Below are 57,671 nucleotides of genomic sequence, written 5' to 3'. Positions count from 1 at the left end.
GATATAAAAAAATTTTTCATTTGAATGGGAGGGGATAGGGATCCGAAAACTCGGATTCAAAGCTTCCGGGACGGCCCAAGTTGATTTCGGAAAGTTATCCCCCGATTTGTATTCAGTATAGGAATGTTCTGAATTTGGATAATACAAGGTAATGTGATCGAGGACACGCCACTCGAAAGAAAGTATACTTCCTGGTTTAAAGCTTGGATCTGAGATCGGTGCTCTTAACCAGATAATGTTTTTTGTGTAATAAAAGTTAACGGAGTTCTCTTTAACTTGATTCCATTTCTGAACTTGTTTAATAGTCGAAATATCAATTTGATGGTTCCTGTCCTCGAAAAATTCGAATTTGTCCGTGATGTTGTTTTCGTAAAAATAGGAACAGTTGCAGATAAATAAACTAAGGCAAAGAAAAAACCAGGACTTCGACCACATCATCATAGGTTTTCTAAGCGCATGTTCATTTGCGCAAGTGTAAAAAATGTCCAAAAATATAGCCTCGGACGACTGAATCACCAATTCTTAGTAAACTTCTACTTCCAAAAGATTGATTCATATTTGTGGAGGTGCCCTTTGTTTCCATTTTTTAAAACGTTTGTTTTTGTATTTGGGATGGTTTTCGTCCTCGTTTGTCGACCATTACAATTCAATAATGTTGGCGATCTCCAAACTGAAGCGCGAAGGGAAACTATCATTTTGGAATGTTTGCTCGGAGGAAAGTATTGTAGTAATGGGTCCAAAATCCAACAATACATTGTCCCCGCATCCTTGGCTTCGGGACTGTACGCTTGGTACCCTCTGGATGGGAACACAAGTGATTTAAGCGGAAATGCGAATCATGGTTATTTCCCTGGCGGGTCTTGGCCTGCGACTTTAGGTCCATCTTATACTTTCAGTCGTTCCAATTTGCCAAACGGCACTGCTTCTTTCAACGGAACGGATCAATTATTTTCCAGTGACTTTGCTCCTGTTTGTAACGAGGACTTCTCCATTGCGTTATGGATTTTTCCAAACAATGCTACAAGCAATCAAATTTTGGGTTTCCAACAAGGTAATGGTTCCAATCCCGGGGTCATGCTTGCATTGAATGGAACAGGGCATTTCGAGTTTTCTTCTTATTTTTCCTATTGGAATAATCAGAATCTTACACATGGGGCTTCCTCAACAGTTTTGTCTGCAAACGTATGGACTCATATCACTTATGTTCATAGTGGAGCCACACAGCAGGGAACCATTTGGGTCAATGGAGTCAATGTGGGTGCTACCGCTGATACGGTCAATGTGTCGAATGTCACTGGATGCATTACTGGGAGTTTGCCGTTTCAATGGTGGACAGGAACACCACTAAACATCGGTTATGGTTATAGTAATCCTCGGTTTTTTTCAGGAAAGATGGATGATATTTGGTTTTTCAAAGGACGCCAACTGAACGCAATCGACATTTCCACATTGATGAATCTTCCTTAGTATCTCACTATTGATCTTTGCTGTTTTTTCATTGAATTTAGCAAAGGATTTGAGGATAAGAATCTTGTGATCCATTTGCTCTAACTCCAAAACTTTCGGAAGATTTGAATTCTAATAGTTACTTTGATGATGGTTAGATTCGATTACTTTTTTAATATAATAATTCTATTATGGATTTCTAAACTTTTGAATCCATAATGATTTAAAATCCATTCAAATGCTTCTTTTGTGTAAAAGAAGGTATGGGTTTGGTCATTTTTATAATACCACTTCTCAAAGTGGATCGAGTCATCATAGGGATGGGTTAAGATATACAAACATCCGTTTGTATTTAATAAGTTGTATAATTTTTGAAATTCATTTTTTGGGGAATGGAAATGTTCCACAACTTCTGTTAGGATGATATAATCGTATGTTTGTTTTAAATTCTCTGGGTAGTAATGAAAGAAGGGGTCATATAATTGAATCGAATACCCTGACTGGTTTAATAAATATTGAACCACGGGTCCAGGACCTGCACCGTAATCTAGTCCATCATCACTTGATTTTTGATTGGTCAAAATTTTATCCACAATTGGTTTTAAAAAATTTTGGTAACGAATGTCCTCCACATCGTTATTGTGTTCCAAATACCTTGATTTTTCTTCCTCTAGATTTGGCCAAAATTCAGGTTCCATAAAAATGGAAAGGCAAGTAAGGCATCTCTTGTAAGAACGAAACCGATTGGTAAAAAAGGGAAGGGATTCAGATTCACAAAGAGGGCAGTTCACGATTCGGTAATATCATTTTTAAAATGCGACTAGTGATTTCAACTACGATCTACAAGTCACATGAAGCATTTTAATTTCATCAAAAAACCATTCTATTTTTTCCAATCGCTGTCCGACAATTAGAGTAATAGAGATATACCGGAACGCCCATGCAAAATATAGATTATTCAAGAAAGCTTAGATCCGGCCGACCCTTAGAGGGCGAGATTCCGTCCTATTCCCCACAAACTCATTCCTATTTAGGAACCACAGGGAAACCTAAATCTGCTTTTATCCTTCTTATCGGTGCTATCTTACTTTTTACCTCGGGTATGGTAGTGGGGATCCAACTGGGACAAAAAGAAACCAAATTTAAGGAGAACTCTGAGACTTCATTTTCGAATCTGGGTTCCCCAAAACTCCCCGCACCAAAATTGACAGAAACGGGAGAATCAGACGGAGGAAGAGAAGAATCTCGGCCCTCCGAACCAGACTCTAGTTCCAGTTCTCCTTTTCCTTCCGCATTAAAATTCCCTCCGAAAAATGACCAGATCAACTATATGGTTCAAATTGGGGATTTCACACCAGAAGAAGCCGTGGCAGTCGGAAAACAATTGATTGATACAAATCCCGCTTTACGAGGTCGGATCTTTCGTACTTCTACAGGGAAACTTTTTGCGGGTTATTTCTATCGTTTGGATGATGCCAAAGACACACTAGAGGCGGTGAAGTCGAAGCTCCCTTCGCTTACGGACGCTCAAGTAAAAACCATTCGATTCTAAAACTATTTTTGCCAACTTCCTTGACATTCGTCAATTTTAGGGTATACTCAAGGGCAAGAGTATTTACGGAAGTTATTATACTTACTTGGCTACAAAAAAACTAAACGAAAAAACTAAAGAGCCTAAATTCAAGGTAGGGGACTATGTTGTGTACCCTATCCATGGAGTAGGTGAAGTCACAGAAGTTGCGAAAAAGCTGATTCTGGGAAAGAAAAAAGACTGTTACAGCTTGGAAATTCAAGGTTCCAAAATGAAGGTCTCTATTCCTGTGGATCGGGCAATGGATGTGGGTATCCGGTCGATCATTGATAAAAAAGAGATCAAAAAAGTTCTCACTCTCCTAAAAAAGGATGAGGTCGACACGGAAGAGGACTGGAAGGTCCGTTACCAGAACAATATGAACAAGATCAAATCTGGTTCCATTTTCGAGGTGGCTGATGTTTGCCGTAATCTTTACAGACGTGCCTATGGCAAAGAACTTTCCATTATGGAAAGAAAGCTCTATGAGAGCGCCTATAATTTAGTAAAGATGGAAATTGCACTTAGTAAAGGTGTACCCCAGGAAGAAGCAGGAAACATCGTATCGGATGTCTTAGCGGCTTCGGTTCAGGGATTGGCTCCAGCACCGCCTCCAAAAGAATTGGATGATGATCTAGATTTAGAATAAACTTCCGTTTTACTCAACTCTTTTACAAGGATTGAGTTATGAAACATTTACTTTCAACTTTAGGGACAATTTTAGTCTCTTCAGTATCGTTTTTCTTCTTATATTCGGAATCGCAAAACCTCGTTTTGGCGGGGGTGCTTGCTGGAGTCATTTTTATTTATTCCCTAGTTCTCGTACTTGGTGAAAGAAAATTATTCCCTGAAATCAAAGCTGATCTTGTACTTTGTGCTAGTGTAGGAGCACTACTTGGATTGTCTATTGCTGCATTTCCGGTGAGCCTCCTAAACGATTACGGGTATAAATCCATTGCAATATTTGTAGCTGTGCTTTTGTTCTTAACAGGAATCAAAACTGGCGTTGCATTCGCTAAAAAACCAGGTCTTGCGATTTTTGGCGGTGGTAATGGTGGGTCTGGCTCTAGTTTCCAAATTCCAGGTCTTGAAACTGCAAGTAGCCAAATTAAAGATAAAATCTTAGATACCTCAGTTGTGATTGATGGTCGTATTTTGGATATTGCTGACACACATTTTTTGGATGGTCCACTCATCCTACCTAACTTTGTATTAAGAGAAATCCAATTGATCTCTGATTCTTCGGACCCAATCAAAAGGGCGCGTGGAAGACGTGGTCTTGAGATGCTGAACAAACTACAAAGAAAAGGATCTATCGAAGTTAAGATCACTTATACCGATTATTCAGATACAAGAGAAGTGGATGCAAAACTTGTAAAATTAGCACGTGATACTGGTGGAGCTGTTGTTACTAACGACTTCAACCTAAACAAAGTGGCTGAGTTACAAGGGGTTCGTGTTCTCAACTTAAATAATCTTGCAAACGCACTCAAACCAGTGGTTCTTCCTGGAGAAGAGTTCCAAATTTCCGTCATCAAAGAAGGAAAGGATGAAAACCAAGGAATTGGTTACTTAGAAGATGGAACTATGGTTGTGATTGAAAATGGCGGACATTTGGTCGGAAAAGATGTACGTGTGGTTGTGACTAGTATCATCCAAACTGCTGCTGGTAAAATGATTTTTACAAAAGTGCAAAACGGTAACAATAACTACAACAAATCGTAATTTATTTTTTGTAGTCTAACGGGTATGAAACTAATTCGTTTTTTAATTTCGCGAGAAGGTATCATATCCGTTTTTTGTTATGCGGTCACTGCTTTATTTTCCTTCCTTTCTTTTGCTCCTGTAAACTTTCCTTTTTTTGTTTGGTTTGCTCCTTTAGGCCTTTTTCTTATCGAAAAAAGAAATCGTGGAGAATGGAAAAAACTCATTTATCATGGGTTTGGTTTTTCGATTCTTTTTTATTTAGTTTCTTTTCATTGGATTTACCATATGACCACAGTATTTGGTGGTTTTGATTGGTACTTAGCAGTTCCTATATTTATTGGTTCTGCGATCCTTTTAAATTTTAAATTCCCTGTTTATCTTTTATTATTTTCTTTTTTAGCAAAACGGGTAAAACGATTTTTCCCTGTCATTGCTTCTGTTTCGATTCTCGTTGCTGAGTTTTTTACTCCTCAAGTGTTCCCTTGGTATTTTGGAAACATTGTTGCTGAAAACCAGATTTTAGCGCAAAACGCGGAATATGCGAGCTCTTATGGATTATCTGCATTTTTATTTTTTGTTTCTTATTATTTATTTTATTTAAGAAAACCAAAAACCTTCTTTAGAATATTGACTCATTTTCTTTCGAAACATAAAAGAATTCAGAAACAGTTTTTGTTTGGTGGTTTCGGCCTCGTTTTGGTTCTTGTTTTATTTTTTGGGAATGGATATTATTTATACCAAAAGTGGTCGAATGTAAAACCTAAAGCGGAGCGTGATGTTCTTATCGTTCAACCAAATGCACCGTTAGAATTTCGAGATGGTCGTAATCCCGCAGAAGAGATTCGAAACCTAATGACTCGCATTGATGCAATGACTGAAAGTGAACTGAAAAAAAGTCCGGTGGATCTTGTTGTCCTTCCCGAATCGGGAGTTCCCTTTTTCACAACTCACGATACAGAGGTCACTCGTTATAGCCGAATCTATTGGCACCAGTTTGAATCTTTGATGGCGATCTTAAGTTTAAGACATGGAACCAATGTATTTTATAATGAACTGGATGCGGATTTAGTTCCTACTGCACTTCCTGGTCGTATCTCGAGAAGAGATGTGCGAATGTATAACTCTTCTGTTCTTATGAATCCGAATGGGGAAAGAAGGAAAAGTTATCAAAAAGTTTTTTTACTTATTTTTGGAGAATACATGCCTTTTGAGTGGATGTATGCTCTCTCTGGACAAACCGGACAATTTGCACCGGGAACCAGCCTTGATCTAATCCCTTATTACGAACCAAGAAAAACTGCTTCTTCTCAAAAAAAAGACCTTCGATGGGAAGATACAATGCTCATGGGTCCCGTGAGTGTTCGTGAATACTACAGTAAAGACAAAGTGGAAGAAAAACAAATTGGTACTTTTTTACCTTTGATTTGTTATGAAGTGATTATCTCTGAATTTGTGAGAAAATTTCAGGGAGATCCTGATTTTATCGTCAATGTTACAAATGATAAATGGTATGGAAATTCTGTAGAAACATACCAACACCACACTCTGGGTCGCCTTCGCGCGATTGAATTTCGTAAGTGGATTGTTAGGTCTACGAACTCAGGCACATCTGTATTTACCGATCATCTTGGTCGTAATATAGATAATGATTTTACACCCATTGAATCCACTGCTGTCATTCGCAAGAAAGTGCAAGTGATCCCAGGGGAAATGACATTTTACCGTTTGTATGGGAATTTACTTTCTTATTTGTATATGGGCATTGTGGGACTAGTGTTTTTCTTTTATGCGAAAAGGAATTCTTAATTTTCTATTCGAAAGTAGATTCTACATTGCTCTTTATATTTCTGTAGTTTCCCACATAACATTAATTATTTATTCTTTCAATCAATCTGACTCTCCCTACCAAAAAACTCTTTGTGGCCCCGCTTGGATTTACGTGCAGGAAGAGGAAAAAGAACTCTCCTTCCAAATGAACTTTGGAAAAACTATGGGTGAAACAGGGAATGCTGAAACTTCTGGTGACCCAAGTGAGGGAGAAGAAGGGGAGGAAGGCGATGGTCAGGGATTTTCCAAAGGTAAGTATAAGGGCGGCCAGTGGGAAGAGTTAGTCAAAGATTTGGAAGGGACCTCCGGTTTACGAAAACAGTTCAAAAATGATTATGATCAAATCAATGAAAACTCAGGAGTTGCGGATTCTTATATCAAACGAAATCGCGATTATGAAGATATCATTGTTAAAGATGTTCTTCCTACAGTAAAAGGAATTCGTGATCCTTTCCGCGTGGATATAGAAAATGCGGAAGACAATTTGTTTATCCATAAAGAACGGAACCGAATCATTGAAGAGTTTCGTAAAGGAGATGAATCCTCACCTCCCATTACCATGCGAATTTCTAAAGAAGGAGAGGCCGAACCAAAATCTCCGCTTTCTATGCCCAAAGAAGATCGAACTCGATATTTAGATAAAACTCTCAAACAAAAAAAAGAAAAACAATTGGATGAGTTTATCTCCCGGTATATGGGCTATGATCCTGATAAAGGGGACTTAAGTCAGTTTGTTCGAGATTTGTATTATGAGAACTTACAAAGGTTAGCCTATCCTTTTAGTGGCGATCCCAGTTATTTTGCAATTGATTACTTTCAAGAAAACTTAAATAAAGAAGATTTCCTTCGCCAGATGATGGCAGCCTTATCCCAGAATCTTGGAACGAATACCGGTACAGAAATTCTTTTTACGATTGAAAATATTTATGAAATACAAGGCCGAGCTTTAGAACAATATTTCCAAACAAAAGAATACTTGAAACTGGCAACACCAGAACAAAGACAAACTCTGCGTTATGAAACCTTACGCCGTGTAGAAGCTAAATATAAGAAACTTTTACAGGAGAAAAAAATAGCTGCTGGCAAGGATGTAGAAGAAGCATATTCTAAAAAGCGAATTGAGATTTTAGAAACCTTAATTTCAAAAACTCCCAAAGGTTACCGAATCAAAGATGGATACTTCGAAAAGGGGAGGGTTCTTTGGGAATCTGGATCATTCAAAAAAGATACAAAACTCCAATCGGAAGCTATCAAAACATGGAATAAAATTGTCAGTCTTCCCGCAAATGGTGACTTTCTAAATGAAAAGGCTAATGAGGCGATTCAATTGCTTTTAAGAGATTTTGGAAATGTTTCGAATGTAGATAGTTTGCCGCTTCAGGCAAGAGACCAAATCGATTTTATCTTACGTACTAGACTCAGTGAAACAATGATGAAGAAAAAAGAAAGAGAAGATAGACTGCTTTGGCCGAATGCAAAGCCTACCCAAAGAAATCTTGGGAACTGAACTTGTTTTTTTATTTAGCGGACGTTAGTTGGTATTTGAAGTAAAAGTTTATTTTTTATGAGTTGGGCCGGTTAGATTTTTAAATTTTCGAGACCGTTTTCGTGAAACTCTTGGGCCCATTTGTCATGGAAGGGAGTTTCTTTTTCGATTCGTTCTTCAATTGCCATTTGGGAAATGGCTGTTTCACCGTAGTGGCGAAGAAAATCTCTGTGTGCGAGTCTTTCGATTAGCGCCTGCCAAAATACTTCGTCTTCATAATCTTCTAAGATATCAACGAGCCCACTTTCTTCTTCAAACTCTCGAGTTAAATATGGTTCTCCGTTGTTCTGGTCAATTTGGACGATGTTTCCGAGACCGGCATGATCCGCTTGTGCAAAAACATGGCGTACCACATCGGCAAAACGAGAGTCCGTATCTGGTTCGTCTTCTGACCGATCCTTGGCTTGTAAGGTGGAAATGACCCAGTCTCCCATATACACTAGCTTCAGCAGGGTTTCGTATTGTTCTAGGGACAGTTCCATTTGCATTTAGGATCAGGTTCGGTCATGAGGTTGGGAAGAAAAGAGTTTTTTACGCCAAGATTTCGGTCAATCGTGTGAAAATTTAGTCTTCGAGAAGGATTTCTTTGTTACGAAGGGGCCTATATTTATCTCGCACAATGGCAGTTATGTCATCAATGGCAATTAGAACCTCTTGGTTCGGGTCATTATTTTCATAAGGCAAATAAAAGAACCCCAAGATTCGTATGGAGCTTTTTTGGAGAAAAACTCGGTCATTTTGATCAAAGTTTTTTGAGATAGAAACGGTGATGGATTTCCAACCACGATAATTGAGAGAGGTCAAATTCAATTGTCTTACTTCAGCATCTTGCGATTCTATGATGAGTGTTAGGTTCCCATTAGATTGTGAGGAATAAACGGGAATGGTCATTTCTTTGATGAATGCATTTACCTCTATGGGTTTGGGAAAGTATAAAGAAAAAGGGAAATTGGCATCTTTAGGAATTCGTAAAACCAAAGCTTGTTTGGATCCTGGGATGGGAGCTGTAAAATTCGTGGAAAGGGAGATTTCCGGAAGTTTAGTTCCTTTTTCCAATTTAGTACGCAAGTTTTCCTGATTGTAATTGGATAATTCAAAGTTCTCGAGTAGAATCTCTCGCCAAATTCCTGCCTCAGCCAGAATCGGAACCATTCCAAACAAGAAAAGAAAAAGTGTCAGTTTCCTTAAGTTTTTCAGTGCAATCATGTTGACAATAATTCCTTAGAAGGGGGATATATATGTTTTATCTGTAAAAAGGAGACTTATACAAATGCAGGCGCACAAATACCTTTTGGCCATACTGACAATATCTTTCGCAGGCCAAATCACAGCACAAGTTGCTGCACCAAAAGCCACTACTTCTACAAAAGACCAGGCAATTAAAAAAACAGAATCCACCTCTACTCAAGCCAAAGACGGTGTTGATAAAGTTGAGACAACTGTAAAAGACATATTGGGTGACAAAAAAGAATCGGGAGCTGCTGCTTCTAATCCATCTGCTCTTTTCATTACAAGTAAAACTACTTTTTCATTAGATGCAAAAGATGAGTCTTCTACAATTGATTTTATCGAATGGAAACCAAAAAACGGCGAGTATAGAAAATACACGCAACCAATTCGTATTTCTGAAGAAGGTCTTACTGAAGTTTATTACCGTTCTGTAGACAAAGTTGGAAATGCTGAAACTCCAAAAATTCTTGTCCTTCATGTTGATAACACTGCTCCAAGAGTGAGTTTAATCCCTCAAGAACAGTTCTTTGTTTTGGACGGAGTTCCTTTCGCTTCTAAAAACAATACTTATACACTTGTTGCTGAAGACCAACAAACTGGTGTTGAAAAAATCCAATTCAGCATCAACCAAGAAGCAGCAAAAGCTTATGCTGATCCAATCAAATTGGAAAACGGTGGAGCTAACGTAGTAAAATATTCTGCAACTGATAAATCTGGAAACTCTTCTCCAGAATCATCACTCATCATCACTGTGGATGATGTAAAACCAACAGTAGAAATCGTTCCCTCTTTCCCATTAGTTGACATCAACGGAAAAAATTTCCAAAGAAAAGGAAACGTATTCTATGTAAATGCAACTGATAAAGAATCTGGTATTAAAAAAGTTCTAGTAAAAGTTGACGAAGAAGAATACAAACCTTACGTAGAAGCAATTTCTATCGAAACACAAGGTGACCATGTCATTAAAGCAATGGCAGTGGACAATGTAGGAAACCAATCCGATGTAGTAGAAATAAAACTCACTGTGGATTTAACTCCTCCAACTTCGACCATTCAAAAATCAACTGATGCTCCTAAGGTAGAAACTCCTGCTCCGGCAGCGACAACACCAGCTAAGTAATTTTTGCTAAAAATTTAGAACCGCATCTGCGCGGACAGAAACCCCTTTCATTATGAGAGGGGTTTCTTTTTTATCCTTTGTTTTCCCAAAATTTTGTGTGAATTGTGGTTCCCATGATCTCTTTTCAGAAATTATGGCGGTCTGTAAACCTTGCACGAAAAACCATTACTTATCACAAAAACAAAATCTAAAACCCAAGGAGGTCGAACTCCCATTAGATCGATTTGTTTTTTATGACGAGGTTTACTATTTACAACGAAAAGGTAGTTTCGAAAGGACAATTTTCCAATCTCTGAAATTTGAAAATGAAAGAGACCTGGCAAAGTATTTTTGTTTGGGACAAAGAACCTTAGCCAATCATCTCAAAAACGATCCGCCGGACTTAATGACCCTTGTCCCTTCCTCTCCCAAGGCGAGTCCAAGGCCATACCATGCTTCCTTTGCCCTCTTTGGGAAATGGGAAAAACTCTGGAAAATCAGGAGAGATACTAATTTGCGTAAGGTTTCAGTGGACAGACAATCTTCTTTGGGGTTTGAAAAACGTTTTTTTCATGCAAAAAAGGCATTCAAATTCACAAAAAGTGATAGAATCATGGAAGGACTTCATGTTCTAATCGTAGATGATATCTTTACGACGGGTGCCACAGTCAATGAAATTGCTAGGTTGTACAAACAAGCTGGCGTCAGAAAGGTAACTTGCGTAGTTTTACTGTTAAGTGGGGGTGATTGAATCGAATGGATGTTCAAGTCAAGGATGACATTAGGATTATTAAGTTTTCTGGGGCCATCCTCAAGGTTGATTCCGATGAAATTGAAAAAGAACTTTCAAAACTCACGCAAAGCTCTGTTAAAAAAATCATTCTAGATTTAACCAAAGTGCATCATATTTGTTCAACGGCGCTTGGTATCTTTGTTGCCACAAAACGCAAGTTAAAGCCAATGAATGGAGACATTAAGGTTATCGTTGTAGATGAAGATTTGATTCAACTTTTTGAAATCACGATGCTCGACAAGGTATTTGAAATCTTTCCTGATTTATCTGCAGCCATGGAAGGATTCCAACTTGATGAGGAAGATTCCCACTGACAAAAAAATTAGCATTTGCATCTGGTAGTGCACACAAATGGAAAGAGATGCAAATGTTACTTGCACCCTATGGGTACGAAGTAGTCCTCCCTAAAGATTTAGGAATTTCTTTTTCTCCTGAAGAGACCGAAACCACCTTCACCGGAAATTCTTTTATCAAATCGAAAGAACTCTATCGCCTTACAGGTCTTCCTTCCTTTGCGGATGATTCTGGAATTTCGGTTCCGGCCCTTGGAGGAGAACCTGGTGTTTACTCTGCACGATTTGGTGGACCTGGTCTTACCGATAAAGAACGTGCCCTTTACCTTTTGCAAAAGTTAGGTGCCGAAACAAGACGTGAGGCTTATTACAGTTGTGTAGTGAGTTATGTGGATGCAGACCATGTTGTTTCTTTTGAAGGACGGGTTGATGGTTTTATTGCCGCAGACTACGATCTAGAAGGAAAATATGGATTTGGGTATGATCCTATTTTTATTTATCCCCCTTTTGAAAAACGGTTCTCTCAAGTTCCCGAATCAGAGAAAAATACAGTATCCCATCGTAAAAAAGCAATGGATCTTTTTTTAGATTGGTTGCAAAATCAAAAATAACATAAGTTATATTCCTTGATTCCGTTTTAGGAATCCACTTTTCCTTATGAGATTTTTTCTTTATTATATTATTTTTATTTTTTCGATTCCCTTGGCCTTGTTCAAACTTGAAGCTCAGGTAGTTTGTGTTGGGGAAGAATGTTCCAATATTCCCACTGAATACAAAATACTAGGAAATCTAGTAGAACCTGTCTTTGATCGAATTTATACGAAGGGATTTCTTCGTTCAATGGGAGACAATGCTGTTTTACAAAATTTAAATTCCAACCAATCGGGAGGTGCCAATGTCAGTCGTTACCGAGTGGGGTTAGGTTATACGGCTTCTCGTGGTGAGGAGAAAGCTCGTGATTTTTACTATGAAAATTCGGAACTCCGGACTTTACCCAAAGCGGGCGTGGCTGCTTCGCCTTCTCTTAGTTTTACGGTCAATTTAGGTGAATGGTTTCGAGGTTCGAGTGCTAAACAATGGAATCTAACAACTCATTTTTTCCCTTACGAATTTGGGGAAGCCAACATCCCTTTTGTAAAAATACGAAATACTGAGGTGAACGGAAGGGTTTTTAATTATGGAGCTGTTTTACGATATTTCCCTGTTGATTCTGGGTTTTCTTTGGGGTTTGGACTGTTTCAAACCAACCAAGACATTTATTTAAGTGCTTATGACAGAAGACCTACTCAGTTTCGGATTGATGGAGATAAAAGGCGTTGGATGGGCCAAAACGATTTATTTTATCAGTCAAGAATCACCTCTGCCTCCTTTGATCTAAAATATAATTATACAGTCGGTTTTTTATCGATCATTCCTGGAATTGGAGCTGTATATAATCATGGTTATACGGCCATTCAGGCAACCCGTTTTGCCGCAATTTCTACGATGGAAAATCCAGATGACTTTAGTTCTGTTCCAAGTGCCTTAGGGATTCGATTGGCAACAAGACACAACCACAGATCAGGGTTTGGGTATGGAAGTTTGGGATTTAAGTTTGGTCAGGGAGATTTTAGTTTTAATACGGAATTTATGGCAGGGAAAGAGATCCAATCTCTTAATCTTTCCCTGCAATTGCAATTTTAAGTAGCGATGACCGCTCCACCTGTCAGGCGTTTGTAAAAGTCGTTTCCTTCTCGTTCCAAAAATTCTTCGTAATTCCCTTTGAAATCTTTAATTCCTTCCGGTGTTACTTCGATGATTCTTGTACAAAGTGAAGAGATAAACTCTCTATCGTGGGAAACAAGAATGACTGTTCCTTCAAACAAAGACAAGGCGTAGTTCAGAGCTTCAATAGTTTCCAAATCCAAGTGGTTGGTTGGTTCATCGAGTGCAATGACATTGTCACAAGCAAGGATCATCTTCCCAATGATCATTCTCGATTTTTCTCCACCGGAAAGAACTGTTGTGGATTTGTTTGCCATGTCACCGCTGAAAAGCATTCGACCCAGGATGGCACGAATTTCTTGTACTTCGGTTCCTTGTGGTGAGTTACGTAATAACCATTCCACGAGCGTGTCTGCATCCGGTTCCATCGCCTCACGGTGGTCTTGCGGAAAAAAGGAAGTTTCTACAGAATCTCCCCATTTCACCTGACCCGAATCTGGATCTAATTTTTTTAATAACATTTTGAGAAGGGTCGTTTTCCCAACACCGTTGGTTCCTACAATTCCTACTTTTTCCCCTTTGGTGATAGAGGTGCTAAATTCTTTAATGACTGGTTTTTCATCATAAGCTTTGGAAATGTTCACCGCTTCAAAAACATCTTTTCCTAAAACGCGTTTTGCTTTGAAACGAATGTAAGGAGCAACTCTGGAAGATGGTTTTACATCCACCATCTCTGCTTTTATTTTTTCGATTTGTTTTTGGCGAGAAGTGGCTTGTTTGGATTTACTTGCGTTCGCAGAGAATCTAGAAACAAACTCTTGTAAGTCGGCAATTTTTTCTTTCGCACGTTTACTATCACTCATGAGCTGTTCGCGGGATTGTTCCGCAGCGATCATAAAATCATCGTAGTTTCCTGGGAACATACGAATGGTATTGTAATCCAAATCGGCAATATGAGTGGCAACGGAGTTGATGAAGTGACGGTCGTGGGAAATCACAATGACCACACCTTCGTAGTTTATTAGAAGTTCTTCTAACCAGTGAATGGTTTTGATATCCAAGTGGTTGGTTGGTTCATCCAGAAGTAGGACATCGGGTTTTAAAAATAAAACTTGGGCGAGAAGGACGCGGAGTTTGAAGCCGCCGGTGAGAAAATTTAATGGTTTGTTATGGGCGGAAGTAGGAATTCCGAGACCTTCTAGAAGTTCTCCTGCCACGGACTCGGCTTCATACCCACCCATATCGGCAAAGATTTCTTCGATTTCGGAGATTCGCATTCCGTCTTCATCTGTCATTTCTTCTTTGGAGTAAATGGCATCTCGTTCCGCCATCACATTCCAAAGTTCAGGATTTCCCCGTAGGACGGTTCCGAGAACGGTTTCGTTTTCGTATTCGTAGTGGTCCTGTTTGAGGTATCCGACCTTCATGTCCTTGTCCACAACGACAGAGCCGGCTGTAGGCTGTAAAATACCCGCTAAAACCTTCATAAAGGTCGATTTTCCGGAACCATTGGCTCCGATCAGACCGTAACGGCATTCCGGTTTGAATTTAATGGAGACGTTTTCGAAAAGAGGTTTTTTCCCGAAGGAGACTGTAATGCCGCTAGCTTGGATCATAAGTCAATTTTCTAAGGGAATCGGAGGTTTCAACCGACATTTCGTATGGTATGGCACGGATTCTCATCATCATTCTCCTCCTTTTTGGGAATGGGCTCATTAGCTCACAAAGTGTAAAAAATGGAATCCAGGTTCTTGAGGGAGACCTCCTGAATACAGGCCATCTCCTTCGCACAGACAAACAGGTTTTTCGAATCAGTAGTGGTGTTTTACAGGAAGAACTGGCTTATTTGGCAGGAAAAAAGATACGGATGTTATGCGATGTGCAAGGAGATACTTGTAGCCCCATCCGTTATGAGATAGAACCTTTTGAATCTGGTAAAACTCCAGATTGGACTTTGAAAAAAATCCCTAGGTATGTGACAGGGGGCCTATTTTCTTTTAATCCACAATCAACTCCGGATGGAAAAATTTTATTTTGGACGGCTCTTGTCCGTGAAGGTGGTAGATCCACACAAAAAATCTGGGCCGCCAAACGAGACCAATACGGATTTTGGATGCAAGGGGAACAACTCCCTAGCCCACTGAACAATCGTTTCCCATCTGCTGTGATTTCAGCTCTTCCTGGAGGGAATGAACTTTTTGTTTTTGGTAATTTTGGCGAAGAGGAAATGTTGGACAATCTCAAAAAAGAGATGATGTACAAATCGCAAATTGCATCTAGAGAAGCACAGAATCCAAAAGAATTTCATATTGTCCTAACTAAGTTAGAAACAGAATATAAAGAACGTTCTGAAAAAATTCAAAATCGTGCTCCTCTCTATAAAACTCATAAAACAGAATCTGGTTGGTCAATGCCTACACCGATCAATTTTCCAAGTTTTTATAATTGGTATCGAAAGGCAGATAATCCAAACCAACAAGTGTTTGGTGGGTCGGCATTGGCATCGAGTGGCCGGACACTGATTTATTCCGCCCAACAAAAGAAAAATTTTGGTAAGTTGGATTTGTATGTAAGTTTGCAGAATGATACGGGTGTCTTTGAAGAAGGGATTAACTTAGGAAATACGTTGAATACCGGGGAAGAGGAGATGGCACCTTTCCTTGCTCCAGATGACAAAACATTATACTTCTCATCTTCTGGACGAAAAGAAGGAATTTCTATATTCATTTCAAGAAGGCAAAACGATTCTTGGACTTCTTGGTCGGAACCACAAGAATTATCATCAAACCTAAGAGGTGTTAACTTTTTTAGCATCCCGGCTGTTGGGAATTGGGCTTATGTATCTCGGGATGGAGAATTGTATATGGCGGCTATTCCTCACCATTTCCAACCAGACCCAGTGGTGGTGATTAAAGGGAAGGTTGTCGATGAGGAAGGAAAACCTCTTTCCGCTCATGTACAATATGAGTCCTTGATTCGAAAAAAATCCATCGGATCCACCGTCAGTGATCCAAATACTGGCGAGTTTAGTATTATTCTGCCTTATGATGAGAATTATGGGTTTTACGGTGAAAAGGAAGGATATCTGCCTGTTTCACAAAACCTGAATTTGGTGGGTAAGGAAAAAGAGGACAAAGAAAAAACCGTCCTTCTTGTCCTTCCCAAACTAAAAAAAGGAAACCAAATTGTGATGAACAATTTGTTTTTTGCCTTTCGCTCTGCTGAACTTGCCAAAGAATCAGAGCCGGAACTAGACAGATTGGCAGGGATTTTGCGAAGATCTGCCAATTTGAAAGTATCAATCGAAGGCCATACGGACAATGTGGGGACAAAATCAGCCAACCAAAAGTTATCACTCGAAAGAGCAAATTCGGTTGCTAATTATTTGAAGTCTAAACATAAAATAGAAGAATCGCGAATTGCAGTGATTGGTCAGGGTTCTTCGGCTCCACTTGCGGACAACCAGACAGAAGAAGGCCGTGGGACGAACAGAAGGGTCGTCTTTAAAATTTCGGAAGAGTAAACGTGGACATTAAAAATATCAATATACCGAAAGTCAATGTAGACACCCAAAAGATGATGGGTGCTGTCGATGGCCTTGTGGATAAGATCCCTCCGCAAGTCCAAGACCTGTTAAAAAAAATTGCCATCTCGCTTTTTATATTTTTTCTGATTATGGCCATTTATGTGGGTTGGAGTAATGGTTGGGAGAATGCCAAACCCCAAGGTTTGCAACTTGCTCAAGATACCCGGAGTTTGTTTCTTACTGAAATTGAAAGGGACTACAATCGTAAACGGAAAGATGTTCGAATGTCTGACCCAGAAGATTTAAAATACGAATCCAATCGTAAGATGCAATTTGATTTTATCAGTGAACGTGAATCCAATGGATACTCACATGATACCATTCCCGAAGAACAAGATTTTTTGGGGAAAGAGTATGATTTTAGAAATCGTAAAGCGGAAGATACCTCTGTTCCCCCCATCTACACTCCGTCAGGTGATGGACTGATCCCTGCTCCGATTGATGTACAACCGATTCAACCCAAAGAAGACACAAAATCAACTTCTGGTTCGGATTCCGATTCAGAACTTAGAATGCAAAGGATGCTCGACCGAGTTTCTGAATTAGAAAAAAAAGTGAAGGCCAAAAACGAAGAAAAGAATTTGGAAACATTGAAATTACCAAAACCACCGGAGCCTAGTGAAGGTCTTGGAAAACCAAGAAGTCTGGAACGAATTCCTAAAAGTTTACGATGAAGGTTTTGTCTTTGCACCTTAAATTTGTTTTCCGAAACTTTTTGATTTTTCTATTCTTTGCGGTTCTTTCCGTATTTAAGATTTCTGCACAAACAACGGAATTGTTTTTACCTTTTCCGGAAACCTGGAATCAAAATTCCGAAACTCAAGAGAATTCGAAACCTGGAGATCTAAATAGTAGTTCTTCTAAAAACCTTAACTCTAATAGCAATTCTGATCTAAAATCGACTGTTGTCACTTCAAACCAAACTAGTTCAAATACAGAAACTAGTGCTTCAGTGAACCCACAAACTTCTGTTACAACAAAGACAAAATCTGCTGATAAAAAGAAAAAAAAGAAGGAAGTGATCGATCCTTCCCAGGCTTCTTTTCAAAAAGGAAAAGCATATCTCACACGTGACCAAAAAAAATCTGCAGAGAATGAATTTACTGATTCTTATGGCAAAGAAGGGGATGCAGCAAAGTTTTCTCGTGTAGAAAACACAAATCTATTTGGCCTTGATGGCAAAGAGAAAGAATCCACAGGTCTTGTAGAAAAACAAGAAGATCCAGATATCAAAATTAAAACTCAATTTGAACTAGCTCGTTCTCTAGATCGCATTGGAAATCCTGATTCGGAAGAGAAAGCTTATCGTGAATACTTAAAACTTGTGACTGAATTTCCAAAACACCCTGAACTTACACCTAGATCTCATTATGCGATGGCGGTTCTTCTGATTCGTAAAAGGGAATTTCGTTCGGCGGCCCACCAACTTGTAAATATCATAAAGAATTTTAAAGATTCTGCAGAGTTTCTTCCTGCTCATCATTACTTGGGAAAGGTTTATGAGAGTAGTTGGGAGGAAAGGGATTTGGAACGGTCTTTAAAATACTACCAACTCTATATGAATGGAGTGGAAGGAAAAACTTCTGTGCCTGGTTATGATTTTAGAAAAGAAACCCGCGAGAGACTGCGGGTTTTAGGTTCTTCGATTTAAGAATTAAACTTTAAGCGATTGCGACATTCACTTCAATTCTTCCAAACTTAGAATATAAGTTGATGGAGAGTGTTGGTTTTTTATTGAACCGAACAGAAGTGTGATTTGTCTCTTGGATATTAGGTGTTGTGATCTCTACTGATTGGCCTGCCGAAGTGAAAATGTTCATTGCATTACCTGTGGTCATGTTGGCAATCTCACCGAGGATGTCTTTGTATTCATTTTTTACATCTTCGTCAGAGAGGCCCGGCACTAGTTTTCGGGACACTTTGTACGCAGCATCGAGGTTCATACTATAAACCACTTCACCACTAAAGGAACCCACCACACCGATGATAATCGCAATTTCGTGGCTCGGTGCGGGAGAATCCTTGATTCCGATTTTACCTCGGATGAGATCCTGTTGTAACACATCGCGAAAAACGATGGTGGCTGCTTCCAGGAACGGGTTGATGAAGTCGGCTTTAATTTGCATTTATTCTAAAGAGAGAAGGCCTTTTTTCTCTACGTTGTATTCTGCTGCTATGGACTGGTTTATTTCAAGAAAAAAGCTAAGAAGTTGCCTTTGTTTCAAAAAATCTGCAGCTTGGTCAGTCGGTTTTTTGGCTGTGGTTTGTCCGTAAGTCAGTGCACCAAATTCCACATAGACCTGTTTGTCATTGTCAGAGAAAGGTCCAACCACGGTTTTTTTGCTAAAAGGATCATTGGCAAGAGCTTCCCAGAACTTGCTTGAGTTCGCCAAACGGTAGCTATTGCCACGATTGGAGGTCACTAGTTTGAGATCAGACAAAGAGACATTGGATACTGTTTCGATCGGTTGGAGGGTTTCGGCTGCAATGGCTTCTAGCGCATTTGGCTCGGAAACTTTTGCCGCAATGCGACCTTTCCAAACTTCGACTTCTTTTCTTTTGCGATCAAATTTCATTTTGGATAGAAGTAAGGGTTTCCTTGATTCAAAACTGACGAAATTTCCTGACGGATCCTTGGCAAGAGTCCCGTCTTTTTTTTCTTTCTCGTATTCTTTTTGCAGGTCTGCGTCAGAAATGTTGATTTTGGCTTCCACAGCATTGAGGAGATTGACCTCGGAAACAGCCACGATCCGGAAAGAAATTTTTGCCCGTTTGGCTTCGTCTTCAAGCTCCGCTTCGTTTTCTGTCGGAGTGAAAGGTTGGTCCAAAAAGTTTGGGTAAAGTGCGTATCCCGTAGAGGAATCGATACGGTAATTCATGGGAGCGGAACGGTAGATCTGTTGGTAGATTTCTGAAAGAGAACGAGAATCTTCCTCTCCGTAACCTGCTTGCGAGACAGACTCCTTGTGGATTTCACGTGCTTGTTTGGACATCTCACGTTTGATGCTAATTTCAGAAACCTGGAAACCGACAGCGGTTGCAATGTCATTGGCAATGTAAATTTCCTTCACAGTGGAGAAGGCACATGAGTTCAGAAGTTCGGGGTTTTGGGCCGTTTCTCTGCCATATTGTTGGTATCTGTAGTAACAATCACGTTTAGCGGCATTGAAGTAGTCGACCGGGATGCTCCGTCCCGCAATGGTCCCTGCTTTGGTCGAATTTTGGCCTGTGATGGCGCCTACAAGGCTTTGTTCCGCGTCACCAGGCAAAAAGGTGATGATAAGGGTTCCGACCAAAATGAATAAAAAGAGAGCAATGATTCCGCGATAGATTTTTTCTTTGAGGGTAGAGGGTTCTTCTTCGAACATAAAGGAAGCGTTTCCGTTTCCGAAGCCCTTGTAAAGAAAAAATGTGATCAAGAGATTCGCTGTTTGGCAAGATAATATAGGTAGTATGTTGTTTGCTGCCTTTGCTATGATCCTTGTGGGTGTCCTATGTTTTCTGTACGTAGCTCTTTCTCCACAAAAATCGAAGCCTGCATCTTACACTCCCAGAAAACCCCAAACTTCCGGTCAATACCGCATGCCGCAAGGCCCTTCAGTCTCTCCCCAACTGGACGAACGAATTCGAAAAGAACGGGCCATTTCTGATGACCGTCACCTTTCCTATTCTTTGCCTGAAGAACCAACTCCTTCGGTAGTTCAAAAATCGGAAGTTTTGCGCCCCACAGGGGATGGAAATCTGGAAGAGGAACCTCCTACCGCCAAAGAAAGTAGATTCCAAATTGAAGGAACTTTGTTTTTAGATTATTCCGGTAAACTTACGTTTGGTGAAGAGTCTTCGGATATTGATTCTATGGAAGATGGACTGAAAAACTTCAAACGAATCGGTTCGGGAAGTTTAAGAGAAGAGAATGGGAAGTTTTTATTCCATTCTGGAAATGTAACTTATACATACACCCCAGAAGAATTGGAGCAAGTGGTTCTCCACAACCAAGGGATTGTGTTTCTTTTGAAAGAGACAAAGGCCCCAAAACCAGTTTTTTTCACAAAAGACATTGATACCTTCAAAGATTTTTTAAAACAAGCCGCTTTAGTTTAATCGTTCCCGGTTTATCTAAATCATCGAATGAGTGGAAGCTTGGTGCCAACCAATGGAAAAAAGAAACAATCGGATTCTTTTGGGATGTTATGATCTTTTGGACATCCGATTGTTTCACATTGGGACTAGAAATTAAACTCCTCCCACCATTACATGTTTGGTGATTAGATAATCGCCTACAGATTCGGCTGACAAATCTTTTCCAAATCCGGACTGTTTGAATCCTCCATGCGGTGTTTCAGAAGCCAATGGCAAATGGTCGTTCACCCAAACGGTTCCAAACTCAAACCTTTTGGCAACTCGCATAGCGCGCGCTATATCCTTTGTCCAAATCGATGAAGCAAGGCCATAATTTACATCATTTGCTAATCTTATTCCTTCTTCCTCGTTCTCATAGGATTGGATGGTGAGAACTGGGCCAAAAATTTCATTTTGAACTACATCAAAGTTTTGTTCGACATTGGTGATCACCGTGGGTGCAAAGAAATATCCTTTTTCAAACCCTTTCGGAATTTCTCCACCAGTGAGAATTTTAGCTCCTTGTTTTTTAGCACGATCCATAAATCCTAAAACTCGTTCACGGTGGATGGCAGAAATCAGAGGACCCATTTCTGTTTGGTCCTTGAATGGATCACCCACATTGACTGCTTTCATGGCATCAACAACGGCCTCGGTGATTTTTTTCTCGAGGGCTTTGGGAACCAGAATCCTTGTGGCAGCCGTACAATCTTGGCCAGAGTTACATGTGGCACCAAACGCTGCTTTTGCGGCAAAAAGATTGATGTCTACATCATCAAAAACGAGAAGGGGAGCTTTCCCTCCGAGTTCTAAATGCACTCGTTTTAAGGAATCCGATGCGGATTTCATAATATTTTTTCCCGTTCCGGTAGATCCGGTTAGAGAAACCATACGTACGAGTGGATGGTCCACAATGGCCTGACCTGCGGCATTGCCACCAGTCACAATATTGATCACTCCATCAGGAATTCCTGCTTCTTTTGTTAGTTCAGCTAACATAAGTGTTGTGATTGGAGTTCCTGGTGCCGGTTTTAAAATGACAGTACAACCTGCTGCGAGTGCTGGTCCAAATTTCCAAACAGCCATAAGTAAAGGATAGTTCCAAGGGGCAATTTGACCAACCACACCCACTGGTTCTCTACGTAAGATGGAAGTATATCCTGGTTGGTATTCGTTTGCACGGCTTCCCTGTACGTCACGAGCTGCGGTAGCAAAAAATCGAATGTTGTCCACAGCAAAAGGAATGTCACCAGCTAAACTTAAATTTTTATAAGGTTTTCCAGCATTGAGCGATTCTTGTTTGGCAAACTCTTCTGTTTTTGCTTCTAAAAGATCTGCTAATTTCCAAATGGCTTTAGAACGTTCGCTTGGAGTGATTCCCGACCATCTGCCATCATAAAAAGCCCTGTGAGCTGCTTTTGCTGCATTGTCTACATCAGCGGCACTGGCATCAATCACTTGTGCAATCTTTTCTCCAGTGGCAGGATTTTCGATGTCCATAAGTTTCCCGCCGTTTGTATTTACCCACTTACCATCAATCCAAAGTTTATATTCATTCATACGTTTGTTATATTTCCTTTAGTGTTTTTGTTATGATAGAAAGACCTTCTTTGACAATGGATTCTTCTGCCGTGATGGGAACTAGAATCCTGATCACGTTTCCATACACACCGCAAGAGAGGAGGACAAGTCCATGTTCCAAGGCTTTTGTTGTGAGTTTTTTTGCGAGATCAGCAGAAGGTTTGTTTGCATCTCCATCTTTTACGAGTTCAAATGCAACCATTCCACCTAATCCACGTATTTCGCCGATATGGGGGTATGATTTTTTGATTTCATTTAGTTCCGCAATCAACAGTTCCCCAAGTTTTACTGACTTCTCTAAAATCCCTTCTTCTTCGATGAGATCCATCACCGCTATCCCCGCAGCACAAGCCACCGGATTTCCTGCATAAGTTCCGCCAAGTCCCCCTGGTTCGACTGCGTCCATAATGGAAGTTTTTCCAATCACTGCAGAAAGCGGCATCCCTGCTGCAAGTGACTTGGCTGTGGTAATGAGATCTGGTTTGATTCCTGAATGTTCGATTGCAAAAAGTTTTCCTGTTCTTGCAAATCCAGATTGTACTTCATCCGCAATGAGAAGGATTCCATGTTCATCACAAATGGTTCTTAGTTTTTTAAGGAAACTAGGAGAAGCAATATAGAATCCACCTTCACCTTGCACGGGTTCGATGGCAATTGCTGCCACTCGAGAAGGATCGATGTCTGCTTTGAAGAGATTGTTGAGTGCTTTGATCGAATCGTCTTCTGTCACTCCATGGTATTCCATAGGAAATGGAATGTGATATACATCGCTTGCGAAGGGACCAAATCCTTTTTTGTAAGGAACCACTTTCCCAGTAAGGGCAAGCGCCATCATGGTTCGTCCATGAAATCCACCCAGAAAACTGATGATCCCTGGTCTCCCTGTAGCTGCCCTTGCAATTTTGACCGCGTTTTCTAAAGCTTCTGCCCCAGAAGAAAATAGGATGGTTTTGGCTCCACCATCAATCGGTGCTTTCGCGTTTAGTTTTTCTGCAAGAACGATATATGGCTCATAAGGCATAATTTGGAAGGCAGTGTGCAAAACTTGGTCCACTTGTTTGTGGATGGCAGCGAGTACTTTTGGATGGCAATGTCCCGTGTTTTGGACTCCAATCCCACCACCAAAATCAATAAACCGTTTTCCTTCGATGTCCCAAATTTCTGCATTTTTCGCTTTTTCAGCAAACACTGGATAAGCGGTTGTGACTCCCCTGGGAACGTTTGCGAGTCTTCTTTCCCATAAAGTTTGGTTTGTTTGTTTTTGATTGCCCGTCATTTGATTCCTCCGAGGCAGAGATATTTGGTTACTGTATAATCATCGAGTCCGTATTTAGAGCCTTCGCGTCCCATTCCAGAGAATTTGACTCCACCAAAGGGAACTTGTTCTGAAGAAATGAGTCCTTCGTTAATTCCCACCATCCCGTATTCTAATTGTTCGGCGACTCTAAAAGTGCGAGCCATATCTTTTGTATATAAATAGGAAGCAAGTCCAAAGTCGGTATCGTTTGCAAGGCGAATGGCTTCTTCTTCTGTTTGGAAGGTTTGGATACACGAAACAGGCCCAAAGGTTTCTTCTTGAGTTACGATCATGGAAGAACTTACCGGATACAAAACTGTTGGTTCAAAAAAATTTCCACCTAGAGTATGTTCTTTCCCTCCGGTTAGGACTTTGGCTCCCTTGGATACGGCATCAGCAATATGAGTTTTTACTTTTTCAAGTGCCGCATCATTGATGAGTGGGCCTTGTTGGGCATTGGGTTCCATTCCGTTGGCAACTATGAGTTCTTTGGCTTTTTCTGCTAGTTTCTTTGCAAATATTTCCGCAACTGAAGTTTGGACTAGAAAACGATTCACACACACACAAGTTTGTCCTGTGTTCCTGTATTTGGAGAGCATGGCCCCTTTGATGGCCTCATCCATATCCGCATCTTCAAAAACAATAAAAGGAGCATTGCCACCTAACTCTAGTGAGAGTTTTTTTAAGGTAGCCGCTGATTTTTCCATTAAATAAATTCCAGTTTTTGTGGATCCAGTAAAACTAAGTTTACGAACTTCTTTACTTTCTAAAATTGTTTTTCCGATCGAAATTGGATCTCCCACTAACACGTTCCATACGCCTTTAGGAAGTCCTGCTCTTTCAGCAAGCACTGCCATCGCAAGTGCAGAGTAGGGTGTGAGTTCTGCTGGTTTCGAAACAACAGTGCATCCTGCAGCGAGTGCGGGTGCTACTTTCCTTGCAAGCATCGCCGCAGGAAAATTCCAAGGTGTAATGGTTCCCACCACTCCAATGGGTTCTTTTAAAACCAAAATCCTTGTATCTTTTCTATGGGAAGGAATGATATCACCATAGGAACGTTTTGCTTCTTCACCAAACCATTCGATGTATGATGCAGCATAGGCAATTTCTCCCCTAGCTTCTGTTAGCGGTTTTCCTTGTTCTTGAGTCATGATGAGAGCAAGATCTTCTTGGTTGTCTATCATGAGTTGGAACCATTTGCGTAAAATTCCTGCTCGTTCTTTTGCGGGACGTGATTTCCAATCATTCAGTGCTTCTTTCGCTGATTGAATGGCACGAATCGTGTCTTTTTCCTCTGAGTGAGGTATGTTCCCGATGATCTCACCGTTTGCGGGGTTATGTACTAAAATTTCTTTTTTATTTTCAGAAGGGCACCATACCCCACCAATGAAGTTTTCTTGTCGAAAAAGGTCTTTGTCTTTGATGTATTTCATACGAAACCTGTGCTTTCATCGAAATCCCAACGCATAAAAATTCCTACCTTTTTTTTGAAAACTTAGTAAGTGGTTGCTTAATTTTGGATTTTTGATATCTAATCACTGACATAAGTAAAACCAGGAGCACATAGGTTTATGAAATTCGATTTAAACAAACGAGTGATTTTTTCTGTTGCAGTCCTAACAATCGCATTTGCGGTTGCCTGCGGCAAAAAAGAAACAAAGGTTTCCGAAATCGGACAAGGCGAGGGAGAAGTTTCCATCGTTGCTTGGGCGGGATACATTGAGCGCGGTGAAACAGACAAAGGATATGACTGGGTCACTGAATTTGAAAAGAATACTGGCTGTAAAGTGAGTGTAAAAACTGCCGCCACATCTGATGAGATGGTAGCACTTATGAATGAAGGTGGGTTCGATTTAGTTACTGCATCCGGTGATGCATCCCTTCGTTTAGTTGCTGGAGGAAAGGTTCAAGAGATTAACACTGATCTTCTCCCTAGTTGGAAAAATGTAGATTCTCGTTTGCAAAATGCTCCTTGGCATACTGTAGAAGGAAAACATTACGGTGTTCCTTACCAATGGGGTCCGAACGTTCTTATGTACAACACAAAAGTATTTAAAAAAGCTCCTACAAGTTGGGATGTTGTGTTTGAAGAACAAGTTTTTCCTGATGGGAAATCAAACAAAGGTCGTGTACAAGCATTCGATGGTCCAATTTACATCGCTGATGCGGCTTTATATTTAAAACAAGCAAAACCAGAACTTGGAATCCAAGATCCTTATGAGTTGGATGAAAAACAATACAATGCTGTCATTGAATTATTAAAGAAACAAAGACAACTTGTTCCAAAGTATTGGCATGATGCTATGGTTCAAGTGGATGACTTTAAAAAAGAAGGACTTGTTGCTTCTTCTACATGGCCATTCCAAGTAAACTTACTTGTGGGTGAAAAACAACCTGTAGCTTCCATCGTTCCGAAAGAAGGTGCGACTGGTTGGGCAGACAGCACAATGTTACACAAAGATTCTAAACACGTGAACTGTGCTTACAAGTGGTTAGAACATTCATTGTCACCAAAAGTACAAGGGGATCTTGCTTCTTGGTTTGGATCTGTTCCTTCCGTTCCATCTGCTTGTAAAGGAAATGCTTTACTTGGAGACACAGGTTGTGCTGTAAACGGATTCAATAACTTTGAAAAAATTGCATTCTGGAGAACTCCAAAAGAAGATTGTTCCGGTGGAAGAAAATGTGTGCCTTATAAAAAATGGGCTGAAGACTATATTTCCATCATTGGAAGTAAATAAAATATCCTAACATTACAAGTTCTGAAGGAGAGGGAATGGACCAAGTTTACGATGTTGAATTTCAAAATGTAACAAGGAAATTCGACCAATTTATAGCGGTGGATGATGTCTCCTTCGGGATTCGAAAAGGTGAATTCTTTTCGATGTTAGGCCCTTCCGGGTCTGGTAAAACAACTTGCCTCCGTATGGTGGCAGGGTTTCAAGATACAACCTCAGGAAGGGTTCTTTTGGAAGGCGTCGATGTCACAGGCATTCCGCCTTACAAAAGAAATGTAAATACAGTCTTTCAAGACTATGCTTTGTTTCCTCACATGACCGTGGCGGAAAATGTTGGGTATGGTTTAAAAATCAAAAAAACTCCTACAAAAGAAATCGACCAAAGAGTTTCTGAAATGCTTGCCATGGTTCGCCTTCCCGATGTGGGAAATCGTAAACCTTCTGAATTATCTGGAGGGCAAAGACAAAGGATTGCGCTGGCAAGAGCTCTGATCAATCGCCCAGGAGTTTTGCTTTTGGATGAACCACTCGGTGCCCTGGATTTAAAACTCAGAGAAGAAATGCAATTGGAACTCAAAGCCATCCAAAAAGAAGTGGGGATCACTTTTATCTTTGTCACTCATGACCAAGAAGAAGCCCTCTCGATGTCGGATCGCATTGCAGTCTTTAATAAAGGTAAGGTGGAGCAAATTGCCACACCGGAAGAATTGTATGATCGCCCCAAAACAGAATTTGTTGCCAACTTCGTAGGAACTTCTAATATTCTTTCTTTGGAAGAAACAAAACGTCTTACAGGCCAAACTGGCAAAGGAATGATTCGCCCTGAGCGAGTGCATGTGTTTGCCAATGCAAAGGAAGACAATCACTCTACTGGTTACAGAACCTTTAAAGCAATTTTAAAAAGCCAAGTGTATTCAGGTGCTACATCCAAAATGCATTTTGAAATTCCCAATGGTTCGAGGATCATTGCATCCACTCAAAATTTAAAAATTTCTGCAGAACATATTGCAATTGGTTCGGAAGTGCTTGTGGGTTGGAAAGATTCCGACATGCATTTACTTTGAGGATTTGTAAATGACAACTACCTTTGATAAGTTTTTTACATTTCTTTTTTATCGTAAGGGTCTTGCGATATTTCTATTACTAGCACCACTTCTGATTTGGCTTGGGGTTGTGTATTTGGGATCTCTTTTTACACTCCTCATTCAAAGTTTTTTCTCTATCGACTCTTTCTCTGGAGTGATCAAAAGAGAATTTACTTTAGAATCTTATTATGATCTGTTCCGCCAAAGTACCAACTGGGATATCATCATTCGTACCACTACTATGGCGTTTACTGTCACGCTTGTGAGTGCAATCATTGCATTCCCGATTGCCTATTATATGGCAATGTATGCTGGTCCTAAATTAAAACCGGTTCTTTATTTGGGAGTCATGTTACCACTTTGGTCGAGTTACCTTGTGAAAGTTTATTCGTGGAAGCTCATCATGGCTAAAGAGGGGATTCTAACTTGGTTTTTGGAAGAACTTGGGCTTTTACATGTTTTGGATGTCGTTCTTTCTCTTCCTGTCATTGGTGGAACTTCTTTGTCTTTTTCTTATATAGGGATGTTTTTGGTTTTTGTTTACATCTGGCTTCCTTATATGATCCTTCCTATCCAAGCATCATTAGAACGGATTCCGAAATCTTTACTCGAAGCTTCCTCTGATTTAGGTGGTGGCCCTGCTCAAACGTTTCGTAAAGTTGTGTTGCCGTTGGCATTCCCGGGAGTGGTGGCCGGTTCTATTTTCACCTTCTCTCTCACATTAGGTGATTATATCATTCCAACCATTATTGGAAACTCAAGTTATTTTATTGGAATGGCAGTTTATACCCATCAAGGAACAGCAGGTAACATCCCTTTGGCGGCCGCTTTTTCCGTGATTCCTATCATCATTATGATGGTATATCTCATGATCGCAAAACGATTAGGAGCTTTCGATGCCCTCTAAATGGAATTTCGGAACAATTGGATTAAAAATTGCAACCGTCCTTGGTTTTCTATTTATCCATATCCCCATTTTTATCATCATCATGTATGCTTTTTCTACTGATGAGAAAACATTCCAATTTCCGTTACCAGGATTCACTCTCAAATGGTTTGGAGTGGCTTGGGAAAGAAATGATATTTGGGAAGCCATCATTCTATCTTCTCAAGTCGCGACTGTTTCCACGGTTATGGCTATCATCCTTGGAACCTTGGCTTGTCTTGCTGTCTATCGGAGTAAGTTCTTTGGAAGAGAAGTGATTTCCTTTCTTGTGATTTTGCCGATTGCTTTGCCTGGAATTGTCACTGGGATTTCACTTAGGTCTGCCATGTCTCTTTTTGGAATTCCTTTTAGTACTTGGACCATTGTGATTGCTCACGCGACGTTTTGTATTGTCACTGTTTATAACAACGTTTTGGCGAGACTGCGTCGAAGTTCTCACTCCATGGTAGAAGCATCTATGGATTTAGGTGCGAACCCTTGGCAAACATTTCGATTTGTGATTTTACCAAATATAGCCACTGCACTTCTCGCAGGTGGGATGTTGTCATTTGCATTATCTTTTGATGAAGTCATTGTAACCACCTTTACTGCGGGCCAACAGTCCACTGTTCCTATTTGGATGTTAACGGAATTCATTCGTCCTAGACAAAGACCAGTGACAAATGTGGTGGCTGTTTTTGTGATTCTTGTGACAACACTTCCAATCCTTGTAGCTTATTATTTAACGAAAGAAGATGAGGGTGGGAAAAAATAATCCCACCAAATTTCATTTGTATTGATGATTGAATTCTAAAGTTCTAAATTCCGCGTACTCTTTTATCAATTTTGACATTTATCAAAGGAATTTCACTTTCCGAAAATGAAGAAAATGGTAAAATTCCTGTATGGAAAAATTGATTCAAACACTGATCATTCCTATTGATGGTTCTCCAAGTTCTGCAAAAGCTTTGGAGTTTGGTTTAGCAATCGCAAAGGCAAGTAATGCAAAATGTTATGTTGTGGAAGTGATTGAGGATTTTGGTCCATTGCCAGGCTACTATGATGCGGCCCCTGCCGGAAAAGACAGGGTGAAATGGATCTCTGAGCAGCGATTTGAAAAGATACATCCGATTCTGGATGAGACCACAGTCAAATGGGAACGTGTGATTTTAGAAGGTTACCCTGCTGAAGAAATATGCAAACTTGCTGAAAAAGAAAAAGCCGATTTGATCGTTATTGGAAGTAGGGGTCACGGAATTCTTGGAAGATTCATTATGGGAAGCGTTTCTGATCGTGTTGTGCATTACGCGCCATGTTCAGTAACCATTGTTAGGTGAGAATGGCATAAATTTGTCAATTCATTGTTAAATTAGTTGCGCTGAATTCTATCCTATCGGAATCTACGGACTTACCCTAGAAGAGATTTTCGGTTGATCCCAATGAAGGTTTTTGATAAAGAAGAATTCCCAGCAGTTTTACCTCTTGATAAAAGATACACTCGGACTTATTTCCAAGACGACAGTTTCGTTTCCAATATTCGAAGGGCTCTCCCTCGAATGGTTACGGCTGTTGTCATGGAAGAAGATGTTTTTCCTAGGTTAAACCAAGGGGAAATTGACTTTTTGCTACAATACTATGCAAAAAGACAAGATTCTAGTGGGAGTTATTACCAACTCAAAACAATTCCGTATCGCATTCGTAAAGAATCAGCAGAAAAGATTTTATCGGAAGCCGAGATTGATGATACGCAGAGAGATTTTATTAGTAAGTTTTATCATTTTGATGCAGAATCCCAACATTATATTCTAAATGATAAGGTTACAGAATCAGATGAGATTAGAATCCTTCAAATTGTTAAACGTCGAGACTACTATGTTGGCAATGTAGAGAAATCGAAAATATCTGCAATCTTCGAGCCAATTGAAGCAATTCCCAAAAAAGATACTTTTTTTGCGAATTTGTATATTCCTCCGAATCATAAATTTTTTTCACCACCCAATCTAAAACATATTTCGGGAATGCAAATTGTAGAAGCCGCCAGACAATTCGGAATTTCTTGTAATCATATGTATGGGAAGGTTCCCTTTGAAGGAGTCACCTTTTTATTGTTATATTTAAACTCAGAGTTTTTTCAATATGCAAAGATGAATATGCCGATTAAACTCCGAGCCAAAGCCATCGAGACCAAAAACAGTAAATCAGGTTATTGGAACTACTCGAAATTAGAAATCACTGCCTACCAGGAAAATCAGGAAATCACTCGTATTGAAATGGCCGCAAGTATCCTGCCTTTAAAAGTATACAAACGCTTAAAAATTACTCAGGAAGAAGTTTATGAAATTGATCCCAGATTCCGCATTCTGGATCAATTTAAGAATAACATTTCAGTTAGGGATAATGGACGTAATATCGTCTCAACCATCGAAAATATTTCTAGTTCTGGGTTTATGGTGCGCTGCTCAGGGATCCATCCGGGTGATTTGGCCAATAGTGGGCAGCTCGAATTTTTTATGCATTTTGATATTGTGGGTTTTGTCCATGGAACTTGTATTTTATTATGGATCAAAGAAGACGATAATAATGAAGACACTTTCTTTGCCGGGTTTCGTTTCGAGTCGATTTCTGAATTAGATAGAGCCAATGTAAAGGAAGCAATCAATCGTTATGGAAGATTGATTGAAGAAAGGGAAATCCAATGAGCGGAAAAAAAGTAGCATTAGTAACCGGAGGGACCTCTGGTTTAGGAAGATCCATCGTCCTTGAATTTGCAAACGCTGGTTATGTGGTTGGATTTTGCGGGAGAAGAAAACAAGAAGGGGAAGAAACCCTGGCTCTCCTGGAAAAACAAGGTGGAACGGGAATGTTCGTCCGTTGTGATGTCACACAATCGGAAGCAGTTCGTAATTTTGTTGAATCAATTGTCTCAAAGTATGGTTCTGTTGATGTTGCGGTCAACAATGCAGGAATTTCTGGGGTTTTGAAGGCAACTGCAGATTATCCATTAGATATTTTTGATTCTGTAATGGATGTAAATTTAAAAGGAACCTTTCTTTCTATGCAATTTGAGTTAAAACAATTTTTGGCTCAAGGGAAAGGGGGAGTCATTATCAATGTTTCTTCGGCACTTGGTGTTCGAGGAAAAGAAAAAGCGGGTCCTTATTCGATGACTAAACATGGAATCATTGGACTTACTAAGTCCGCCGCTCTGGAATACGGATCTTCCGGAATTCGGGTTGTAGCTCTTTGTCCTGGCGGGATCCAAACAGAAATGGATGATGTTTTTTATGCCAATGTACCTAACCCGGAAGAGGTAAAAAAGGAAAGGATGAAATCTTACGCTTTGGGTAGAATGGCAACTCCAGAAGAAGTTGCAAAAACTTGTGTCTGGTTGTCTACCGATGGCGCTGCCTTCATCACTGGGGCTGTGATACCTGTCGACGGTGGCAAAACAGCTAGATAACTAGATAAGGGATTTTTGTGTTCACAGTAGGGAAATATAAAGCAATTAAGGAATTCCATTTAGGAAAAAGGAGTTCCGTTTATATCGGAGAATCTTCATCCGGAAATCCCGTTGTGATTAAGTTACTGAATCGCGACTATCCGGACAACCAGGAGATCACTCGCTTTAAAAGTGAATTTGAAATCCTACGATCCATTGATTCCCATTATACATTAAGACCTTTAGATCTAGAATCTTATCAAAATACTGTTGCCATTGTTTTCCCACATGTTGGGTATACCGATCTCGCCAAATTACAGTTAAGTGGTAAATATAGTAATATTGCAACTTTTTTGAATATTGCTATCGAAGTTTGTAAGGCATTAATTGATATTCATAAAGCAAAAATTGTACACAATGATATCAAAGCACAAAATATAATTTATAATCCAGATACCGGTGACTTAAAGATCATTGATTTTGGTTCAGCCACTCTTCTCACTCACCGGAATTTTTATCTTCCGATGAATCAGAATTTAACGGGTACTTTGGCTCACATCTCTCCTGAACAAACAGGACGAATGAACCGAACTGTAGATTATAGAACAGATTTTTATTCCTTCGGTGTCACCTTATACCAGTTAATTACTGGTGATCTACCATTTTTATACACGGATAGTTTGGAGATGGTTCATGCCCATCTAGCAAAAACTCCTCTTTCACCACAAGAGAGAAGTGGTGCACCAAAAATTATCTCTGATCTGATTATGAAACTTTTGGAAAAAAATCCAGAAGATCGTTATCAAACAGCTACTGGTTTACTTTCTGATCTTTCTGCAATCCAGTCTGTTCTTTTAGGAAATGGGCGAGACGCACTACATCAGTTCCAAATGGAACTTGCAAAAAATGATAAATCTTCTCGGTTTCAAATTCCAAAAAAATTATATGGAAGAGAAAACCAACTTCAAATTTTTGAAGAAAAGTTTCTGGATGCAACAGAAGGTCGGATAGAAATTTTTCTGATCTCTGGGCGTTCTGGGATTGGAAAGTCTGCTCTCATCAATGAAATTCAAAAACCAGTAACCCGAGAAAAGGCATATTTTACTTCTGGGAAATTTGATTTATATAAAAAATCAATTCCTTATCGTGCGATCAATTTGGCCTTACAAGGACTTGTGCGCCAATTACTTTCTGAAAGTGAATCTTCGGTAAAAGAATGGAATCGCATTCTGAACGATGCTCTGGGTGCAAATGCAAAGTTGATCATTGATGTGGTTCCAGAGTTGTCACAGTTGTTAGGGGAGAAGACAGCTCCCCCAGAACTGGATGGAATAGAAACAGAAAATCGATTTCATTTAGTGTTTCGAAAATTTTTGCGTACCATTTGTACGAAAGAACATCCTGTTGTTCTTTTTCTGGATGATATGCAGTGGGCAGACTCTTCAAGTATTCTTCTTTTGAAGGAAGTTCTCACAGATCCTGAAATTTCTCATTTTTTTATTATTTTATCTTATCGTGACAATGAAGTATTCCCCACAGATCCGTTTTTTCGTTTACTAGAAGAACTTCGTGAACATCTAATCCCTGTTACTGAGATTCGATTGGAGCCACTTCGTGAAAGGGATGTTGCTTCCCTTGTTTCGGAAACCTTAGTTGTTCCTGAGTCTGAAATTCGACCTATTGCCGAAGTTCTTTGGAAAAAAACAAAAGGAAATCCATTTCATGTGAATGAAATGTTTAAGAATCTCTATGAGAGATCTTATATTTATTTTGCGGATGATCATTGGTCTTGGGATAAAGATAAAATTGATTCAGTTAATATTTCTGATAATGTTATCGATTTAATCATAGATAAAATTAATTTACAAACCCCTGAGTTGGTAGAAGCGTTAAAACTTACTGCCTGTATCGGGAACTGGTTCCGCCATGATATTTATGCAACCATCGCGGAGAGGCCTTACCATAAGGCTTCCATGGATTTGGTTTCTCTTGCTAATGAAGAATTTTTAATTCTTGGGTTAGAGGATGCAAATTTCACTCATGATAAAATCAGGGAAGCAATCTACAAAATTATTTCTCCTGAAGAAAAATCTAAACTTCATTATAAAATAGGGAAAACTTATCTTTCTATTCTTTATAAGTATAAGTTAGAAGATCATCTGTTTACAATTGTGAACCAACTGAATTTGGGTGCTTCCCAGATGAAGGGAAGTGAAGAATTGGCCGAGTTGCGAGTGTTAAATGAGAAGGCTGGATTTAAAGCATTAAATTCATCCGCTTATGATGCTGCTTTTACTTTTTTCGATAGAATGGTTGGGCTTATGTCTGACAATGAGTGGAGTTCTGAATATGAAAACACTCTGAAATTACATTTAGCTTATGCAAGATCGGCCTATCTCTCTAAGAACTTTGAAGCTGCCGAAAAAAGTTTTAATTATATTCTAAGTTTCGTACGAAACGATTTGGATAAAATTTTAGTTTATGAGCTTCAATCATCAATGCTTGTGACTCAAAACAAAATGAAAGAGGTCTTAGAAACTCTTAAACAAGCATTAAAACTTGTCGGGGTAAGATTACCCAAAAAAGCAACTCCTCTATCTCCACTTAGTGAAATTTTAAAGTTTAAACTTAAATTAGGTCGAAAGACTATCGAAAGTTTGGAAAACCTCCCCGTTTCAGAAGATCCAAAATATTTAGCAATCATGAGACTTCTCAATGCTTGTATTGCTCCTTCTTTTTTAGCAGAACCAAATTTATTTCCAGTGATTGTTTTGAAATTGGTCAACCATACTCTCCGATATGGATTATCTGAGATCAGTGCCTTTGGGTTCTGTGCTATGGGAATGATCCAAGGTTCTGGCCTTGGTAATTATGAAGATGGATTAAAATTTGGCCAGTTAGGTGTTCGGTTACTTGATTCCTTAGATGCTAGAACTTTTAGATGTCGAACTTTGTTTATGTTTGCATGTATGATTGCTCCTTGGAAAAATCATGCGAGAGATGGACGTTCTATATTTTGGGATAGTTTTCTTGCCGGAATGGAAACAGGAGATTTACAATACTCGGCTTATTCTTTAAATAATATCCATTTCCAAGGTATGTTGTTTCGGGAAAACTTGGAAGACCTTTATAAAAGCCAACTTCGTTACGATGCCTCACTTCTCAGTTTACGCCAAAACCATGCTTATCAGGTACATCGTTTAAATCTTCAATTGGTTGAGAATATGAGAGGGGAATCTGCTGACCCAATGAATTTAGAGGGTCGGTATTTTTCCGAATCGGAAACTGTTTCTGAATGGTTGGCTACTGGAAATGCAAATGCTCTTTTTGACTATAACTTATGTAAGTTGCGAATTGAGTATTTCCTAGGTGATAAATTAAAGGCTTATGAATATTCTTTAAAATTGGATTCTTTGGAAGGTGCAATGTTCGGAATGATGTTTGTTCCTGAACATGTGTTTTTTGGGGCTCTTGTCGCCTTTTCTCTCATTGTTGATGATCAAACTCCTCCTGGAGTGACGAAAGCTGCTCTCAAAAAGAGATTAGTGAATTTTGGAAAACGAATGAAGGTATGGGCAAAAAGTTCTCCTGAAAATTTTGCTCATAAATATGAAATTATCTCGGCTTTATTACTTTATATTGCAAATGAAAAAACACAAGCAGTGATTGCTTGTAAGGCAGCCATTTCTTCCGCTCGAGAATTTAGTTATATTTTAGAAGAAGCAATAGCAAACGAATTTCTGGTTCGAATGTGGAAGGAAACAGGGTTTGAACAATACAGTAACCTACATTTGGTGGAAGCACATTACCGATATGGTAAATATGGATTTTTGTCTAAGGTAAAACAACTAGAAGCCAATCATATCGCGTTAAAAAAATACATTGGGAGAAACTTCCGAACTGATTCTACGGATAGCCTTTCCTTGTTTAGTACAACCAAAGATATTTTTGGTGATGTCGGTTCTTCCTTAGATATCAATACGGTAATCAAAGCATCTCAAACTATTTCTGGAGAAATTCAGCTCAATCGTCTTTTGGAAAAGATGATGAAAATTCTAATTGAGAATGCTGGTGCGGAGAGGGGATATTTTATTTTAAAATCTGACTCAGGGTGGCAGGTTTTGGCCGAATCAGAGGCAGAAAAAGAATCTGTTTTTGTTTATTCAGAATCTCCTTTTGCCATTGATTTTTTAGAGCCTGTTGCTTATGTGAATCAGAATAAAATTCCTTCGCAAATTATTGGTTATGTGGTGAGAACAGGGCTTGTTGTGATTTGTGGAGATGCTGCTAGGGAAGGGGATTTTAAAAATGATCCTTATGTAAAAATGACCCTTCCTAAATCTCTACTTTGTTATCCAATTTTGAGCCATGGGACTGTGGTGGGTATTGTTTATTTGGAGAACAATCTTACTACAGATGCATTCACTCCTGGTCGTGTGGAAATTCTTAAAATTTTATCTTCGCAAATTGCTGTTTCAATTGAGAACTCTCTTCTTTATACTAACCTAGAACAAAAAGTTGATGAGCGAACTAAAGAATTGAATTATGCGTTAACGGAAGTTAAGGGTTTGAAAGAGCAACAGGATGGCGATTATTTTTTAGCTTCATTACTGATTGAACCATTAACACAAAATCATGCTAGTTCATCGAATATGAAAATTCAGTTCCTTACCGAACAAAAAAAGAAATTTTCTTATAAGCAGTGGAGTTCTGAAATTGGTGGGGATCTATGTGTATCTTCCTCTATCCAGTTGCAAGATAAGAAGTATATTGTTGTTTTGAATGGTGATGCTATGGGTAAGTCCATGCAAGGAGCGAGCGGGGCTCTTGTGATTGGATCCGTATTTGAAGCCATCATTAAAAGAAATGGGCAGTCCGATGAAGGTCGTGACATCACTCCCGAAAAATGGGTGAGTAATGCTTACATCGAATTACATAACACACTTGTGACCTTTGATGGTTCAATGCTTATATCTATGTTTCTTTGTTTGATTGATGATGAAACAGGTTTTTTCTATTTCCTCAATGCAGAGCATCCAAGACCGGTAATTTATCGTAATCGTAATACTTTTTTCCTACCACATAACTATGTTTGTGCGAAGTTAGGGTTGTTAGCATCTAAAAAGGCTCTGCAAATCAATACCTTCCAGTTAGAAAAAGGAGATGTATTGTTGATTGGTTCCGATGGCCGAGATGATATCCTCATTGGTTCTGAAATCGAAATGGAAGTAAATGAGGATGATGAATTATTTCTTAAAACAACACTAGAAGGTCAAGGGGATTTAGAATCCATTCGTGATGCTATTAAAAGTCATGGTGAGTTAATTGATGATTTGTCTTTGATCCGAGTGGAGTACACGGGTGACGGATCACCGATCCATATTCCAAACAACCATCCAAAACATTTTGTTTACCTAAGAGCATTGACTTTATACAAACAAAAAAAATGGTCTGATGTGGAAAGGATGATTTCAGGGAATTTTGATTCCATCCACGAAGCCCCGCTTTCCGTCCAAAAGATTTATTTGTATACTGAATACAGAATGTCTGCCTTCCCTTTGGAATTTGCTGTAAAATATATACAAAAAAATCCATCGGACAGCCTAACACTTTTCTACATTGCCGAGGCATTGTTTAAAAATGGTGATTTTTCGGCGGCTTTTGACTATTCGGAAAGAGTGCAGTTGAGGCGTCCTTACCACAAAGAAAACAATATTTTATTTGCTCGACTCTTGGAACTTCGGCGAAAATAAATCATCTTATGTTATCCGTCGGGAACGACATCGTAGAAAACCAGAGAATTCGTGAACTTCTAGAAAAACACGGGGACCGGTTCCTGAAGCGAGTTTTTACCGAAGAAGAAGTGGAATATTGCCACAAACACAAAGATCCCGTCCCCTTCCTTGCGGGTCGATTTGCCTGCAAAGAGGCCGTCATTAAGGCCCTAAACCTAAATCCTGGGGAAGTGGCCGATATGCGGGAGATTGAACTTGCTGGTACAAATTTTGGTAAAAAAACGCTAGTCATCCATGGGAAAACTGAGAAGTTTTTCCGAGAGAAAGGATTTACGAACAGTTCCGTTTCCATCAGCCATGCTGACCATTACGCCACTGCCGTTGTCGTTTTTTACAAGGAGCCCAAATGATCGTTAGTGATAAAATGAAGGCAGTTCTGGTTCATTATAACCAAGCTCTTTCTTTGTATAAGTCGCGAAAGTTCGCAGAAGCAAAAGAAGAGTTCAAAAAAGGACTAGCGATTCATCCCGAAGATGGCCCTTCCAAATTATACATCGAACGTTGTGATGATTATATCGCAGACCCCCCACCAGAAGATTGGGATGGGGTGTACAATATGAAAACTAAATAGGAACTATGTCAAAAAAAGAAATGCAAACAACCATCACCGAACACGGAGTCATTGCCACCATTCTCGGAAAAGAAACAGCATTCAGTGGAACTTTAGCCTTTAAAAAACCGTTACAAATCTCTGGCGACTTCACCGGTGAAATCATCTCTGATGGTTATCTAGTCATCAGTGAAGGAGCACGAGTTAAGGCGAACATCAAAGCCGGAACCGTTGTTGTTGGTGGTACCATCATTGGAAACGTAACTGCTACACAAAGATTGGAGATGTTATCCACTGGGAAAGTGCAAGGTAACATTCGAACCGCTAAACTACAAATTGCCGATGGTGTTGTATTTGACGGAAATTGTGAAATGCTAAGTAGCGAAGAATCTTAGTTTGTGGCAATTTCATCCTTATAGCCTACTTTTATTTTTAGCATTCGGCTTCAATCTTGTATTGGGGCTTTTCGTTTTAAAATCCTTCCGCCTAGACCTTGTTAAATACCTTTTAATTTTAGTTTTCGGTTCCATGATGTGGACCGGATTCTATGGAATTGATTTTGTATTTATCAGTCCTGATTTTCACAGATCCTTTATTGCACTTTTATACATTGGTGTTGCCATTGCAAACTTAGGAATGGTTCTTGTTTCATTAGAATTTACACAAAACAAACATTTGTTGACAAAGAAGTTTTGGGTTCTTTTAACGATTCAACCACTTTTAACATTAGCTATTTGTGTTTTGGATCCAATCTTTAAAACTTTAACACTTGATACTTATTTAGTGAATGTCAATGGAAGGATTCAGTGGGTTCAGGAAACTAATATAGGTGGATTTATTGTTTCTTATTTTTTTTCTTTTTGTTGGTCTTCATTTGTTGCGTATTTATTAATCAAAGGTATTTTTATATCAAAATCAACAGAAAGGCGACGTTACCTGTTGATTTTGTTTTCTTATTTATTCATTTGGGTCACTGCGATTTTACATAAATCAGGTTTTCGACCTCTGCCAGGACTTAATATCACCGCTGTCATGAGTACAATGCAGGTGATTCTAATTTTCTTTGCCATTGGATACTATCGAATGTTTGATCTTGTTCCTTTGGTCCGGGGAGAAATTGTAGATGAGTTAGATGAAGCAGTTGTGATTCTTGATTTTAACCATAGAATTGTGGATTGGAATATGGCCGCCGAACATTTGTTCCAGATTGCCTCAAAAAATTCCACTTTACTTTCGCATAAATATTTTTTTTCTTCTGCACCCGGCATCATTTCTAAGTTAGATCATCTTTCTGAAAAACGTACTCTCACAAAATGGATTTGGGAAAAAGACGAGAAATATTGGGAAGTTACCGCCAAACAGATTCGTGATGCAAATCGCAAAAAAATTGGAATGGTTCTTGTTTTTCGAGACAATACTGAACAAAGAAATTTAGAAAAACAAATGTCTAACGTGAACCGTGAACTCATGGTAGCTAACGGTACTAAGGATCGGTTTTTATCAATCATATCTCATGATTTACGTGGCCCCCTTGCTGGAATTAAGATGTTACTTAAAGTTTTAAATGAGGATATGAAAAAAAAGGAAGATGCTCTTGCGGGGATGACACAATCTCTTGTTGATGCAACGGAGTCTGTTTTTTCCTTATTAGAAAACCTTTTAGAATGGTCTAAGTTACAAAGAGGTGAAGAACAGTTTCGTCCACATTATTACCGGCTAGATAATATCGTCAGAGAATGTTTGGAATTGTTTACTTTGAGTGCTTCCAGTAAAGGTATTAGTTTAGAAGTAGAGATTCCTTCTCATGCGATGGTTTTCTGTGACGATCGTATGATTGTTACAGTGGTGCGAAATTTAGTTTCGAATGCACTAAAGTTCAGTCATAATAACGGAAAAGTTTTAATTCAAGCGAAAGATCAAGGTGATGATTGGAAAGTCTCCGTTTTAGATTCTGGAGTAGGTATGTCAAAGGTTATCCTTGATAAACTTTTTAAGGTCGGAGAAGTCATTAAATCTACCGGTACCCAAGGCGAAACGGGAAATGGAATTGGTCTTTTGCTTTGTAACGAATTTGTTACTGTCAACGGAGGGACTTTGTTTGCTGAGAGTGATGGAGTTTCTGGTTCTAAGTTTGTTTTCACCATTCCTAAAAAAATCAAAGAGGAGATCATTTCATGAACAAGGTAATTGTAGTTACTGGTGCCACTGATGGTATCGGGCGGGTATGCGCTCATTCCTTTGCCAAAAACCAAGATGAATTAATTTTAGTTGGTCGTAATGCTGATAAATTAGCTGCACTTGTGTATTCCTTACAAACCACTGGTGCCGTAGTCCATTCCTATATAGCGGACCTATCGTCGGCAAAAGAAACTTTTTTATTATCAGAAACGATTCGAAAAAATCATCCAAAGATTGATGTTTTATTGAATAATGCAGGTGCATATTTTGATCAACATACGCTTACCAAAGAAGGGCTTGAATCTACATTTGCATTGAACCATTTAAATTACTTTGTTTTGACGCTTGGTTTACTACCTAGTTTAAAAAAAGCGGGAGAGGCAAGAATAGTGAATGTGGCATCACGTGCACATATGGGTGTATCTTTAGATTTTAACGATCTATTAGGTGCTAAGGATTATTCAGGTTGGAAACAATACCAAAGATCCAAACTTATGAATATTTACTTTAGTTATGAACTCGCCGAACGTTTGAACCAAACAAAAATTACAGTTAATTGTTTACATCCAGGATTTGTGAAAACTAAATTTGGGCAAAATAACGAAGGTTTAGCGAAGATACTGTTGACGTTTGCTCAAAACGTTTTTGCAATTTCGGAAGATAAGGGTGCGGAAACATCAATTTTTTTGGCCACAGATCCATCATTAACATCTGTGTCCGGTAAATACTTTGTTAAAAAGAAGATAACAAAAAGTTCTGACGAGTCTTATGAAATTTCTGCACGAAGAAATTTATGGGCTTACACAGAAGATCTTTTGAAACATAAATTTAGTTTTAAATTTCCTGGTTTTTGAGTATGGGATTCAAACACCAAAGAGAACCAATCCAAATTCCAGTTCCCGGAGGGAAAACCATCTCGGAACATTTTGGTATTCCGTCTACGGGAAATTCGGATGTCTCCATTGCCCATATGATCGCTCCCAGTGGATGGGGTGAACCTTCACAAACACCTAACTTCGATGAGTTTACTCTGATGGTTCGTGGTAAAAAACAAATCGAAGTCGCTGGGAAAGTCGTAATTTTATCTGCAGGTGAATCCATTTTTATAGAAAAGGGAACCAAGGTAAGATATTCAAATCCATTTCCAGAGGAAGCAGAATACTGGTCAGTTTGTAAGCCAGCTTTTTCGATAGATTTAGTGAATCGGGAAGAAGAGATATAAGGGTCATTCAGATATGGGAACTGAGGAGAAACCAACAGCAGATTTAAGTTTCTTAAAAAAAGAAATGAAACGTGTGCTTTTTTCTAAAGGTTCTCTTATTATCCAGCAATACTCGTTAGGTGATTCTTTTTATTTTATAGAATCTGGGGTTGTCGAAGTTTGGAAATATTTGGATGAGAGTAAACAAGAAATTCTTGTGATCGGTGATTTAGTTTCCGGTGATTATTTTGGAGAAATTGCTCTAATTGATTCAGCACCTCGTACTGTTAATATTTCTGCAAAGGAAGATTCCGTTCTTTATGAACTTACGCGAGAAGATTTTCATCGTTTGATTCAGACTAATCCCGATATGACATTAACTCTTTTAAAGTTGTTAACTGCCAGGATTCGCAACGCAGAACAAAGAGAAAATCAGGTTCTCATTCAGAAAAATAGGGAACTTCGTTTGCAGAATGAAAACTTGGAAGAAATTGTTAAAGAAAGAACGGCCAAGTTGACCCAATCCTTAAAAATCATCCAAGAGGATTTAGAAACGGCAAAAACAATCCAACAGAACATTTTACCATTGGGTTTAAGATATGTTGCACACTTGGATTTTGGTTCGGCATTTGAGCCTATGGCGGAAGTTGGTGGAGATATATTTGATGTGATTCGTTTAGAAAAATCTAAGATCAGATTATTTTTAGCAGATGCTATCGGTCATGGTGTACAGGCGGCACTCATTACGATGGCGATCAAGGCTGAATACGATCATATTAAACACAATCGTAATTATCCTGCAGATGTTCTTTATGAATTAAATCGAATTTTTATAGACCGGTATGGAAAAAAGTCCAACCAGTTCACTGCAGTTATTGTTGATTTAAATTTAGAAGAAAACCAATTGACCTATTCTTCCGCAGGTCATAATGAACCTTATGTAGTGAAAAAAGATGAAATCATCGCTCTCACAGAGTCTGGAGTTATGTTGGGTTTAGAGAAAGATGTCGAATACTCAAATCATTCTTTGGCTTTTGGTTTGGGGGATCGATTGTTTATGATTTCTGATGGATATTTGGAACAAGAAAATGAAGAAGGAAATCTTTTGGGAGAGACCAAATTGCTTTCCAGTTTTGCATCTGCTAGAAGTCTGGATCTAAATTTGGTCGATACAATTAGTTCGCTCATGAATGATTTTCATTCATTTAGAGGAAGTTCCTCTATGATGGATGATGTTACGATTCTTGGAATCGGTACTTCGTATTAAATAGGAGATTTGTTTGGGTTTAATCATTGCATACATTTTATTTCTTTTGAATTTATTGTCGATCATACCAACTATGTACCCGCTATATATTTGGAAGTTGGTAACGACTGGTTCGCTCAGAAGGCTAGGCGACAGATTGTTGTTAAAAGTTGGAGAGATTTGGATCGAAAACAACTATAGAATTTCGAGATTTTTATACGGCGTACAATTCGAAGTGATTGGTGATGGTTATAAGGATTTAAAAAAAGATGGGCGTTATATGATCATTTGTAACCACCAATCTTGGTCTGATATCTACATCATCCAATCTGTTCTAAATCGTAGAATTCCTCTCATTCGTTTTTTTATTAAAGATTCTTTGAGATATGTTCCGATTCTTGGGCATGCCTGGCTTGCTCTTGATTTCCCTTTTGTAAAAAGAAGTACCAAGGAGCAGTTAAAAAAAAATCCAGAACTTGCTACTAAAGACTTAGAAAACGTTAAAAAAGTTTGTGAGAAGTTTAATGGGATGCCTTTTTCAATTTTAAACTTTCTCGAAGGTCATCGTCGGACCCCAGAACGCGTCAAAAAACTACTGAAAAAAAATCCCTACCAACATTTACTTCGCCCGCACAGTGGTGGAATCTCGGTTGTATCTACGGCACTAAAGAATTCGCTTGATGCTTTTATTGATTTAACGATAGTTTATCCTACAGAAAATCCTAGTTTTCTGGAATTGATGCAAGGTAAAATTCGTAAACTAAAAGTGTTTGTGGATGTGATCCCTGCCTCAGAAGTTCCAATAGAAGAAAACGAACAGTTCGCACCTATGTCTAAAAAAATGAAACGATGGGTGGACGAAAGATGGGCTTTGAAAGATACTTTGATCGAAAAGGAAAAACAATCAAAATGAAACAGAAATATATTCTAATCTATCTATTTGTTTTCTCTGCCTTCTTTGCATGTAAGTCATTTGACCCAGTGGCTTACGAACCTCCCACCAAACCAGAATCCGTTGGTGTTTATACACCTAACACAGAATTGCAAAAGTCAATTCTACTCGCAATTGGTAAGGTAAAAGGTTTGGAATCTTTAGAAGTAGATACTGATGGCAATATTTATGGAGGAGATAAAGACGGTCGTATCATTCGCATTACCCTGAAAGGGGAAATTAAACCAATTGCTAAAACTGGTGGGCGTCCACTTGGAATTCAGTTTGATAAATTAGGGAATTTAATTATCGCAGATGCCTACCGTGGCCTTCTTTCTTTGGATAAAGAAGGTAAGATTACGGTTCTTGTTTCCGAATACAAAGGCAAACCATTTAAATTTACGGATGATGTTGATATTGCTTCGGATGGAAAAATTTACTTTTCTGATGCTTCTGTATATGAACAAAAAGAATACTTATATGATCTTTTGGAAGCAAGACCATATGGGCGTGTTTTTGTTTACGATCCAAAAACGAAAGAAACCGAATTACTTGCGGACGGCTTATATTTCGCAAATGGGATTGCTTTATCTAAGAATGAAGACTATTTGCTAGTGAACGAAACTTATCGTTATAGAATCACTAAACTTTGGTTAAAGGGTCCGAAAAAAGGCTCCAAAGAAACAGTGATTGAAAATTTACCTGGTTTCCCAGATAATATCACTCGGAATGAATCTGGGGATTTTTGGGTGGCTCTTTTCACAGTAAGAAATGACCGAATGGACAATATGCATCCTTCTCCTGTTGTCAAAAGGATGATTTCTTTTCTTCCTAAATTCCTTTGGCCAAAACCAGAACCATATGGATATGCGCTTAAGATGGATGGAAATGGAAAGGTGCTTATGACTTTACAGGATCCAGGTGGAGAACATTTAAAAGAAGTAACGAGTGTATTAGAGAAAAAAAGACAATTATATATTGGAAGTTTGTACAACGACCGAGTGGGAATTTACGTTTTACCTTAGATACGAGTTAGTAAAAATCGATACTCTGCAATCAGCCATATTCGCTTTCGCACCTAACCAATATTGTATTGGTTAAGGTGTGCAGGCTTGATCATATTCTACAGCACCTAGACTAACAGCACCATCACTTCCCGGCCTCGTCCCACTTCCATTAAAACTATCTGTAATGATTTGGTTTGTTGATTTTGTAATCAAACAGGGACTCGTCGTTTTCGGAGTATAAACTGCAATCGTTCCAAAGTTTAACACAAAGTCGGGATCGATATTTAGGTTATTCCCAAAGTTGGCGGCAGTTCCAAGTGGTACAGAACAACTGAGTGTACCGGGAATTCCGCCGGCACAGATAGAATAAATTGACGCATTATGATACACATGATTGGGGCAGTTAAATAATACATTATACTTAATTGCAGTTTGAATGCCTAGGCCTGCGTTATAAATACAAGTATTACTGCCTGTGTTACTATTCACCATAAACACATTGTTTTGAATGTCCATGGAAGTGGAAAGACTCGCAATGAATAATGCGGTTTCAGTTGATGTATCGCTGATTCCACTGTTCACAGTATTGTGATAAATTCTTAAGGGAGTAGTCACACTTGATATTTCTATTCCTCTTGCATAGTGTGAACTTCTACCATTTTGAATCCAATTATTGGAAACTAACATCGCTCCAGCAGAAGATAAACTAATCCCTGCTACCGTAGAAGAGGTTGAACCTCCGTTGACCCTTCCTAAACGAATGTAATTTCCGGAAATAATAGAAGCTGTATTCAGTCCGTTACCTCGAATCCCATATACCAATGCCGTTGCGGTCGTTGATGAGTCACCCACTGTAATGGAATTGTTCTCGAAGGTAGCAGTGGTTCCTCCTCCAAACATATAGATTCCAGAAGCTGTTGAGAGGAAGGTCGGTGTTGACACATTTCCTACTTCGATCACATTTCTTCTAACGATATGTCCACTCAAAAGAAAAACACCATAAGATTCAGTCCCGCCGTTTCCACTTCGGATTAAGTTACCTTGTGTGGCAGAACCGATTTCCACGCTGGTTGCTACACTGATCTTCACTCCAGAAGACCTGTAGGAGTTTAGGGCGTTGATAATATTTCCAGAAAGAATGCCTGTGGAACTAGCTCCGGAAGTGATTTCGAATCCTACACTTGTGGAACCAGTTGATAAAACAGGGTCTGCATTCATACTCTCAGCAGTGATGGCATTCCCTCGGATGTTTGAAACAATCATTCCGGCGGATCCTACATATTGAACTCCTTTGGAATTGGCGTTGATGATCGAATTAAGGCCTCCGCTAGAAATGGAATTGGAGAGAAGGACTGGAGTCAGAGTGCCCACTGAGGACATATATACCCCGACAGAAGTGCAAGCATCCGCACTACATCTGCCACCACCGATCACATTAAGTATCAAGTAAGGATTGCTATTTAGGGCAAATATTCCGTAAGTCCCACTAACTGCCCTTCCTCCTCCGACCTTGTTATTAATGAAACGGACGAAACTTGTCGCATTTAAGGATACACCGGCCATGTAAGGCGCGGGAGTTAAACCTGCTTGTATATCAAATCCAGAAACGACAGTGGTGGTCGTAACAGTAAGGTCTGCAAATATGGGGGCACAGGGATTTGTTGCTGTTGCGGCTGCGCAACTAGCAGGTGTAGTGGCCATCGTTATAATGGATGTATCCAGCGTTGTATCTTGACTTGAAAATCCAGTAGTATAACTTCCGTAAAGGGATACACCAGAAACGAGTTGGATTCGATCTCCAACGGCCGAAGAATCGTAGGTGCCGGCTTCTACAAGTACAGCACAGTCTCCGCTGGCACATCCACCGAAGTCATCGATGGCAGCTTGGATATTTCTTTTCGGTGATGCGGCAGTATTACCAGGATTTATATCAAATCCGGAAGCAGAAACATAACGAATGTTCGATGGAATCAGATAAAGTAAAGTGACTGATGAGGAAAGGGGATGTCCACCCACACTATTACAGCTGAGTGTTAGGGTTTTATGACCAGCGGCCCAGGAATCTGTCGCTGCTGGTGAAACAATGAGAGTGTCATTCGTTAGAGTGGTTGTTGCCACTGCAAACTGGATTGGCATACTCAAAGTAGTGTTTAATGTACCACTGGACCCAACACAACTGCCGGCATTGATTTCATCCGAAAATTGTAACCGAAGACTTTCTGTCGGTTGGAGAACCCCTCCATTGGAAGGATTCATACTTAAGACACTAAAACAATTGGCAAGAACAGATATGGTTCCCGTTACGGTTCCTCCTGTAGAGGAAAGAACACATTGGTGGTTTGCTGGGGTGGAAATGATTTGAAGACTATACGAATTGTTTGTTATGATGTTTGTCGGGAACCGGTGTAATCCGTTGGTGGAAATGGTGAGTAACTCTGTATTATTATTCCGAATGGATAATGTTCCCGATGCGATCCCGACGGCGGTGACTTCAATGGGGAAGGCAGTTGATGTACAAGCGATTGTAATATTGGTAATATTGGTTCCAGCGATGGTTCCAGCACCGTTTGTTGTGACACAATTTTGGACTGGATGATTTGGTTGTGTGGTCACGGATACATTATAAGTAGTTCCATCTAAATAGGTTTGAGTAAAAGCAAAGGCTCCTGAAGCTACCGCTACATTCAATGTGGATCCATCAAAAGAATTGGTGAGAACAAGACCAGTGACTCCATCTAGACCAGTGATGGTTCCTCCAATGGTATAACGCAAAGGGTCACAATTCACGATGATTGATGTGACATCGCCATATCCCACCACTCCTGTTCCTCCACTGACAGAACAAGTTTGGATGGGAAGAGTTGGCTGGGTATTGATTGTTACGTCAAAATTACTCCCGGTTGTGAGATTCGTTGTGAATTGGTACGAACCATTAGCGTTGATTGTCTTGGTTTCAACACCGGAATTTAAATTTATGATTAAGTTAGAACCGAGAAGACCGGATACAGTGAAGGATACATTGTGTGGGCCTGTAGATCCAGGATTGACCAAACTGCGGAGTTGGAGGACGTCGGAAACGGATTGTAAAAAACCTTTGGACAAACTAGGGATACATGCCTGGAATAGAAGGGTAGGGATGAGAATGGCATTCCTAATGAATGAAAAAGATTTCATAATATCTCTACTTTATACAACAATTGAAAGCTAGGGAGAACGTCATTTTATTTCTGTCTAAATGGGAAAAGTAGGTTAGAATTCGTGGAATTTAGTTTTTCTTATTACATTGGACTTTCGGGCATCATGGTTTTTACGATATCTGGAGCCCTTGCAGCTTTGGAACATAAAGACCATCACCATGATCTTTTCAGTGTATTTTTCACAGGTTTCATCACTGCGATTGGTGGTGGGACTTTACGAGACATTACCCTGGGAAATTACCCAGTTTCTTGGGTTCGAGATGAAAATATTCTTTGGTCCATCTTTGTGGGGTTTCTTCTTGTCATTCTTTTGCCACGATTACTTGCAAAACTAAGAGATGAGTTATTTCTTTTTGATACTCTTGGCATAGGAATTTATACAGTGCTCGGGACAAGGATTGCTTTGGATCATGGAGTGAATTTTTTTGCCTCTGCACTCCTAGGAATGATTTCTGCAATCTTCGGCGGTGTCATTCGAGATACTCTTATGAATGAAGTTCCATTTATATTCAGAAAAGAAATCTATGCTACTGCTTGTTTGGTGGGATCGGTATTATACATTTTCCTAAATTTTTTAAATGTAAGTGATAATTTAAATCTAATTATCTCTGCAACTGTCGTTGTTTGTATCCGTGTTGTTGCGGTTCGTTACAACTTAGGTTTACCGAAGATCAAAATCTTTGATTAATAAGTACGCAAGACGTAGCAAAATCAGGGATTAAACCTATCTTATTTTTCGTACTTACCGCAAGAATTTTCTGTTCCGCTATTTTATTGTTAAACGCTTGCACTCTTAAAATATTTGCTTTGGATGGAGTAGAAGTGTTGCCATCGTCATTGGCTTAGGGAAATTCCCTTTTGGCGCTTCTTCTTTTTTAGAGGTTTTATGGCTAGTCCGAAGGCAGTCACGTTAGAATACAAACAAGACTTAGGTCTTCATTCTAATATAGATAATATCAATCATCCGATTCTAGAAAACGCACCTTTTCATTTTAAATTTTTTCAAATCACTGATGAAGTAGAAAATACTTTATATCAAATTCTCGATAGATTTTTATTACAATTAGATCTAATCATTGTTAGGGATTCCGTACTTGCTGCAGTTAAGGAAACCGTGACCAATGCCATTAAGGCAAATGCAAAACGAGTTTTTTTTAAAAACCGAGCCAGTAATATCGAAAACGAAGCTGAATACGAAGCAGAGATTGCCGAGTTTAAAAAATCGTATCTTGAAAACCGAGATATTATCGAAGATTCACTACAAAAAAATAATTTTGGTGTTTTTGTTTCCTTTATTCATAACAAAAGTTTGATGCGTATTCGTATTATGAATAATGTGCAGCTCACCACAGCTGAATCAGCCAGAATTAAAGAAAGAATTGATAAAGCAAAAACTTATAATGATTTAGCAGATGCTTTTATGGATATGTCTAGCGAACAGGAAGGAGCCGGTCTTGGTTTGATTATGACCCTTATGATGCTTCGTAATGATGGTTTAGGTGATTCAGCGTTTAAGTTTGAATCTGGTGAAAACAAAACTGTTTTTATGATCGACATTCCTTCTAAGGTTTCAAAAGAAAATTTACAATTAGAGAAAATCGATTCAATCGTTTCTCAAATTGACAATCTACCAACTTTCCCGAAAGCCATTAAAGACATCCAAGATGCCATAGACAAACCCAACTCTAGTATTGGAACCATCGCAGAGATGATCAAAAGGGATATTGCTTTATCTGCCAATATTCTTAAACTATCGAACTCTGCTGCGTTCCGAAGAGGGGGAAAGGTAGAAAGTTTAGATCGCGCCATCCAACTCATCGGTTTAAAAGAATTACAAACTTTGTTGTATAGTCTTGGAACCAAGCAGATGTTAGAAGACAAGTTCCCCGCTTTTACTGCTATTTGGGAAAAGTCAAATGAGTCTGCTTTTTATTGTAAAGCAATTGGTCAGAAAATGGGTTTAAATAAGTCTGACTTAAGTAACCTGATTGCCGCTTCCCTTTTACATGACATAGGTGAAATTTTATTATTATCTTTTGACAAACAACATATGTCAAAAATCAAAACATATTCAAATTCTAGAGAAATTGCCTCAACCATTAGTATGGAAGAATCTGCCATTGGAATCACTCATTCGAAGTTAGGTGCTATGGTTGGTGAAAAATGGAATTTCCCAATCCTTTATACAAAAGCAATGGAGTTTCATCATAGACCTCTTCTGACAGACGAAGTGTATGCTGATATCGTTTTTCCTATTTATTTGAGTGATATGATGATTTCCATCAGTGCCAAAGAGGCCAAATCCTCAGAAATTCCAGAAGAAATTCTGAAAAAATGTAAGTTTCAAAGTAAGTCTGAGTTTGATTCTTTTCGCACAAAACTGAAAGAACAATTTTTATCTTATTAATTCCTGTTCAATTTCGTTATCGCGCTGAATTTTTATAAAGTTCATACCTTGATTGGAATTCTTGAAACCTCGGAATGGAAACAGCACGAACATAGGATTGGTTTGGATGGTTTTGGATAAAGTTTTGGTGGTATTCTTCTGCTTTGTAAAATTCTTTTAGTTCTTGGTATTCAGTAACGATTCTATTTTCCCAAATTTTTTTACTTCCTATCTCTTCTTGGACTTTTTTCGCAATTTTTCGTTCTTCTTCCGTTGAATAAAATAAAATGGATCTGTAGGAAGTCCCTTCATCAGGCCCTTGTCTATTGAGAGTGGTTGGGTCATGGGAGAGGAAAAAAATTCTACAAAGTTCCGCATAATCTATCTTAGATGGATCGTAATACACCAAAACTGTTTCTGCGTGGCCTGTAGTTTCTGTATTCACTAAATCATAAGTTGGATTTTTTGTATGCCCTCCAGCATAACCGGAGATCACATCTAATACTCCTGGGACTGATTCAAAGATATGTTCGGAACACCAAAAACAACCTTCAGCAAAGGCCGCAAGTTTTTGTCCAGGTTTTGGTTGTAAGAGAACTTTTTCGACAGAGTTGTCTTTATTTGAGAAGAGCTGGCATTGTAAATGAATGAAAGTGAAAAAGAAAAAAAGAATTCCGTGAATCAACAAAGGAAAAGTTGGAAATTTATTTTTTAGTGCCATATCCATTAGATTGGATTTTCTTCGATTTGGTTGTCATCTTCCTCTTTCGTTAGGGTGGTGTGACATCTTTTTCCTCTGGAAACTGATCCTTATTTCCCGGGAATCCCCCTCCAGATCTGCCAGTATAAATAAAAACGTTCCTTGATCCTGAAAAACTAGCCATTGGTTTGTAGAATTTTTGTTTGATGAAATAACCAAGAATCGTTGTCATCAGTGCTGCCGTATATGTCCAGGATTCGTAACCAATCTGGTATGCAAAAAAATAAGTTCCAGAAAGGATGAATGTTTGGCTAAGTAACCAAACGGTAGTTCGGTTTAGCAAAAATTTCACCCATCCAATCTCAGTGACTTGATTTCTAATTCCTTGTAGAACAATTCCAAGAATCGGAATTCTAAGCAAAAAACCCAAAAGTCCAAAAACCACAATGAGAATCAGAACCAACCAAAATGTAGAGAAAATAACATTCCACCAAAAGAGAAATCGGAGTGGGGGAACAAGACCAGACGGCCAGGCAAACTCTGGAGAAAGCAGAGAGAATAAAGCCCAAAAGAAACTCAGGTAAAAACCAAACACGATTGAAGAGAAACTTTTACAAGAAGATCCGGCAAGAAAAATTTATCTAGTGATCAAATGACAATACTAGGAATTTCGGATTGAAAGCGTTGTAAGGTGTAAAGGTCAGATAATTTGGATTGGTCCTCGGGAGAGAGGTCCAAAAACTCAGCTCCCATATGGAACCTATGAATTCCAATTTCTTCTTTTCGGATCACTTTGATTTTCGCATTCATTTCTTTGTTTGATTCCGATTCTCTTAGTTTGACATCGAAGGATTCATTCAGGGAGATATCTTCTTCCGTATCAAAAGCGATTCCTGTAACCGAAATATTTTTCGAAATGGTTTTCATCGTTTTGTCTGGCAAAATGAAAAGGAGTTCTAAGTTGGCATCAAAACGTAGACTACTTCTTTTTTCGTTGGAATAAGCAACAATTTGATTTTTACCAGATTGTTTTGCTGTATATAAGGCTCGGTCAGCAAGATCATACATTTCTGAACATGTTTTCACTTTTTCTGGGTAAGATACAATTCCGCCACTAATCGTTACCGGTTTTTCACTGAGTTTGATTTTACGGCAAGCCTCTAAAAGTTTTTCTGATGCGATAAGGGCTTGTTCTTCGTTTGTTTGCGGAAATATAACGGCAAATTCTTCTCCACCGATACGACAAGCTGTGTCTTCGATACGCAAACAAGAGGTGATTTGTTTTGCTACTTTAGCCAGAATTTCATCCCCAGTGGTGTGACCATAAGTATCATTGATTTTTTTAAAATCATCAATATCGATAATGAGAAGTGAAAGGTTTTGATTGTATCTTGTGGATTGTTTGAATTCACGCACTAGTGCTGTTTCAAAATGCCTTCTGTTGTATAATCTTGTGAGTTCATCGACTAATATTAGTTTTTCGGTCTCAGCAAACAGTTTCATCTCAATGATTTTTGGATTTTTAATTTTTTTATTGATGTTTGTGAAATAATCTAAGGTTGCGATGCGGATTCCTACCGAACGACCCAGGCAATGAGTTAGTTTGTTTTTGTTTTCTATGATTTCTTGCCAAACGGAGATGGATTCGTTTTCGGGGATTTCCAAGGAGGACAAAACTCTTAAGAGTGCAGAATGGATTTGTGCATCTTCTAAATTATGAAATTGGTTTTCTTTGATTTTTTGGATGATCAAATCCTCGTGACAAGGATCCTCTTCCAAAATTGCCATGATTGTATCTTCTATTCGTTGTCCGGGTAGACCGGTATGTTTATTTTTTCGCATTGCAGGTGAAAGGAATCAATTTATTTCCTAGAATAACCCAAAGTTTAAGATAGGTATCGTCTTGTAAAGAGAGGTTTCATCCTAAAACTTTGTTCAGTCTAAAGGGAAATCCCTTAGGTTGCCGTTAATTGCTGGGACTGAGAATGGATCTCGTTGATTTCCTCATAAAGCAGTTGGACGGAATCTGCCAGTTTTTGTGTGGTTTCATCAATAACAGTGATAGCACGATTGATCTCTTTACTACCAGACATTTGTTCTTGTGCGATCACTCCAATCTGTTCGGAAAGTACATGGAGTTCGGAAAAGGTGACTCTCAGTTTTGTATTTAAATTTTCTTGATCAGCAACATGACCTTCTAAACTTAAAATTTCACTTTCAATACGAAGTAATTCTTGGTTTTGACTTTCAACTTGGGTTTTGACTTCTTGGGAAAATCTAGTCCCTTCATTGATTTTTAATCCTGCTTCTTTTACAATTTTTGCAATCGTACCTGCATTGGACTGCGAACGTTCTGCAAGTTTGGCAACTTCTTGAGCGACCACAGCAAACCCACGACCATGTTCCCCTGCTCTGGCTGCTTCAATCGAAGCATTTAATGCGAGTAAGTTGGTTTGATCGGCAATTTCTGACATCATTTGGTTGATTTCTTCTACTTTAGAAAATGCTTGGTTTAGTTCTGAGTAAATGCTGTTTAGTTCTTCCGATGATGTTTTTACCTTTCTACTAAAATCGGCAGAAAGACTGACATCATTTGCGATTTGTGTTGTTTTTGATTTTACACTTTCGCTGATATTCTGAAGAGATAAAAAATCTTGATCAACAATTTTGACTCTTGCGACCTGATCCTCAACTAAATTTGCCGAACTGACTGCCGAAGAAGAAAGTTCTTCCACGGATGCAGAAATCTCTTCTACAGATGCCGCTTGGTTCTGCGATTGGTTATGAAGTTCATCTGACATCGATTGTAATGTGTTCACTGATGTCGCTAATGTATTGGCAGATTTTTCCAATTGAGTTGATTTGTTTGTGATGAAGGTTTGTTTCTCTAAGGAATCTTGAAGTTTCGATTTTAAGTCGGATTGCATTTCTCGGATGAGAGAGACTACAAATCGTAAACTAAAGATAACTCCAAAATAAAAAATAATCTTTTGTACTTCTGTTGCTACAATGATATTGTTTGCCCGAAGCATTTCTGGGGAAGGTTTTGCTACCAGAGCCGAACCTAGTTTTGCTGATAAATAAATTCCGCCTATGTACAAACCAGTGGAAATTAGACCCACTATCATTACTAGTTTTGATTCAAAGAGAAAACTAGAATAAATTGCAATGAATACAAATATAATATAAAAAATGCCGGCATTCACAGTGCTAGCGGCATCTCCTTTGTTTGAATTATTATAAATATCCAAATAGAAAAAACTAACCAAAATGACTAGGTCGATGAAGATGATTGTAAAAGCCCAAGATTTTGAGATCTCTTTTCCTTTGCGTAAAAATTGTCCAGGAATGATGCCATTGAGTAAATAGATAAGGGAACCAATAAAATTTGGAATGAAACTTTTTGTTGCGAAGTTGGCTGCGACACCTAATAAAAAAACAGCGCTAAGACCGTATTTTGTGTAAACGATTAAAGAGACTCCTTTCCGGAATAGATTTCTTTCAAATCGACTGATTTCATTTGTTTCTACGGACATTCCCTAGTCTCCTTTTGGACAGATCGTTCTCTTGTAAACATTACTCATGCAAGGTGGCTCTGTATATGATTTATCTTTCCTCTGACGATTCAATTTTTTTATTTTTAAATGTTTCTTCAGATGCCTACTTAGAGGAGAGGGGTTTTCCAAAAGTTTTTGGCAGGAGGGTAATTTCTTTCGATAGAAAGGAAGGATTTGTCCCAATTAAAATCCAATCGGATGAAATATTGATTTTAGTCCCAGATCGTTCTGCTTTTATGTGCCTAGTGAAATTAAGATTTATACTGATGTTGATTGTGGGTTTATGAAACCTCATTCATTGTTTTAGTTTTGATATCAGAGGAGAGTTGGGAGATGGAAATTTTTAATTATGTTTGGATCCTTTTTATTGCTGTAACAATATTTAATGCTTACGTTCTAAAATTTAGATCCAAAAAATACATCAAAGCAAAACCAGAACTAGAACCTGGATATGAGAAACTAGTGAAAGGAATTCTCGTTTATGGAAATATTCCTTGGGTGATCGTGGGAATCGGAAACCTTTTTCAATATACAAATAGTTTAACGGACTATCTATACTTAAAAACTTTAAATCCTTTTATCATCCTTTTTTACTTTTCTATCTTAGCCCTTTGGTTGTTAGGCATTCATTGGATCTACTTTAAAAAAGGTGCTGAGTTTTTAGAAGAACATCCTGGGCTTGTGGTAGTGAAAGGTGGTAGTAACCCAGAAAACGTTTCTGCAAAGAAAATAAAATTATTCTTTGGAATCATTATGATCTCTAATTTGATTTTCTTTGTGTTTCTTTTATACCAAATTAATTTTATCAAACCTTAGCCGAACGATGACTTTTATTGTATTCCTATAAATCGGAAAAAATATTTTTCGGTTCTTTTTGTACTCTGGAGATTTCCACCGTCACCCTAAGGTCTAAAGTAAGGTTGAATCGATAGAATCTCATACAAAATTGAGTTTAGAACAACCCTACGGTGATTCCTTCTTTGGCAAAATTTCTTCTAAGGCCATACCTTCCAAAACCTTCCCTCCTCGTTCATTTAGGTGGATGGCATCTGTTAAATAATAATATCCATTAGAATCTCCCAAGTCATCCCAACTGGATGTGGTTGAATAATATCTTAAGATGGTCCAATACATTCCCCATGTGCTTTGGATATAAGGTTTGCGAATTTTTAAATTAGATGTTTCTAATCCCTTTGATAGGGTTTCGTGGAACGGTTTATATATCACGGTTTCTTTTCTGGTTACTTCTTTCGTCAGTTCCGCAAAACGTTTGGATCTCTGAAAGGGAATGGAATTCGGATCTTCTCCTAAAACAGGAAGAGAAAAAACGATGAGTTTCGCTTTTGTATCTTTTTTTATGGTTTGAATGATTTTTGTAAGATTTTGAACAAAACTTTCTTCTGTGACTGGATCTTTTAATTTCCAAATACTCGCATAACGATTGTATTCTTCGGGAGACAAGGTTGCCTTTAGGTCATTGGTACCAATCAAGAGAAAAACAAAATCTGGATTGATTTCTTTTAGATTGTCTAGTTGTTCCAAAATTTGTACTGTCAATCGGCTATTGATTCCTTCATTGATCACTTGGTAATCTTTTAAGTTTGGATTTTTTGCAATTGCATCCACATAATCGTAACTTACGCGACCATGAGTGATACTATCTCCTAAAAATACAATCGTCGGAGAATGTTTTGATTTTGCATTTAAAGCCGACTTTAGATTGTTTGATGGAACTTTTGTGGCTTGAAAAATGACGCAAGACTCAAAGATAAAAAAACAGAGAATCCAAAGTTTTGATAGTTGTTTCATGTGATCTAATCTTACCAATTACTAAAAAAGGAAAAAGCAAAAATTAAATAATAATTCAGAAAACATTCTTTTTACTTTAATGTTCTTAAAAAGCTTTCTAACCGAGGCCTTAGGTCATTAAATTCTGGTTTTTCATGTCTCAGTAACAAGCGAAAGTATAGGGTCCCGTAGAGTATATCCATACAAACGTCGATTTCTGAATCAGAAAGTGGTTTGATTTGTTTTGTTTGGATTGCGTGTTTAAAAAAAAGTTTTGCAGCTTCTCGTCTGGGGAGTAAGTAATTTTCTAAAATGGATTCGGATAATTCTGCATCTTGTTGTCCAGCACCAATGAGACTAGAAATGACCCGTCCAAATTTCCCAGAAAAAATACCAGAGAGAGATTCCATCTGATCCAGAATTCCTTTCTCAAATGGAATCTCTTTTGGGAAATCTAAATAAGGTGAAATCATATGGGTGACTGTGCTCATCGCCAGATTCGCTTTGTTCGGCCATCTTCTATAGATAGTTGTTTTTGCTACCCCTGTCTCAATGACGATATCATCAATCGAAAACCCATGATAACCTTTTTTTGCCAACATTTCGTATGTCGTTTTTAAAACCAAGGGTTCCAAATCTTCCGACCTAGGTCGACCTGGAGATTTAGATACAATTTTCTTTTTCATAGCCATAATCCAAAAAAATAAAAAAATATTGACTGTCAACTCTATTTCGATACGTATGGTATCGAATAACGATACCTATGGTAGCGTTATTAAAGGAGAGATAAATGAAATTGATCGTAGTTTTAGCTACATTGTTATTGGGAAGTGTTGGATTGTTTGCCAAAACAAACACCCCTTCAGGAGAAAAGGTTCTAGAAACTTTTTTCAGCGAATTTGGAAAGGGAAATGTTGCTGGAGTATTAAACCTATTCCATCCACAAACAACAATCACAGCTGTTCGCAAGGGAAATCGTTCTGAAAACCAATTGTATGGAACCTATGTAGGAGTTTCTGGGGCAGAAGATTTTCTAAAAAATATGGGAAACCTATTTGATACAAAACGATTCCAGGTAGATCATATCATTGGAAAAAAAGATTGGGTGTTTGCTAGCGGAAGTTTTTTACATGTATTAAAACAAACGGAG

Annotated in this window: 53 protein-coding genes (2 of these 53 running past the window's edge); 36 read left to right on the top strand and 17 right to left on the bottom strand. The window is 38.8% G+C overall.

What is annotated here, in order from left to right:
- On the bottom strand, window positions 1-435 hold the 5' end (the start) of the coding sequence (locus CH361_RS15325; protein WP_244279911.1) for a 7TM-DISM domain-containing protein. It extends 1,143 nt beyond the left edge of the window; only the first 435 of its 1,578 coding nucleotides appear in the window; it begins with the start codon at window positions 433-435; its stop codon lies beyond the left edge, outside the window.
- Between the two features lie 261 nt (window positions 436-696).
- Between CH361_RS15325 and CH361_RS15320 the strand changes: the two genes are divergently transcribed.
- Window positions 697-1,467 carry a LamG domain-containing protein gene (locus CH361_RS15320; RefSeq protein WP_244279910.1) on the top strand — a complete coding sequence of 257 codons (771 nt, stop codon included), beginning with the start codon at window positions 697-699 and terminating at the stop codon, window positions 1,465-1,467.
- A 143-nt stretch (window positions 1,468-1,610) separates the two neighbouring features.
- On the opposite strand, the gene CH361_RS15315 is transcribed toward CH361_RS15320, so the two are convergent.
- Window positions 1,611-2,144, bottom strand: a complete 534-nt coding sequence (locus tag CH361_RS15315) for a class I SAM-dependent methyltransferase (protein WP_100791683.1) — start codon at window positions 2,142-2,144, stop codon at window positions 1,611-1,613.
- A 242-nt stretch (window positions 2,145-2,386) separates the two neighbouring features.
- Here CH361_RS15315 and CH361_RS15310 point away from each other — a divergent pair, with 242 nt between their 5' ends.
- From CH361_RS15310 to CH361_RS15290, 5 genes are all read left to right on the top strand, one after another.
- Entirely contained in the window at window positions 2,387-2,998 is a 612-nt protein-coding gene (locus CH361_RS15310; RefSeq protein WP_100791682.1) for a hypothetical protein, read from the top strand.
- 85 nt (window positions 2,999-3,083) lie between these two features.
- Window positions 3,084-3,665, top strand: coding sequence for a CarD family transcriptional regulator (locus tag CH361_RS15305; protein ID WP_002978378.1), 582 nt, complete (start codon window positions 3,084-3,086; stop codon window positions 3,663-3,665).
- Between the two features lie 38 nt (window positions 3,666-3,703).
- The gene (locus CH361_RS15300; protein WP_100791681.1) at window positions 3,704-4,741 is read left to right on the top strand and encodes a PIN/TRAM domain-containing protein; all 1,038 of its coding nucleotides are present in this window, start codon (window positions 3,704-3,706) and stop codon (window positions 4,739-4,741) included.
- Window positions 4,742-4,765: 24 nt separating this feature from the next.
- The gene (locus CH361_RS15295) at window positions 4,766-6,529 is read left to right on the top strand and encodes an apolipoprotein N-acyltransferase (protein ID WP_100791680.1); all 1,764 of its coding nucleotides are present in this window, start codon (window positions 4,766-4,768) and stop codon (window positions 6,527-6,529) included.
- Window positions 6,510-8,057: a hypothetical protein gene (locus CH361_RS15290; protein ID WP_100791679.1), complete on the top strand. Its 1,548-nt coding sequence runs from the start codon at window positions 6,510-6,512 to the stop codon at window positions 8,055-8,057. The genes CH361_RS15295 and CH361_RS15290 overlap by 20 nt, the downstream gene beginning before the upstream one ends.
- A 71-nt stretch (window positions 8,058-8,128) precedes the next feature.
- Here CH361_RS15290 and CH361_RS15285 read toward each other — a convergent pair whose 3' ends face one another.
- On the bottom strand, window positions 8,129-8,578 hold the full coding sequence (locus CH361_RS15285; protein WP_231292532.1) for a hypothetical protein: 450 nt from the start codon (window positions 8,576-8,578) through the stop codon (window positions 8,129-8,131).
- 82 nt (window positions 8,579-8,660) lie between these two features.
- Window positions 8,661-9,302 (bottom strand): flagellar filament outer layer protein FlaA, encoded by a 642-nt coding sequence (locus tag CH361_RS15280; protein ID WP_100791677.1) that lies wholly within the window; start codon window positions 9,300-9,302, stop codon window positions 8,661-8,663.
- A 64-nt stretch (window positions 9,303-9,366) separates the two neighbouring features.
- On the opposite strand from CH361_RS15280, the gene ompL47 reads away from it, so the two are divergent.
- From ompL47 to CH361_RS15255, 5 genes are all read left to right on the top strand, one after another.
- Window positions 9,367-10,446: a multi-beta-barrel domain surface protein OmpL47 gene (ompL47, locus tag CH361_RS15275; RefSeq protein ID WP_100791676.1), complete on the top strand. Its 1,080-nt coding sequence runs from the start codon at window positions 9,367-9,369 to the stop codon at window positions 10,444-10,446.
- Window positions 10,447-10,579: 133 nt separating this feature from the next.
- A complete protein-coding gene (locus CH361_RS15270; protein WP_244279909.1) occupies window positions 10,580-11,176 on the top strand; it encodes a ComF family protein in 597 nt (198 codons plus the stop codon).
- Window positions 11,177-11,181: 5 nt separating this feature from the next.
- Entirely contained in the window at window positions 11,182-11,532 is a 351-nt protein-coding gene (locus CH361_RS15265; protein ID WP_002974559.1) for an STAS domain-containing protein, read from the top strand.
- The gene (gene rdgB / locus CH361_RS15260; RefSeq protein WP_100791674.1) at window positions 11,529-12,122 is read left to right on the top strand and encodes an RdgB/HAM1 family non-canonical purine NTP pyrophosphatase; all 594 of its coding nucleotides are present in this window, start codon (window positions 11,529-11,531) and stop codon (window positions 12,120-12,122) included. The genes CH361_RS15265 and rdgB overlap by 4 nt, the downstream gene beginning before the upstream one ends.
- 46 nt (window positions 12,123-12,168) lie before the next feature.
- Entirely contained in the window at window positions 12,169-13,194 is a 1,026-nt protein-coding gene (locus tag CH361_RS15255; protein ID WP_100791673.1) for an Lsa36 family surface (lipo)protein, read from the top strand.
- Here the strand turns inward: CH361_RS15255 and CH361_RS15250 are convergent.
- Window positions 13,191-14,831, bottom strand: coding sequence for an ATP-binding cassette domain-containing protein (locus CH361_RS15250; protein ID WP_100791672.1), 1,641 nt, complete (start codon window positions 14,829-14,831; stop codon window positions 13,191-13,193). The two genes, CH361_RS15255 and CH361_RS15250, sit on opposite strands and share 4 nt — an antisense overlap.
- Before the next feature lie 50 nt (window positions 14,832-14,881).
- Here CH361_RS15250 and CH361_RS15245 point away from each other — a divergent pair, with 50 nt between their 5' ends.
- Genes CH361_RS15245 through CH361_RS15235 form a run of 3 tightly spaced genes read left to right on the top strand, consistent with a single transcriptional unit; the run spans window position 14,882 to window position 18,452 of the window.
- Entirely contained in the window at window positions 14,882-16,738 is a 1,857-nt protein-coding gene (locus tag CH361_RS15245; protein WP_100791671.1) for an OmpA family protein, read from the top strand.
- A gap of 2 nt (window positions 16,739-16,740) precedes the next feature.
- Window positions 16,741-17,475: an LIC_11485 family protein gene (locus tag CH361_RS15240; RefSeq protein ID WP_100791670.1), complete on the top strand. Its 735-nt coding sequence runs from the start codon at window positions 16,741-16,743 to the stop codon at window positions 17,473-17,475.
- On the top strand, window positions 17,472-18,452 hold the full coding sequence (locus CH361_RS15235; protein WP_100791669.1) for a tetratricopeptide repeat protein: 981 nt from the start codon (window positions 17,472-17,474) through the stop codon (window positions 18,450-18,452). Before CH361_RS15240 ends, CH361_RS15235 begins: the two co-directional genes overlap by 4 nt.
- A 10-nt stretch (window positions 18,453-18,462) precedes the next feature.
- Here CH361_RS15235 and CH361_RS15230 read toward each other — a convergent pair whose 3' ends face one another.
- Together CH361_RS15230 and CH361_RS15225 are read right to left on the bottom strand one after the other, a co-directional pair.
- Window positions 18,463-18,927, bottom strand: coding sequence for a chemotaxis protein CheX (locus CH361_RS15230; RefSeq protein ID WP_100791668.1), 465 nt, complete (start codon window positions 18,925-18,927; stop codon window positions 18,463-18,465).
- On the bottom strand, window positions 18,928-20,169 hold the full coding sequence (locus tag CH361_RS15225) for a hypothetical protein (RefSeq protein WP_100791667.1): 1,242 nt from the start codon (window positions 20,167-20,169) through the stop codon (window positions 18,928-18,930). It abuts the gene before it with no gap.
- A 43-nt stretch (window positions 20,170-20,212) separates the two neighbouring features.
- Here CH361_RS15225 and CH361_RS15220 point away from each other — a divergent pair, with 43 nt between their 5' ends.
- Window positions 20,213-20,902 (top strand): LIC_11490 family protein, encoded by a 690-nt coding sequence (locus CH361_RS15220; RefSeq protein WP_244279907.1) that lies wholly within the window; start codon window positions 20,213-20,215, stop codon window positions 20,900-20,902.
- A gap of 132 nt (window positions 20,903-21,034) precedes the next feature.
- On the opposite strand, the gene CH361_RS15215 is transcribed toward CH361_RS15220, so the two are convergent.
- Genes CH361_RS15215 through CH361_RS15205 form a run of 3 tightly spaced genes read right to left on the bottom strand, consistent with a single transcriptional unit; the run spans window position 21,035 to window position 25,231 of the window.
- The gene (locus tag CH361_RS15215; RefSeq protein ID WP_100791665.1) at window positions 21,035-22,480 is read right to left on the bottom strand and encodes a gamma-aminobutyraldehyde dehydrogenase; all 1,446 of its coding nucleotides are present in this window, start codon (window positions 22,478-22,480) and stop codon (window positions 21,035-21,037) included.
- Between the two features lie 7 nt (window positions 22,481-22,487).
- Window positions 22,488-23,777, bottom strand: a complete 1,290-nt coding sequence (gabT, locus tag CH361_RS15210) for a 4-aminobutyrate--2-oxoglutarate transaminase (RefSeq protein WP_100791664.1) — start codon at window positions 23,775-23,777, stop codon at window positions 22,488-22,490.
- Window positions 23,774-25,231, bottom strand: a complete 1,458-nt coding sequence (locus tag CH361_RS15205; RefSeq protein WP_100791663.1) for an NAD-dependent succinate-semialdehyde dehydrogenase — start codon at window positions 25,229-25,231, stop codon at window positions 23,774-23,776. Before CH361_RS15205 ends, gabT begins: the two co-directional genes overlap by 4 nt.
- Window positions 25,232-25,369: 138 nt before the next feature.
- Here CH361_RS15205 and CH361_RS15200 point away from each other — a divergent pair, with 138 nt between their 5' ends.
- The 17 genes from CH361_RS15200 (at window position 25,370) to CH361_RS15120 (ending at window position 44,911) form a co-directional block, all read left to right on the top strand.
- On the top strand, window positions 25,370-26,539 hold the full coding sequence (locus CH361_RS15200) for an ABC transporter substrate-binding protein (RefSeq protein ID WP_100791662.1): 1,170 nt from the start codon (window positions 25,370-25,372) through the stop codon (window positions 26,537-26,539).
- Between the two features lie 35 nt (window positions 26,540-26,574).
- On the top strand, window positions 26,575-27,600 hold the full coding sequence (locus CH361_RS15195; protein WP_100791661.1) for an ABC transporter ATP-binding protein: 1,026 nt from the start codon (window positions 26,575-26,577) through the stop codon (window positions 27,598-27,600).
- A 10-nt stretch (window positions 27,601-27,610) separates the two neighbouring features.
- Complete coding sequence (locus CH361_RS15190; protein WP_100791660.1) at window positions 27,611-28,528, top strand: ABC transporter permease; 918 nt, start codon at window positions 27,611-27,613, stop codon at window positions 28,526-28,528.
- Entirely contained in the window at window positions 28,518-29,321 is an 804-nt protein-coding gene (locus CH361_RS15185; protein ID WP_100791659.1) for an ABC transporter permease, read from the top strand. Before CH361_RS15190 ends, CH361_RS15185 begins: the two co-directional genes overlap by 11 nt.
- A gap of 130 nt (window positions 29,322-29,451) precedes the next feature.
- Window positions 29,452-29,883, top strand: coding sequence for a universal stress protein (locus CH361_RS15180; protein ID WP_100791658.1), 432 nt, complete (start codon window positions 29,452-29,454; stop codon window positions 29,881-29,883).
- Between the two features lie 102 nt (window positions 29,884-29,985).
- Window positions 29,986-31,245 (top strand): AfsA-related hotdog domain-containing protein, encoded by a 1,260-nt coding sequence (locus tag CH361_RS15175; RefSeq protein WP_100791657.1) that lies wholly within the window; start codon window positions 29,986-29,988, stop codon window positions 31,243-31,245.
- Entirely contained in the window at window positions 31,242-32,006 is a 765-nt protein-coding gene (locus tag CH361_RS15170; RefSeq protein WP_100791656.1) for an SDR family NAD(P)-dependent oxidoreductase, read from the top strand. Before CH361_RS15175 ends, CH361_RS15170 begins: the two co-directional genes overlap by 4 nt.
- A 17-nt stretch (window positions 32,007-32,023) precedes the next feature.
- Window positions 32,024-37,738 carry an AAA family ATPase gene (locus tag CH361_RS15165; protein ID WP_100791655.1) on the top strand — a complete coding sequence of 1,905 codons (5,715 nt, stop codon included), beginning with the start codon at window positions 32,024-32,026 and terminating at the stop codon, window positions 37,736-37,738.
- 8 nt (window positions 37,739-37,746) lie between these two features.
- Window positions 37,747-38,130: a holo-ACP synthase gene (acpS, locus tag CH361_RS15160; protein ID WP_100791654.1), complete on the top strand. Its 384-nt coding sequence runs from the start codon at window positions 37,747-37,749 to the stop codon at window positions 38,128-38,130.
- A complete protein-coding gene (locus CH361_RS15155; protein ID WP_208861456.1) occupies window positions 38,130-38,351 on the top strand; it encodes a tetratricopeptide repeat protein in 222 nt (73 codons plus the stop codon). The genes acpS and CH361_RS15155 overlap by 1 nt, the downstream gene beginning before the upstream one ends.
- Window positions 38,352-38,356: 5 nt before the next feature.
- Complete coding sequence (locus tag CH361_RS15150) at window positions 38,357-38,725, top strand: bactofilin family protein (protein WP_100791652.1); 369 nt, start codon at window positions 38,357-38,359, stop codon at window positions 38,723-38,725.
- A gap of 1 nt (window position 38,726) precedes the next feature.
- Window positions 38,727-40,508 (top strand): sensor histidine kinase, encoded by a 1,782-nt coding sequence (locus CH361_RS15145; RefSeq protein WP_100791651.1) that lies wholly within the window; start codon window positions 38,727-38,729, stop codon window positions 40,506-40,508.
- Window positions 40,505-41,362 carry an SDR family oxidoreductase gene (locus CH361_RS15140; RefSeq protein ID WP_100791650.1) on the top strand — a complete coding sequence of 286 codons (858 nt, stop codon included), beginning with the start codon at window positions 40,505-40,507 and terminating at the stop codon, window positions 41,360-41,362. Before CH361_RS15145 ends, CH361_RS15140 begins: the two co-directional genes overlap by 4 nt.
- A gap of 2 nt (window positions 41,363-41,364) precedes the next feature.
- Window positions 41,365-41,730 (top strand): cupin domain-containing protein, encoded by a 366-nt coding sequence (locus tag CH361_RS15135; protein WP_100791802.1) that lies wholly within the window; start codon window positions 41,365-41,367, stop codon window positions 41,728-41,730.
- 13 nt (window positions 41,731-41,743) lie between these two features.
- Window positions 41,744-42,976 (top strand): PP2C family protein-serine/threonine phosphatase, encoded by a 1,233-nt coding sequence (locus CH361_RS15130; protein ID WP_100791649.1) that lies wholly within the window; start codon window positions 41,744-41,746, stop codon window positions 42,974-42,976.
- Between the two features lie 13 nt (window positions 42,977-42,989).
- Window positions 42,990-43,868, top strand: a complete 879-nt coding sequence (locus tag CH361_RS15125) for an acetyltransferase (RefSeq protein ID WP_100791648.1) — start codon at window positions 42,990-42,992, stop codon at window positions 43,866-43,868.
- Window positions 43,865-44,911, top strand: a complete 1,047-nt coding sequence (locus CH361_RS15120) for an SMP-30/gluconolactonase/LRE family protein (RefSeq protein ID WP_100791801.1) — start codon at window positions 43,865-43,867, stop codon at window positions 44,909-44,911. The genes CH361_RS15125 and CH361_RS15120 overlap by 4 nt, the downstream gene beginning before the upstream one ends.
- Window positions 44,912-44,983: 72 nt before the next feature.
- Here CH361_RS15120 and CH361_RS15115 read toward each other — a convergent pair whose 3' ends face one another.
- Window positions 44,984-48,067: a beta strand repeat-containing protein gene (locus CH361_RS15115; RefSeq protein WP_100791647.1), complete on the bottom strand. Its 3,084-nt coding sequence runs from the start codon at window positions 48,065-48,067 to the stop codon at window positions 44,984-44,986.
- Window positions 48,068-48,151: 84 nt separating this feature from the next.
- Between CH361_RS15115 and CH361_RS15110 the strand changes: the two genes are divergently transcribed.
- Window positions 48,152-48,778, top strand: a complete 627-nt coding sequence (locus CH361_RS15110; protein WP_100791646.1) for a trimeric intracellular cation channel family protein — start codon at window positions 48,152-48,154, stop codon at window positions 48,776-48,778.
- 198 nt (window positions 48,779-48,976) lie between these two features.
- Complete coding sequence (locus CH361_RS15105) at window positions 48,977-50,497, top strand: HDOD domain-containing protein (protein WP_100791645.1); 1,521 nt, start codon at window positions 48,977-48,979, stop codon at window positions 50,495-50,497.
- Window positions 50,498-50,513: 16 nt separating this feature from the next.
- Here CH361_RS15105 and msrA read toward each other — a convergent pair whose 3' ends face one another.
- The 4 genes from msrA to CH361_RS15085 all read right to left on the bottom strand — a co-directional run bounded on the left by msrA (window position 50,514) and on the right by CH361_RS15085 (window position 54,712).
- Window positions 50,514-51,197, bottom strand: a complete 684-nt coding sequence (gene msrA, locus CH361_RS15100; RefSeq protein WP_100791800.1) for a peptide-methionine (S)-S-oxide reductase MsrA — start codon at window positions 51,195-51,197, stop codon at window positions 50,514-50,516.
- Between the two features lie 49 nt (window positions 51,198-51,246).
- Complete coding sequence (locus tag CH361_RS15095) at window positions 51,247-51,771, bottom strand: hypothetical protein (RefSeq protein ID WP_100791644.1); 525 nt, start codon at window positions 51,769-51,771, stop codon at window positions 51,247-51,249.
- A 53-nt stretch (window positions 51,772-51,824) separates the two neighbouring features.
- Window positions 51,825-53,018 (bottom strand): diguanylate cyclase, encoded by a 1,194-nt coding sequence (locus CH361_RS15090; RefSeq protein ID WP_100791643.1) that lies wholly within the window; start codon window positions 53,016-53,018, stop codon window positions 51,825-51,827.
- Between the two features lie 113 nt (window positions 53,019-53,131).
- On the bottom strand, window positions 53,132-54,712 hold the full coding sequence (locus CH361_RS15085; RefSeq protein WP_100791642.1) for a methyl-accepting chemotaxis protein: 1,581 nt from the start codon (window positions 54,710-54,712) through the stop codon (window positions 53,132-53,134).
- A gap of 354 nt (window positions 54,713-55,066) precedes the next feature.
- Between CH361_RS15085 and CH361_RS15075 the strand changes: the two genes are divergently transcribed.
- On the top strand, window positions 55,067-55,549 hold the full coding sequence (locus CH361_RS15075) for a hypothetical protein (protein WP_100791640.1): 483 nt from the start codon (window positions 55,067-55,069) through the stop codon (window positions 55,547-55,549).
- Window positions 55,550-55,696: 147 nt separating this feature from the next.
- Here the strand turns inward: CH361_RS15075 and CH361_RS15070 are convergent, their stop codons facing one another.
- Window positions 55,697-56,542, bottom strand: a complete 846-nt coding sequence (locus tag CH361_RS15070) for an SGNH/GDSL hydrolase family protein (RefSeq protein ID WP_100791639.1) — start codon at window positions 56,540-56,542, stop codon at window positions 55,697-55,699.
- 71 nt (window positions 56,543-56,613) lie between these two features.
- Window positions 56,614-57,207 carry a TetR/AcrR family transcriptional regulator gene (locus CH361_RS15065; protein ID WP_244279906.1) on the bottom strand — a complete coding sequence of 198 codons (594 nt, stop codon included), beginning with the start codon at window positions 57,205-57,207 and terminating at the stop codon, window positions 56,614-56,616.
- A 104-nt stretch (window positions 57,208-57,311) separates the two neighbouring features.
- Here CH361_RS15065 and CH361_RS15060 point away from each other — a divergent pair, with 104 nt between their 5' ends.
- On the top strand, window positions 57,312-57,671 hold the 5' portion of the coding sequence (locus CH361_RS15060) for a nuclear transport factor 2 family protein (RefSeq protein WP_100791638.1). The gene runs 111 nt beyond the window's last position; the window shows 360 of its 471 coding nt (coding positions 1-360); its start codon is at window positions 57,312-57,314; its stop codon lies off the right edge, out of view.

The sequence above is a fragment of the Leptospira brenneri genome, assembly GCF_002812125.1.
GTDB lineage: Bacteria > Spirochaetota > Leptospiria > Leptospirales > Leptospiraceae > Leptospira_A > Leptospira_A brenneri.
This window is presented reverse-complemented; position numbering and strand designations above follow the sequence as displayed.

What these genes read in the sequence shown, in the direction of transcription:
- CH361_RS15315 (WP_100791683.1), bottom strand. Translation starts at nt 2,144, where the DNA reads ATGGAACCTGAATTTTGGCCAAATCTAGAGGAAGAAAAATCAAGGTAT.
- CH361_RS15310 (WP_100791682.1), top strand. Translation starts at nt 2,387, where the DNA reads ATGCAAAATATAGATTATTCAAGAAAGCTTAGATCCGGCCGACCCTTA.
- CH361_RS15300 (WP_100791681.1), top strand. Translation starts at nt 3,704, where the DNA reads ATGAAACATTTACTTTCAACTTTAGGGACAATTTTAGTCTCTTCAGTA.
- CH361_RS15295 (WP_100791680.1), top strand. Translation starts at nt 4,766, where the DNA reads ATGAAACTAATTCGTTTTTTAATTTCGCGAGAAGGTATCATATCCGTT.
- CH361_RS15290 (WP_100791679.1), top strand. Translation starts at nt 6,510, where the DNA reads ATGCGAAAAGGAATTCTTAATTTTCTATTCGAAAGTAGATTCTACATT.
- CH361_RS15285 (WP_231292532.1), bottom strand. Translation starts at nt 8,578, where the DNA reads ATGGAACTGTCCCTAGAACAATACGAAACCCTGCTGAAGCTAGTGTAT.
- CH361_RS15280 (WP_100791677.1), bottom strand. Translation starts at nt 9,302, where the DNA reads ATGATTGCACTGAAAAACTTAAGGAAACTGACACTTTTTCTTTTCTTG.
- ompL47 (WP_100791676.1), top strand. Translation starts at nt 9,367, where the DNA reads ATGCAGGCGCACAAATACCTTTTGGCCATACTGACAATATCTTTCGCA.
- CH361_RS15270 (WP_244279909.1), top strand. Translation starts at nt 10,580, where the DNA reads ATGGCGGTCTGTAAACCTTGCACGAAAAACCATTACTTATCACAAAAA.
- CH361_RS15265 (WP_002974559.1), top strand. Translation starts at nt 11,182, where the DNA reads ATGGATGTTCAAGTCAAGGATGACATTAGGATTATTAAGTTTTCTGGG.
- CH361_RS15255 (WP_100791673.1), top strand. Translation starts at nt 12,169, where the DNA reads ATGAGATTTTTTCTTTATTATATTATTTTTATTTTTTCGATTCCCTTG.
- CH361_RS15250 (WP_100791672.1), bottom strand. Translation starts at nt 14,831, where the DNA reads ATGATCCAAGCTAGCGGCATTACAGTCTCCTTCGGGAAAAAACCTCTT.
- CH361_RS15245 (WP_100791671.1), top strand. Translation starts at nt 14,882, where the DNA reads ATGGCACGGATTCTCATCATCATTCTCCTCCTTTTTGGGAATGGGCTC.
- CH361_RS15235 (WP_100791669.1), top strand. Translation starts at nt 17,472, where the DNA reads ATGAAGGTTTTGTCTTTGCACCTTAAATTTGTTTTCCGAAACTTTTTG.
- CH361_RS15230 (WP_100791668.1), bottom strand. Translation starts at nt 18,927, where the DNA reads ATGCAAATTAAAGCCGACTTCATCAACCCGTTCCTGGAAGCAGCCACC.
- CH361_RS15225 (WP_100791667.1), bottom strand. Translation starts at nt 20,169, where the DNA reads ATGTTCGAAGAAGAACCCTCTACCCTCAAAGAAAAAATCTATCGCGGA.
- CH361_RS15215 (WP_100791665.1), bottom strand. Translation starts at nt 22,480, where the DNA reads ATGAATGAATATAAACTTTGGATTGATGGTAAGTGGGTAAATACAAAC.
- gabT (WP_100791664.1), bottom strand. Translation starts at nt 23,777, where the DNA reads ATGACGGGCAATCAAAAACAAACAAACCAAACTTTATGGGAAAGAAGA.
- CH361_RS15205 (WP_100791663.1), bottom strand. Translation starts at nt 25,231, where the DNA reads ATGAAATACATCAAAGACAAAGACCTTTTTCGACAAGAAAACTTCATT.
- CH361_RS15200 (WP_100791662.1), top strand. Translation starts at nt 25,370, where the DNA reads ATGAAATTCGATTTAAACAAACGAGTGATTTTTTCTGTTGCAGTCCTA.
- CH361_RS15195 (WP_100791661.1), top strand. Translation starts at nt 26,575, where the DNA reads ATGGACCAAGTTTACGATGTTGAATTTCAAAATGTAACAAGGAAATTC.
- CH361_RS15190 (WP_100791660.1), top strand. Translation starts at nt 27,611, where the DNA reads ATGACAACTACCTTTGATAAGTTTTTTACATTTCTTTTTTATCGTAAG.
- CH361_RS15185 (WP_100791659.1), top strand. Translation starts at nt 28,518, where the DNA reads ATGCCCTCTAAATGGAATTTCGGAACAATTGGATTAAAAATTGCAACC.
- CH361_RS15180 (WP_100791658.1), top strand. Translation starts at nt 29,452, where the DNA reads ATGGAAAAATTGATTCAAACACTGATCATTCCTATTGATGGTTCTCCA.
- CH361_RS15175 (WP_100791657.1), top strand. Translation starts at nt 29,986, where the DNA reads ATGAAGGTTTTTGATAAAGAAGAATTCCCAGCAGTTTTACCTCTTGAT.
- CH361_RS15170 (WP_100791656.1), top strand. Translation starts at nt 31,242, where the DNA reads ATGAGCGGAAAAAAAGTAGCATTAGTAACCGGAGGGACCTCTGGTTTA.
- acpS (WP_100791654.1), top strand. Translation starts at nt 37,747, where the DNA reads ATGTTATCCGTCGGGAACGACATCGTAGAAAACCAGAGAATTCGTGAA.
- CH361_RS15150 (WP_100791652.1), top strand. Translation starts at nt 38,357, where the DNA reads ATGTCAAAAAAAGAAATGCAAACAACCATCACCGAACACGGAGTCATT.
- CH361_RS15140 (WP_100791650.1), top strand. Translation starts at nt 40,505, where the DNA reads ATGAACAAGGTAATTGTAGTTACTGGTGCCACTGATGGTATCGGGCGG.
- CH361_RS15135 (WP_100791802.1), top strand. Translation starts at nt 41,365, where the DNA reads ATGGGATTCAAACACCAAAGAGAACCAATCCAAATTCCAGTTCCCGGA.
- CH361_RS15130 (WP_100791649.1), top strand. Translation starts at nt 41,744, where the DNA reads ATGGGAACTGAGGAGAAACCAACAGCAGATTTAAGTTTCTTAAAAAAA.
- CH361_RS15120 (WP_100791801.1), top strand. Translation starts at nt 43,865, where the DNA reads ATGAAACAGAAATATATTCTAATCTATCTATTTGTTTTCTCTGCCTTC.
- CH361_RS15115 (WP_100791647.1), bottom strand. Translation starts at nt 48,067, where the DNA reads ATGAAATCTTTTTCATTCATTAGGAATGCCATTCTCATCCCTACCCTT.
- CH361_RS15105 (WP_100791645.1), top strand. Translation starts at nt 48,977, where the DNA reads ATGGCTAGTCCGAAGGCAGTCACGTTAGAATACAAACAAGACTTAGGT.
- msrA (WP_100791800.1), bottom strand. Translation starts at nt 51,197, where the DNA reads ATGGCACTAAAAAATAAATTTCCAACTTTTCCTTTGTTGATTCACGGA.
- CH361_RS15090 (WP_100791643.1), bottom strand. Translation starts at nt 53,018, where the DNA reads ATGCGAAAAAATAAACATACCGGTCTACCCGGACAACGAATAGAAGAT.
- CH361_RS15085 (WP_100791642.1), bottom strand. Translation starts at nt 54,712, where the DNA reads ATGTCCGTAGAAACAAATGAAATCAGTCGATTTGAAAGAAATCTATTC.
- CH361_RS15075 (WP_100791640.1), top strand. Translation starts at nt 55,067, where the DNA reads ATGGAAATTTTTAATTATGTTTGGATCCTTTTTATTGCTGTAACAATA.
- CH361_RS15070 (WP_100791639.1), bottom strand. Translation starts at nt 56,542, where the DNA reads ATGAAACAACTATCAAAACTTTGGATTCTCTGTTTTTTTATCTTTGAG.
- CH361_RS15065 (WP_244279906.1), bottom strand. Translation starts at nt 57,207, where the DNA reads ATGAAAAAGAAAATTGTATCTAAATCTCCAGGTCGACCTAGGTCGGAA.